Annotated in this window: 41 protein-coding genes, 1 tRNA gene and 3 pseudogenes (1 of these 45 running past the window's edge); 17 read left to right on the top strand and 28 right to left on the bottom strand. The window is 67.3% G+C overall.

What is annotated here, in order from left to right; translation table 11 throughout:
- Positions 1-639 precede the first annotated feature (639 nt).
- A pseudogene (locus tag IU448_RS29175) lies at positions 640-1539 on the top strand (recombinase family protein); the annotation flags it as partial.
- Positions 1540-1866: 327 nt separating this feature from the next.
- On the opposite strand, the gene IU448_RS29180 reads toward IU448_RS29175, so the two are convergent.
- Positions 1867-2223 (bottom strand): hypothetical protein, encoded by a 357-nt coding sequence (locus IU448_RS29180; protein WP_228814178.1) that lies wholly within the window; start codon positions 2221-2223, stop codon positions 1867-1869.
- A 58-nt stretch (positions 2224-2281) separates the two neighbouring features.
- Positions 2282-2366: transfer RNA gene (locus IU448_RS24015), tRNA-Leu, on the bottom strand.
- Positions 2367-2625: 259 nt separating this feature from the next.
- Between IU448_RS24015 and IU448_RS24020 the strand changes: the two genes are divergently transcribed.
- A complete protein-coding gene (locus IU448_RS24020; RefSeq protein WP_195057977.1) occupies positions 2626-3651 on the top strand; it encodes an LLM class flavin-dependent oxidoreductase in 1026 nt (341 codons plus the stop codon).
- Between the two features lie 249 nt (positions 3652-3900).
- On the opposite strand, the gene IU448_RS24025 is transcribed toward IU448_RS24020, so the two are convergent.
- A complete protein-coding gene (locus tag IU448_RS24025) occupies positions 3901-5334 on the bottom strand; it encodes an MFS transporter (protein ID WP_195057978.1) in 1434 nt (477 codons plus the stop codon).
- 83 nt (positions 5335-5417) lie between these two features.
- Between IU448_RS24025 and IU448_RS24030 the strand changes: the two genes are divergently transcribed.
- Positions 5418-6029: a TetR/AcrR family transcriptional regulator gene (locus tag IU448_RS24030; protein WP_195057979.1), complete on the top strand. Its 612-nt coding sequence runs from the start codon at positions 5418-5420 to the stop codon at positions 6027-6029.
- Positions 6030-6106: 77 nt separating this feature from the next.
- On the opposite strand, the pseudogene IU448_RS29810 reads toward IU448_RS24030, so the two are convergent.
- The 4 genes and pseudogenes from IU448_RS29810 to IU448_RS24045 all read right to left on the bottom strand — a co-directional run.
- Positions 6107-6343, bottom strand: a pseudogene (locus IU448_RS29810) (hypothetical protein); the annotation flags it as partial.
- Positions 6344-6345: 2 nt separating this feature from the next.
- Positions 6346-6813 (bottom strand): NUDIX domain-containing protein, encoded by a 468-nt coding sequence (locus IU448_RS24035; protein WP_195057980.1) that lies wholly within the window; start codon positions 6811-6813, stop codon positions 6346-6348.
- 33 nt (positions 6814-6846) lie between these two features.
- The gene (locus tag IU448_RS24040) at positions 6847-7173 is read right to left on the bottom strand and encodes a hypothetical protein (protein WP_195057981.1); all 327 of its coding nucleotides are present in this window, start codon (positions 7171-7173) and stop codon (positions 6847-6849) included.
- On the bottom strand, positions 7170-7760 hold the full coding sequence (locus tag IU448_RS24045; protein WP_195057982.1) for a DUF3558 domain-containing protein: 591 nt from the start codon (positions 7758-7760) through the stop codon (positions 7170-7172). The genes IU448_RS24040 and IU448_RS24045 overlap by 4 nt, the downstream gene beginning before the upstream one ends.
- Positions 7761-7940: 180 nt before the next feature.
- Between IU448_RS24045 and IU448_RS24050 the strand changes: the two genes are divergently transcribed.
- Entirely contained in the window at positions 7941-8810 is an 870-nt protein-coding gene (locus IU448_RS24050) for a class I SAM-dependent methyltransferase (RefSeq protein ID WP_195057983.1), read from the top strand.
- Positions 8811-8848: 38 nt separating this feature from the next.
- On the opposite strand, the gene IU448_RS24055 is transcribed toward IU448_RS24050, so the two are convergent.
- The 5 genes from IU448_RS24055 to IU448_RS24075 all read right to left on the bottom strand — a co-directional run bounded on the left by IU448_RS24055 (position 8849) and on the right by IU448_RS24075 (position 15585).
- Positions 8849-10063, bottom strand: coding sequence for an aminotransferase class V-fold PLP-dependent enzyme (locus tag IU448_RS24055; RefSeq protein WP_195057984.1), 1215 nt, complete (start codon positions 10061-10063; stop codon positions 8849-8851).
- 4 nt (positions 10064-10067) lie between these two features.
- Positions 10068-11387, bottom strand: a complete 1320-nt coding sequence (locus IU448_RS24060; RefSeq protein ID WP_195057985.1) for a pyridoxal-phosphate dependent enzyme — start codon at positions 11385-11387, stop codon at positions 10068-10070.
- Positions 11384-12829, bottom strand: a complete 1446-nt coding sequence (locus tag IU448_RS24065) for an alanine racemase (protein ID WP_195057986.1) — start codon at positions 12827-12829, stop codon at positions 11384-11386. The genes IU448_RS24060 and IU448_RS24065 overlap by 4 nt, the downstream gene beginning before the upstream one ends.
- Before the next feature lie 224 nt (positions 12830-13053).
- Positions 13054-14088 carry an acyl-CoA dehydrogenase family protein gene (locus tag IU448_RS24070; RefSeq protein ID WP_195057987.1) on the bottom strand — a complete coding sequence of 345 codons (1035 nt, stop codon included), beginning with the start codon at positions 14086-14088 and terminating at the stop codon, positions 13054-13056.
- 225 nt (positions 14089-14313) lie between these two features.
- Entirely contained in the window at positions 14314-15585 is a 1272-nt protein-coding gene (locus IU448_RS24075) for a cation:proton antiporter (protein ID WP_195057988.1), read from the bottom strand.
- Positions 15586-16040: 455 nt separating this feature from the next.
- Between IU448_RS24075 and IU448_RS29190 the strand changes: the two genes are divergently transcribed.
- Positions 16041-16715, top strand: coding sequence for a Fur family transcriptional regulator (locus IU448_RS29190; RefSeq protein ID WP_228814180.1), 675 nt, complete (start codon positions 16041-16043; stop codon positions 16713-16715).
- 96 nt (positions 16716-16811) lie between these two features.
- Here IU448_RS29190 and hsaB read toward each other — a convergent pair.
- Positions 16812-17355 (bottom strand): annotated as a pseudogene (hsaB, locus tag IU448_RS24090) (3-hydroxy-9,10-secoandrosta-1,3,5(10)-triene-9,17-dione monooxygenase reductase subunit).
- Positions 17356-17619: 264 nt separating this feature from the next.
- Here hsaB and IU448_RS24095 point away from each other — a divergent pair.
- Positions 17620-18333 carry a class I SAM-dependent methyltransferase gene (locus tag IU448_RS24095; protein WP_195057989.1) on the top strand — a complete coding sequence of 238 codons (714 nt, stop codon included), beginning with the start codon at positions 17620-17622 and terminating at the stop codon, positions 18331-18333.
- 48 nt (positions 18334-18381) lie between these two features.
- Here IU448_RS24095 and IU448_RS24100 read toward each other — a convergent pair whose 3' ends face one another.
- Genes IU448_RS24100 through IU448_RS24120 form a run of 5 tightly spaced genes read right to left on the bottom strand, consistent with a single transcriptional unit; the run spans position 18382 to position 37802 of the window.
- Positions 18382-19674 carry a cytochrome P450 gene (locus IU448_RS24100; RefSeq protein WP_195057990.1) on the bottom strand — a complete coding sequence of 431 codons (1293 nt, stop codon included), beginning with the start codon at positions 19672-19674 and terminating at the stop codon, positions 18382-18384.
- Positions 19671-20867 carry a Gfo/Idh/MocA family oxidoreductase gene (locus tag IU448_RS24105; protein ID WP_324188700.1) on the bottom strand — a complete coding sequence of 399 codons (1197 nt, stop codon included), beginning with the start codon at positions 20865-20867 and terminating at the stop codon, positions 19671-19673. Before IU448_RS24105 ends, IU448_RS24100 begins: the two co-directional genes overlap by 4 nt.
- A complete protein-coding gene (locus tag IU448_RS24110) occupies positions 20864-22042 on the bottom strand; it encodes a saccharopine dehydrogenase NADP-binding domain-containing protein (RefSeq protein ID WP_228814182.1) in 1179 nt (392 codons plus the stop codon). The genes IU448_RS24105 and IU448_RS24110 overlap by 4 nt, the downstream gene beginning before the upstream one ends.
- 35 nt (positions 22043-22077) lie before the next feature.
- Positions 22078-27567 carry a non-ribosomal peptide synthetase gene (locus tag IU448_RS24115; RefSeq protein WP_324188701.1) on the bottom strand — a complete coding sequence of 1830 codons (5490 nt, stop codon included), beginning with the start codon at positions 27565-27567 and terminating at the stop codon, positions 22078-22080.
- Complete coding sequence (locus IU448_RS24120; RefSeq protein WP_195057992.1) at positions 27564-37802, bottom strand: non-ribosomal peptide synthetase; 10239 nt, start codon at positions 37800-37802, stop codon at positions 27564-27566. The genes IU448_RS24115 and IU448_RS24120 overlap by 4 nt, the downstream gene beginning before the upstream one ends.
- 163 nt (positions 37803-37965) lie before the next feature.
- On the opposite strand from IU448_RS24120, the gene IU448_RS24125 reads away from it, so the two are divergent.
- The 4 genes from IU448_RS24125 to IU448_RS24140 all read left to right on the top strand — a co-directional run bounded on the left by IU448_RS24125 (position 37966) and on the right by IU448_RS24140 (position 43317).
- Positions 37966-38979 carry a methyltransferase gene (locus IU448_RS24125; RefSeq protein ID WP_195057993.1) on the top strand — a complete coding sequence of 338 codons (1014 nt, stop codon included), beginning with the start codon at positions 37966-37968 and terminating at the stop codon, positions 38977-38979.
- 13 nt (positions 38980-38992) lie between these two features.
- Positions 38993-40225, top strand: a complete 1233-nt coding sequence (locus IU448_RS24130; protein ID WP_195057994.1) for a cytochrome P450 family protein — start codon at positions 38993-38995, stop codon at positions 40223-40225.
- A 73-nt stretch (positions 40226-40298) separates the two neighbouring features.
- On the top strand, positions 40299-41888 hold the full coding sequence (locus IU448_RS24135) for an NAD(P)/FAD-dependent oxidoreductase (RefSeq protein ID WP_195057995.1): 1590 nt from the start codon (positions 40299-40301) through the stop codon (positions 41886-41888).
- A gap of 97 nt (positions 41889-41985) precedes the next feature.
- Entirely contained in the window at positions 41986-43317 is a 1332-nt protein-coding gene (locus tag IU448_RS24140; RefSeq protein WP_195057996.1) for a salicylate synthase, read from the top strand.
- A 159-nt stretch (positions 43318-43476) separates the two neighbouring features.
- Here the strand turns inward: IU448_RS24140 and IU448_RS24145 are convergent, their stop codons facing one another.
- Both IU448_RS24145 and IU448_RS24150 read right to left on the bottom strand, forming a co-directional pair.
- On the bottom strand, positions 43477-45222 hold the full coding sequence (locus IU448_RS24145; protein WP_195057997.1) for an ABC transporter ATP-binding protein: 1746 nt from the start codon (positions 45220-45222) through the stop codon (positions 43477-43479).
- Positions 45219-47150: an ABC transporter ATP-binding protein gene (locus IU448_RS24150; protein ID WP_228814184.1), complete on the bottom strand. Its 1932-nt coding sequence runs from the start codon at positions 47148-47150 to the stop codon at positions 45219-45221. Before IU448_RS24150 ends, IU448_RS24145 begins: the two co-directional genes overlap by 4 nt.
- Before the next feature lie 369 nt (positions 47151-47519).
- On the opposite strand from IU448_RS24150, the gene IU448_RS24155 reads away from it, so the two are divergent.
- A complete protein-coding gene (locus IU448_RS24155) occupies positions 47520-48353 on the top strand; it encodes a class I SAM-dependent methyltransferase (RefSeq protein WP_195057998.1) in 834 nt (277 codons plus the stop codon).
- A gap of 378 nt (positions 48354-48731) precedes the next feature.
- Here IU448_RS24155 and IU448_RS24160 read toward each other — a convergent pair whose 3' ends face one another.
- The 3 genes from IU448_RS24160 to IU448_RS24170 form a co-directional block, all read right to left on the bottom strand.
- Positions 48732-49565, bottom strand: coding sequence for a class I SAM-dependent methyltransferase (locus IU448_RS24160; protein WP_195057999.1), 834 nt, complete (start codon positions 49563-49565; stop codon positions 48732-48734).
- 39 nt (positions 49566-49604) lie between these two features.
- Entirely contained in the window at positions 49605-49727 is a 123-nt protein-coding gene (ykgO, locus tag IU448_RS24165) for a type B 50S ribosomal protein L36 (RefSeq protein WP_033242076.1), read from the bottom strand.
- Between the two features lie 103 nt (positions 49728-49830).
- Entirely contained in the window at positions 49831-51819 is a 1989-nt protein-coding gene (locus IU448_RS24170; RefSeq protein ID WP_324188702.1) for a heavy metal translocating P-type ATPase, read from the bottom strand.
- A 99-nt stretch (positions 51820-51918) separates the two neighbouring features.
- Here IU448_RS24170 and IU448_RS24175 point away from each other — a divergent pair, with 99 nt between their 5' ends.
- From IU448_RS24175 to IU448_RS24195, 5 genes are all read left to right on the top strand, one after another.
- Positions 51919-52296: an ArsR/SmtB family transcription factor gene (locus tag IU448_RS24175; RefSeq protein ID WP_195058001.1), complete on the top strand. Its 378-nt coding sequence runs from the start codon at positions 51919-51921 to the stop codon at positions 52294-52296.
- Positions 52297-52394: 98 nt separating this feature from the next.
- A complete protein-coding gene (locus tag IU448_RS24180) occupies positions 52395-52688 on the top strand; it encodes a DUF427 domain-containing protein (RefSeq protein WP_195058002.1) in 294 nt (97 codons plus the stop codon).
- Positions 52689-52902: 214 nt separating this feature from the next.
- Positions 52903-53412 carry a hypothetical protein gene (locus IU448_RS24185; protein WP_195058003.1) on the top strand — a complete coding sequence of 170 codons (510 nt, stop codon included), beginning with the start codon at positions 52903-52905 and terminating at the stop codon, positions 53410-53412.
- Entirely contained in the window at positions 53412-54581 is a 1170-nt protein-coding gene (locus IU448_RS24190) for a zinc-dependent alcohol dehydrogenase (protein ID WP_195058306.1), read from the top strand. Before IU448_RS24185 ends, IU448_RS24190 begins: the two co-directional genes overlap by 1 nt.
- Positions 54578-55066 carry a DUF1360 domain-containing protein gene (locus IU448_RS24195; RefSeq protein ID WP_324188703.1) on the top strand — a complete coding sequence of 163 codons (489 nt, stop codon included), beginning with the start codon at positions 54578-54580 and terminating at the stop codon, positions 55064-55066. The genes IU448_RS24190 and IU448_RS24195 overlap by 4 nt, the downstream gene beginning before the upstream one ends.
- A gap of 41 nt (positions 55067-55107) precedes the next feature.
- Here IU448_RS24195 and IU448_RS24200 read toward each other — a convergent pair whose 3' ends face one another.
- The 3 genes from IU448_RS24200 to IU448_RS29200 all read right to left on the bottom strand — a co-directional run bounded on the left by IU448_RS24200 (position 55108) and on the right by IU448_RS29200 (position 55938).
- Complete coding sequence (locus IU448_RS24200; RefSeq protein ID WP_195058005.1) at positions 55108-55434, bottom strand: histone-like nucleoid-structuring protein Lsr2; 327 nt, start codon at positions 55432-55434, stop codon at positions 55108-55110.
- Positions 55435-55495: 61 nt separating this feature from the next.
- Positions 55496-55780: a hypothetical protein gene (locus IU448_RS29195; protein ID WP_228814186.1), complete on the bottom strand. Its 285-nt coding sequence runs from the start codon at positions 55778-55780 to the stop codon at positions 55496-55498.
- Positions 55777-55938 carry a hypothetical protein gene (locus IU448_RS29200; RefSeq protein WP_228814187.1) on the bottom strand — a complete coding sequence of 54 codons (162 nt, stop codon included), beginning with the start codon at positions 55936-55938 and terminating at the stop codon, positions 55777-55779. Before IU448_RS29200 ends, IU448_RS29195 begins: the two co-directional genes overlap by 4 nt.
- A gap of 136 nt (positions 55939-56074) precedes the next feature.
- Between IU448_RS29200 and IU448_RS24210 the strand changes: the two genes are divergently transcribed.
- The gene (locus tag IU448_RS24210) at positions 56075-56602 is read left to right on the top strand and encodes a MarR family winged helix-turn-helix transcriptional regulator (RefSeq protein ID WP_195058006.1); all 528 of its coding nucleotides are present in this window, start codon (positions 56075-56077) and stop codon (positions 56600-56602) included.
- A 137-nt stretch (positions 56603-56739) separates the two neighbouring features.
- Here the strand turns inward: IU448_RS24210 and IU448_RS29205 are convergent, their stop codons facing one another.
- Positions 56740-57126, bottom strand: a complete 387-nt coding sequence (locus tag IU448_RS29205) for a hypothetical protein (RefSeq protein WP_228814189.1) — start codon at positions 57124-57126, stop codon at positions 56740-56742.
- A gap of 72 nt (positions 57127-57198) precedes the next feature.
- On the bottom strand, positions 57199-57671 hold the 3' portion of the coding sequence (locus IU448_RS29210) for a hypothetical protein (RefSeq protein WP_228814191.1). The gene runs 37 nt beyond the window's last position; only the last 473 of its 510 coding nucleotides appear in the window; its start codon lies off the right edge, out of view — the gene reads right to left on this strand; it ends in the stop codon at positions 57199-57201.

Raw genomic sequence — 57671 nt, forward strand, 5'->3', positions numbered from 1 at the left:
TCCAAATACAGCCGGACCGCTCGGGCCTTCAACTCGTCCGGGTATTTCTTCGGTGCTGCCACGTGGGGCTCCTTCCCGGTCCTATCGGACCATGCTCAGAGCCCTCCAAGGAAGCGGGGGAACCTCACAGTGAGGTGGGGAATCCTCGGCAGGCTGGTGGAGAGAGCCATGCCGACATCACGTATCTCACCGAGTCCCGACCACAGAGCACAACCCATTCAGGCCGGGCTCGGGACATCGACCATCGCGTCATTCGACGCCACCGCACTGCTGAACCTTGACCACAACTGCGGCCCTTCTGTTCCGGTTGACCGGTACCACCGCTGTACCGGTCTCCTCCGCGATTTCGGGTTCGAGGGGTATCGCGGTGTACTCTGAGTCCCGCGATTCCGCTGGTAGATCCGATGAGCCGGCGCCGGACCACATAGAGGTCGTGGTACCCGACGCCCCGCCCGAGCTGAACCCACCCGCAGCCGAGGCGCTCCTCCGGCTGATTCTGGCGCACGCCCGCCGACACGAGAACGAGTCCGCCGAAGCTCAGAAATCCGACCCCTCCCCCGATCCATCCAGCACACGCACACCCCACAGCGGTCCAGCGCCCGGCCGCGATATCGATCACGACCAGGAGGACCCACCGCGATGATCAGATTCGCCTTCGCAGGCAGAGTTTCCACCGAGGACCAGCAAGATCCCGAAGCCTCCCGGAACTGGCAGCGGGGCCGCGCCGAAGCCTTGATCGCGCAGCAGGGCCAGATCGTCGCCGAGTTCTTCGATGTCGGCCAATCACGATCCATCCCCTGGAAACGTCGGCCCGCAGCCGCACAACTGCTCGAACTACTCAAACAGCCCGATCGTGGGTTCGACGCCGTCGTCATCGGTGAACCCCAACGCGCGTTCTACGGCAACCAGTTCGGGCTGACGTTCCCCGTGTTCGTCCACTACGGCGTCGAGTTGTGGGTCCCCGAGGTCGGCGGCCCGGTCGACCCCGAATCCGAAGCCCACGACCTGATCATGTCCGTCTTCGGCGGCATGTCCAAAGGCGAACGCAACCGCATCAAGATCCGCGTCCGAGCCGCCATGGCCGCCCAAGCCAAAGTCGAAGGCCGCTACCTCGGCGGACGCCCACCCTATGGCTACCGCCTCACCGACGTCGGCCCACACCCCAACCCCAGCAAAGCAGCCGACGGCAAACGACTCCACCAACTCGAACCCCACCCCGACACCGCACCAGTAGTGCAACGCATCTACCGCGAATACCTCTCCGGCATCGGGATCTTCGCCATCGCCCAACGCCTCACCGCCGAAGGCATCCCCTGCCCATCAGCCCACGACCGCCGCCGCAACCCACACCGCTCCGGTATCGCCTGGTCCAAAGGCGCGGTCCGAACCATCCTCACCAACCCTCGCTACACCGGCTACGCGGTCTGGAACAAGCAACACAAACACGAATCCCTCATCGACGTCGACGACGTCGCCCTCGGCCACCAGACCCGTCCGACCTGGAACCAGAAGGACGAGTGGGTCTACTCCGACCACCCCGTCCACCCCGCACTGGTCAGCAAGATCGATCTCGACAACGTGCGACTACGTCTGGCCTCCCGGGGACCGAAATCCGGCGGCCGGGTCGTTACCCGCACCAAACACACCTATTGCTACACCGGGCTGCTGTTCCACCACGCATGCGGGCGACGGATGCAAGGAACCTGGAACCATGACCGCGCCCACTACCGCTGCCGCTACCCCTCCGAATACGCCCTCGCCAACGACCTCGACCATCCCCCATCGGTCTACCTGCGAGAAGACCACCTCACCGGCCCCCTCGACACCTGGCTCGCCGAGGTCTTCCACCCCGACCACATCGAGCACTCACTCGCCATGCTCGAACAAGTCCAACCCGACACCACACCCGCCCTGGTCACCGCACGCAACTCCCTCGGCGAACTCGATCAGAAGCTGAGCAAGTACCGCGCCGCGCTGGAAGCCGGAACCGACCCGGCCGTAGTCGCGACCTGGATCAAAGAGGTACAAAATCAGCGAGAAATCGTCACCGCACAGGTAGCGGCACTCGAAGCGACACGAGGCACTCAGCGACAGTTGAGCAAGAAGGAGATCAAACAACTTGTCGAGGCCTACGGCGGCCTCACTCCGGCACTTCGCACAGCAGAACCAGGCGAAAAGCAGGAGGTATACCGGCGCCTCGGCGTGAAACTGACCTTCGACCACACCACACGAACAGTGGCAGCCGAAGCTCTCCCTCAGCCGCCCGTGGGCGTAGTGGTTGTGTCCGGAGGGGGACTTGAACCCCCACGCCCTATAACGGGCACTAGCACCTCAAGCTAGCGCGTCTGCCATTCCGCCACCCGGACCGGTGTGCCCAGCAAGAGTATCCGATCGGGAGAACAAGGCAAAATCGTGGGTTCTACCTGCGGAAATGCCAGCCTGAAATCGACGGCCTGTTCCGTGCTGCGGCCGGGGACGGATGCGGTCGGAATCCCGGCGAGACCCGGACGGATGGCGTCCGACCCGATGTCCACGGCCGGCCCCTGGCCGTAATAGGAATAGACCCGAGGCTCTGATGGTTGACATGGCAACATCAATCGTCGTCAACGTGAGGAACCTGCGACATTGTCCGTGCCACTGAGCATTCTCGATCTGGTCTCCATCCCCGAAGGCTCAACGGCCCGCGATGGTATCGCCGCCTCTATGGATGCCGCCAGGACGGCAGACCGGCTCGGCTACCGGCGGCTCTGGTTCGCCGAGCATCACAACACTGCCAACCTTGCCGCCAGCGCCACAGCGCTGCTGATCGCTCAGGCCGCTTCGGTAACCGAGCGTATTCGCGTGGGATCCGGCGGTGTGATGCTCCCGAACCATGCGCCGCTGATGGTTGCCGAGCAGTACGGGACGCTCGCCAGTATGTACGGCGACCGGATCGATCTGGGCCTGGGCCGGGCTCCGGGCACGGATATGATGACCGCCCGTGCGCTGAACCGGTCATCCAGCGAACCGCAGGCATTTGCGGAGCACATCTTCGATCTGCAGGGCTGGTTCGGCACCGACGGAACGGCCCGGAGCGCGCCGATCGTCTCGGCTGTCTCCGCGGGCACCGAGGTCCCGATCTGGGTGCTGGGTTCGACAGTAAACGGGGCCGCCATCGCCGGACAGCTCGGCTTGCCTTTCGCCCTCGCCTCGCATTTTGCGCCCGATCAGCTGGACGAGGCCGTCAAGGTTTACCGGGACACCTTTTCCGGTTCCGCACCCACCGCGCAGATCACCGAGCCCTATCTGATGGCGGGCATCAATGTCATGGTGGCGCCGACGGACGAGGAAGCCGAGCGAGAGTTCACCACGCTCGAACAGATGTTCCTCGATATCCGTAGCGGCCGACGCCGCAAGCTCCAACCACCCCTCGATCCCGAAGAGCTTGCCGCCCAAGGCGGTCGTGATCACGCGATGCTGCGCATCAAGGCAGTCGGCGCGCCGCGGACGGTCGCGCGGGAACTGCAGGAATTCGTCGAGCGCACCGGCGCCGACGAGCTCATCACCGTCACCTACGCATACGATCCCGCAGTGCGGCAGCGCTCTCTGGAGCTTCTTGCCGGCGAATGGTTCGAACCGCCGACGGGTGCGCCCGGAGGCCGTGTTCCATAAGCCCGTCAGGTGGGGGTCGGAGCCTGGTGTCCGGGTGAGGAAGTCGGTGATATGGCGAGGTCTTCGGTAACTGGTTGATCGACCGAGATCCAACTGAACACCGGAGACCTCGTGAACAGCGTAACGGCGTCTTGCCGTGCGGACTTGACCGATGCCCAGTGGGCAATACCGAAACCACTACAGCGGCTCACCACCGAATCCTCGGAGGCACCAAGGGCTGACTGACAGCGAGGAACAGTAGATAGTGCGTCATCGGCCGATGTGCACATTGTCCTTGCGACTCGGAAGCAACAGAGCGATTGCGGCGACTGCGACCATAACCCCGGCGATCGCAAGGAACGCGCGGTCGTACCCCGCGAGCAGTCCATCAGGTGAATTCGCGTCCTCGGTGGCGGGCATGCCCAGGACGATCAGGACGGCGAGGCCGAGTGCGGCGCCGACCTGTTTCGTAGTGTTCATCAGCCCGGACGCAGCTCCCGCATCGCCGGAATCGACTCCGGCGGTCACGGCGGCGGTTATCGGAGTGTTGAGCAGGCCGCCACCGATACTGAACAGCACTGCCGGGCCCAAGATCCCGGAGAGATAGTCACTGTCGGTGCTCAGCTGGCCTTGCCAGGCGAACCCGGCCGCGGCCAGGATCGCGCCGCCGGAGATCAGTGCCCGCCAGTCCACATACCGCATCAACCGTGGGGTCAGCCACACTCCGATCACGAGGGTGACGAGGGTGTGCGGGAGGAACGCGATACCGGTCTGCAGCGGGCTGTAACCCAGGCCGTTCTGCATGGACAGGGTCAGGAAGAACCACATCGGATTCAGGCACGCACCCGCCAGCAGCAACGCCGCATTCCCGGCCACCACCGAACGGATCCGCCACAACCGCAAGGGAAGCAGCGGCGCCGACGCCCACCGCACCTCGAAAATCACGAACGCGGCAAGCAGCACAGCCCCCGCCGCGAGCACGGGCACCGCCGACGACCATCCGGCGCTCCCGGCTTGCCCTGCCCCGTAGGCCACCGCAGCAAGCCCTGCGGTGGCCAGCACCGCGCCGGGAACATCCAACCGAGGCCGCTCCCGGCCCGGACCGTCCCGGTCGATCAGACGCCACGCGGCCGCGGCAACAACAATCCCGACCGGCACATTGATCAACAGAATCGCCCGCCACGACCATATTTCAACGAGCAGGCCACTGATCAGATTGCCCGCCGTGCCGCCGGCCATTCCGACCGCCGCCCACAGTGCCAGCGCGCGAGTCCTGGCCGGGCCCTCGGAGAAGGTCGTCGTCAGGATCGTCAGCGTCACCGGCGCCAGCAGCGCCGCCCCCAGCCCCTGCCCAGCCCGCGCCGCGATCAGCCAGCCCGCCGACGCGGCCAGCCCACCGGCCAGGCTCGCGGCGGTGAACAACCCGAGCCCGGCCAAGAACATCCGCTTACGGCCATAGAGGTCGGCCAGCCTGCCACCCAGCAGCAGCAACCCGGCGAACACCAGCGCATACGCGTTGACCACCCAACCCAGGGCCACCTCGCTCACCCCGAACGCCGAACGAATCGCGGGCAGCGCCACGTTCACGACCGAGATATCGAGCACCACCATGAACTGCGCACCACACACCAGCACCAGCACCGCGGTGACGCGCAGTCGGTTGCCCTGCTTCGCGACAGCCCCCGAGTCGACGCCTACATGCATACCCACACCTCCACTGGTGATACAGACGTATCATATACATTCGTATCATCGAGTTTCCGAACCCGTTCAGACGAGGAGGACCAGTGCCCAGGACGGCCGACCACACGATCCGGCGCGAGCAGATCGCCGACGCGGCGGTCCGCGTCGCAGGCCGCGCAGGACTACAGGCGGTCACCATGCGAGCCGTCGCAGCAGAAGCGGACGTATCTCTGCGGCTGGTGCAGTACTACTTCCACTCCAAAGCTGGGCTGCTCGCCGGCACCCTGACACACCTCACCGAACTCAGCAACCAGCGATGGACACAGCGACTCGCCGTACTATCCGACCCGCCACCACCACGGGCGGTACTCGAGGCGTTCTTCGCCGAGGCACTACCCACCGACGAACCGAGCCGAGCGTTCCACCTGGTCGGCACCTCATACGCAGTGCTGGCCCTCACCGATCCCGAAGTCGCGCAACACCCTTTCATCACGGGAATCGACCGCCTCGAAGCCGTTCTCGCCGAAGCGCTCTCACGCGCCCGGGCAGCAGGCGAATTGAGCATCGATATCGATATCCCCACCGAAGCGACTCATCTGGTCATGCTCAGCCACGGTCTCGGTACCAGCGTCCTCATCGGTCAACACACGGTTGACACCGCCCGATCGGTTTTCCGGCGCTACCTCGACCGCCTCTTCTTGCCCTGCGGCGAATAACCCCACTGCGGCATGGCCGGAATGGCCTCGACGCGGTCGACGTTTTCCGGTGTGGCGAGCGGTAGCGTCGCGAAGTATCACCGGAAAACGAAGGAGAGGCACGCGGCCGCATTCCCGGCTGCGCCCGCGTAAACCGGCCCCCAACGGACAAGCCGATACCATCGCGGTGCAGCACGGTCTCGCGGGTGTTGTGTCCGTTCGCCGTGTCGGCTCAACTTGTGCACCGTGGGTTGATCGAGGCGAACCAAGTAGTTGAACGGCCAGATCTGCCCACCGTGAGTATGGCCGGCGATCTGGAGGTCGACACCGGCGGATGTCAGCGAAGTCGCTCGGCAAGCCGGGACAGCAATGGCCGCTGGCCGGCGGCCAGCTTGTCGTGCGCGGTGGTCGGATCGAACCATTCGACCCGATCGACCTCGGGGAAAGCGCGGCACTCGCCCGACCGGGGCGGCCATTCCATCTCGAATACCCCCGGCACGACCCGAGCCGGATCGAGCTCGCCCTCGACCGCCCACACCGTGACCTGCTTCTTACTCCGCCCGCTGCCGTACCGCACTTCCCCCAACGCGATCCACTCCCCTTCGGGCACCGGCGTCCCCAGCTCTTCCTCGAATTCTCGGGCCGCAGCGGCGCGAGCCTCCTCGGCCGCCGGCTCGTACTCACCTTTGGGGATCGACCACGCCCCCGAATCCTTACGCGCCCACAGCGGCCCGCCCATATGTCCCAGCAGCACTTGAACCTCCGGCTCACGACGAAACAGCAGTACTCCCGCGCTGTACTTCATAGCGTGCAGTGTGCCCGAATGCGCCGGTCGGGCCTACGCCGTGACGAAGGCGATCCACGCCGACGCGGTGATCAGGAGCAGAACCGGTGTCATGACCTGTACGACCCGCGCCCGGTGATGCGCGGGAAACGCGAAAGGAACGGCCACCGCGGTGATCAGCGCGGCAGGCACCGACAATATCGTTCCGCCGATCAGCGCGTAACCGCTCGGATCGAACAGGGGGTCACTCGCGAACCGAGACACGAATACCAGATACAGGCAGCGTAACCAGAGCAATCCGGCGGCAGCGCCCACCCCGGCGGCCGCCGGTCGGTGGGTCCACCGGAAAACGGCCGGTCGCGGGGGAGGACGGGTGGTCATCGGATTCGCTCCGCGATCACCGTGGTGATCTCGATCGCCGGATCGCACACATCGTCACCAGGAGCGGTCGGCCGGGGGACATACTCGGTCTGGAACAGCCCACCGGAAGCTGCCTGCACCCAGATCATGCAGTTCCGATGACCGGTGGCGTGGCGGTCGTCGATCAGGAACGTGGGTCGTCCCGCGATGTCCAAGGTCCTGAAGCCCTCTTCGTCACGCTTGACCTCCTCGAGATACGAGAAGCGGTCGAAAATGTTCGCAGCGAAGTACATTCTGAGCCCATCGACGGCCGTGTGCGGTGGGCCCCACCTGCAATAGCTGGGCCCGAAGTCCAGATTCGGCCCACCGGGTCCGGTAATTCCGAAGCGAGTGAGGTCCTCGGGCCCGAGCACCGTACAAGGATGGTTGTAGAGCTCGGACAAACTCCACGGAGGTGTAGCGGACGGCGGTGTATCCGGATCGAGCACGGGCGGTGATGGCGCAGTCGTCGCGGTGCCCGGCACCTGGCAACCGGCGGCGGCGACGAGCGCCGACCCCATGAGCACAGCACCAATCCGGCGGACCCTGCTACCGGCTTTCTTCTGCATGATTCCCCTTCCTGTGGCAATCACAGCACAGCCCCCTGGGTCGTGCAGCAGTGTCACGCCGAAGAGTTGTCCATCAACCGTTGCGTTCTCCGACGCCTACGGCGGCGAAAACCACTGCACCCAGCGGCCACCCGCGCGCCGATTACTCATTGAAAATGATGTTCAGTACTATCGCTTGCCGTGAAGATCAGCCAGCACCCTCGGACGAGCGCACCGGGGACCGGGACATCCACCGACGACCCGGCCGCGGCCGAAGCCGTTTTCCTCGATGCCACGTTGCGCCTGCTCGAACCACTGTGTGTGCTACCGGGCGAGACCGTCGTCGATGTAGGGCCTGGAGCCGGTTCGGCCACGGTGGCTCTGGCCCATGCCGTGGGTGAACCGGGCTGTGTCTACGTGGTGGACGTGGACGCCGCGATGCTGGACGTCACCATGGAAACCGCCCGCGCGGCGGGTGTGGCCCACCGCATCCGTACCGTGCTGCACGATATCGAGGACGGTATGCCGCCGCTGCCCGCGCGGGCCGACGCGGTCTGGTCGTCGTGGTGTGTGCACCACGCTCGTGACTGGGACGCCGCGGCGCGTGCTCTCCTCGGCATGCTGCGGCCGGGTGGCCGGATATGCCTGGCCGAGGGTGGCCTGCCTGCCCGGTGCCTGCCCTGGGATACCGGTATCGGCCGGCCCGGACTGGAGATACGGCTGGACGAGGCACACGATCGGCATTTCACCCAGTGGTTCTTCGGGCGCCCGGGCGCCGCTCGGCCCGGCCGGGGCTGGGACACGATCCTGCGCGATGCCGGGCTCACCGATATCACCGCTTTCAGCGCGCTGGTCGATATTCCGGCGCCGCTGTCCGGGCCGGTTCGCGGGGTGGTGCTCGCCGAACTGGCGGCCCGGGTCCGGCGTGCCCAGCCGTTTCTGGCCGAGGACGATACGGCGGCCTGGGCGAGCCTGCTCGATCCCGGGAACGCGGCCTGGCTCGGGCACCGCGGCGATCTGGCACTGCTCACCGCCCGGACCGGATTCAGCGGGCGCAAACCCGAGGCGTAGCCGCACAGCGGCGCGGGACGCGACTGCCCCACGGTCGTTCAGCTCGGCATCCCTTCGCACCGCCGTACCACCTCGAGCACCCTGTCGATTTCCTCGGGAGTGTTGTAGACATAGGCGCTCACCCGTACGGCGCGGTCGCGGGAGTCGCGCCCGGCCTGGCAATGACTGTCCGCCCGCACCATGATCCCCTCGTCGGCGAGAACGAAACCGAGGTCGTCGGCGCGCACCCGGTCGTGCCGGAAGGTCACGATGCCCTCCCGGCGTTGGACCACCGAATCGGCGGTGAGGCTGTCCTGGCAGCCGAGTACCCGCACGCCTTCCAGTCCGGCGAGACCTTCGGTGAGCCGGGCACTCAATGCCGTGGTCCAGGCGAGGATCTCGGCCGGCCCGGCGGCGTCGAGCCAGTCGAATGCCGCCACCAGTCCGACGATTCCCGCGGTATTCGGCGTGCCTGCCCATCCGCGCAGGGAAAAGCGTGGGCCGCGCCGGTTACCCGCCCACACCGCGCCGATTCCGGGCAGGGCCAGCATCTTGTGCCCGGAGAACACCAGGAAATCGACATCGAGTTCGGCGACCGATATCGGGCGGTGCCCGACACTCTGGGCGGCGTCCAGGCAGATGGGCACGTCCGGTCCCACTGCCGCACGCACGCGATGCACATTCATATCCGCACCGAACACATGATGCACATGGGTGACCGCGACGAACCGGGTCCGCTCGGTGACCAGCGCCGGGAGCGCCCGGTGATCGTAATCGCCGGAGGCGGGATCCACCGGCACGGGCACCACCCTCACCCGGGTACCGCTGCGGGCGAGGGTGTCTCGTAGATCCAGCCAGGGCCGCAGGTTGGCTTCGTGATCGCCGAACGGGACGATGATCTCGTCACCGTCGGTCAGCACGTCCGCCAGCCAGGCGGCGACGGCCCGCAGGCCGGCGCTGGCGCCCTCGACGAATTCGACTGCCGAATCGTCGCCGTGATCGCCGAGGGCCGTGCGTACGCGCTGCCGGGCTGCCTCGATACGGGCGGTGGTCGCGGTGGCCCACGGATAGGACCCGCGCGCGGCGTTGGCGTTCTCCGTCGTGAGGTATTCGGTGGCCGCGTCCAGCACCGCCTGCGGCTTCTGTGTGGTCGCCGCGTTGTCCAGATACGCCAGATCCGGGTTGTTCGCGATGATCGGGAACTGCGCGCGCAGTGATCGCTGCCAGCCGGCGAGGCGGCCGAATACCTCTGCCGGGTTCGTCACGGTGGTCATCGCCTCAGTCCCGGACCAGGGGCGCGCCGGAATCGCGCCAGGCCACCACACCGCCGCGCAGGCTGCGCGCGTCCCGGTGCCCCATCTTCGTCAGCAGCGCGGCGTAGCGCGCGGATTTCTCACCGACCGGGCAGACCAGCAGCACCGGCCGATTCGACCCGAACGGAAGACCCCCGCGGACCAGTTCGTCGAACAGGTCGTCGACGATGTTCACCGAATTCTCGATATGCAGGGCCGTGAAGGCGAACGATCCACGCAGGTCCACGATCAGCGGTTGGCACTGCGCGATCCATTCACGCGCTGGCGCAACGTCCAACTGCGACGCGGCGGCGATCTCGGTATCGGTCAGGGTCTCGAGCGAATTCGGACGGGACGGCTGGTTGAACAGATCCGGGCGGCGTTTCCGGATATAGCTCATATAGCTTTCGACCCGATCGCACACGATGAATACCGCGGTGCGGCGTTCGGTGAGCCGGTCGTCGAGCGCCGAGAGGTGACGCAGCGCGCCGAAATACGCCGCGCCGGCGGTGGGACCGCCGAGGATGCCGCATCGGCGGTTGAGCGTGAGCATGCCCTCGATGGCCTCGTCCGCCGTCACCGTATCGATGGTGTCGTAGTTGCCGGGATCGAACAGCCCGACTTCGTTCACCTCGTCGATATTGCGGATTCCGGGGATGAAATCGCTTTTGGACGCCACTAAGCCGATCACCTCGACCTCGGGGTTGTGTTCGCGTAGCACGGCCGCCACCCCGGCCGACGATCCGGCGGTGCCGACACAGGCGATGAACACGTCCGGGCCCTGCCCGTCGAGGTCTTTGACGATCTCCGGCGCGGTGCCGGCGAGGTGCGCCTCGAGATTGCGGGGATTGAAGTACTGGTCGGTGTGCAGGTAGCCGTCGCCGTCGCCGATGAGCGTGCGATACATCCGGGTGAGCGGATCTTCGGTGTCGGTGGGATCGAGGCATTCGGTCCGGCCCGGCAGTTCCTCGATCTGCGCGCCGAGCAGCAGCAGCAACTCCTTGATCTCGGGCACCCGCATACGGTTGGTGACACTCTTGAACGGCAAACCGTGCATTGCCGCGATCACCGCGAGCGCCTTGGCGGTGTTGCCGCTGGACAGTTCGACGATGGCGTCGCCGCGTGCCACCGCGCCGGGCAACCGGTCGCGCACCATGTTCCAGGCGGGCCGGTCCTTCACCGAACCGAACGGGTTGAGCATCTCCAGTTTCGCGTAGAGGTCGATATTGCGCAGCCCGTGCACATCCGGGGCGATACGCACCAGCGGCGTATCCCCGACCACCTCGAGAATGCTCTCGTACCTCATGAGCTGCTCCCTTTCCCTGGCCAATACTGTTCATCCAGGCACCACGACCATCCACCGGCGTCGCGATACACCGCCACGGTGCGGGCGATCGGCTGCATCAGCGCGTGGTCCGCCGCGAAATCCATGAAGTAGCCCGCTGTGTTCACGAAGGCCAGCAGATCACCGGGCACCGGGGGGCGCGGCAGTGTCACCTGTCGTCGCGTGAGGAAATCGTCCTCCAGGCAGAGGTTTCCGGTGAGATACACGCTCGCCGGAGCCCCAGGGCGCTCGGGCAACAGGACAGGGTCCATCAGCACCGCGTGGTCCTCGGCGCTGATATCGCGGGAGTTGGCGGCGACCCGGACCAGCGTGTCACCCGTGTGGGTGGTGCGGACCTCGACCACCCGGGCCAGCGTGGCACCGCACTGATCGGTCAGCCCACGGCCGGGTTCGATGTAGAGCTCGTACATGTTCTCCAGGAGCAGTACGGCCAGCGACCGGCCCAGCGAGGGAGATTCCCACGAGAGCAGCTCGTCGAGGTAACGCGGCCCCGCGACCTCCCGATACGCGGGGTAGACACCCAGCGTGCCGCGCAGGGTCCCGGCTTCGGAGCGCAGGCCGTAACCGTGATTCTGCCACGTCATCGGCGGACGCCTGCCGAGCACCGCGGTACCCAGTTCGGTGGTATATCGCTCCCACTGGTCGCGATCGGCCAAGTAGTTCACACCGAAGCCGCCCCCGATATCGATCGCGGTCGGCGCGAAACCGCGCTCCAGCGCCCGGTGCATTGCCAGCAGGCAGCCTTCGAGCGCCAGCGCCTTCTCTTCCACACCGGTGGTGTCGAGGTGGTAGGAGACACCCCGCAGCCGCAGGCGATCCCGGTGCCGGTCGAGCAGATCCAGCGCCACGTCCAGTTCCCGGGCGTGTACGCCGAACCGGCTGGGCCGGCTCAGAATCGGCACACCGGCAGAGTCGAACCCCGATATCCGGATCATCACCGGCACCGGCGGCATCTCGAATCGCGCCACGATATCGGCCAGTTCCGCCAGCTCCGCAGGAGAGTCGGCGTTCACCACCGCACCGACGCGTGCCGCCAGCCACAGGAACTCGGCGTCCTTGGGGCCGGTCGCCATGAGGCGGTCACCGGTGAAACCCGCCGCGAGGACGTGTCGCAATTCCCCCAGGGAGGCCACATCGACGCCGCACTGCCCGGCCACCACACCGCGGACGAGCGCGCTGGACCGGTTGGCCTTGTGCGCGAAATAAGTTCGTCCCGACAACCGGTTCCGGCGGAATACGTCGCGATAGGTTTCCGCGTTCGCGGCCATCCGCTCCGGAACCACCAGATTCAGCGGTGAACCCAGCGCTTCGACCATTACGGACAACCGCTCGGGATCGGCGAGAACATCGCTGAGCAGCCCGTCCACCAGCGGTTCCAGCATCAGTTCCGGATCCACCCTCATCTCCCGTCCGATCTGGGGTCACCACACCGCCGTTGCCGGTTCCCGAGGCGCCCGTTGGAAGCGTTCGGTCCCTTACCGCCACCCAGCCGCTCGGGTTCCGGACGCGACAGGTGTGCCGCGACAGAGTGTCCGGAGGGTCTGCACGGCAACGATTTCCGTTTCCAGAGTAGCGACCCGGCCGGATGATCGGCCGTTGTCCGGCACCAGCCGCAGCCGGACAGGCGTCACCGGGCCGTCAGTGTGTCCAGCAGCAGGTCGCGCGTGTCGGGCCGGCTCCCCGCAACCGTAGTGAATATTGCGTCGCGCAGTGAACACTCTGCGTGGCTGTCCGCGAGCAGGGCTCGGGCCCCGCTGCCCGCGACCAGAGCTCCGGCTGCGCGTAGCGCGAGATCGGCGGCGTCGGCGCGAGCCGCAGGCAGCCGGGTGGTGTCCGCCAGCCCCGCGTCCAAGGCCGTCCGCGTGCGCGCCAGTTGCTCCGCCAAGGCCGTGGCCGCCTCGATTCGGCCTGCTTCGCGGAGCAACCGGATGGCGCGCCCGGCGACACCGCAGGCGGCGCACCCGTTGAGCCGGGAGCCGAGGCTCTGCAGACCGATGAAATCGGCATAGGGGCTCGTCCCGGTCGTTCGGTCCGCGGGTAACAGGAAATCGGCGAATCGCAGGCGCACGGTATTCGTGGCCCGGCCGATGGCGAGATCGATGGGCTCGACGGTCAATCCGGCACCGGCTGTGACATCGGCCAGGCCCGAGACCACCGTTGCACCGGACGGATCCGGCAGCAGAGCCGATACCTGCACCACGTCCACCACGCCCCAGCCGCTGACGAAAGGGGCCTCGCCGTTGAGCAGATGGCCGTCGGCCACGGCCTGCGCGTGTAGCTTCGCCGGTTTCGCCAGCACTCCGGCGAAGGCCGCACCGGCCCGCACCCGTCCGCGTATCAGATCGTCGAGGTACCGGTCGCGAAGAGCCGTGTTCGCGCTGCCCGCCAGACTCCGCACCGCACCGTTGTGCTGCATCCACACGAAAGTGGTGGCCAGGCAACCTCCGGCCAGGATCTCGAGCACCTCGACGATCTCCGCGAATTCCAGCTGCGCCGGCCCCGGTGCGGCCAGGCCGTAGAACCCCGCCCGCGCCAGCACATCCCAGTGTTCCGCCGGCACCGTGCCTGTGCGGTCCACCCGGAGCGCCGCGGGAAACAGCACCTCGTCCGCGATCCGGTGGGCGCGCTGTATGACAGAGTGTGAATCGGCTACGTCGACCATGAAGCCTTCCTGCCTCGCGACCGTGCGGACCTGCCGGAACTCTCGGGCTCGTCACCGCGCCCAGAGCACGCACCACCCACTGCGGCCAAAATAACAAACGCGTATTTTTAACAGCGTAACCGTATGCGGCCGGTCGTGCGCCCTCTTCCCGGAACACCGGCCTCTGCACCCAACGGGACGGCCGCAGCCGAATACCGGCACAAGCCCCGCCCCTCAGCAGGTGCATCAACGCCCGGGTCGCACCTCGGGAGGAAGTACCGGGTGTTGCACTGCGGCCCGCAGGTACGAACGCGAATGCACCAACGGCATCAACACCCCGGTCATCATCGTTGTCACCAGCGCCATGACCACCATCAGTGAGTACAGCGGCGTATCGAGAAGACCCAACTGCAGTCCGACGGTCAGCGCGATCAATTCGGTGAGCCCCCGGGTGTTGAGCAGAGTCGCGAGAGTAACCGACGGACGCACCTCGATCCCGCTCATTCGGGCGCCGGCATAGGTGCCGAGCCCCTTGCCGCCGATCGCGATCAACAGTACGAGGACCAGTTCCCCCAGTCGGAAACCGCCGATTTCGGACAGGTCCACCGCCAGCCCCGCGACAGCGAAGAACACCGGCAACAGCAGCGAAGAAACCCGCCGGACCCACGGTAACGCCCATTCGTACGTGCTGTCCCAGTTCCGGCGTGGCATGGCCACGCCGAAGAGAAAGGCCCCGAAGATCAGGTGCAGGCCCATCCATTGGGTGGCGCCGGCCGACAAGGCCGATCCGGCCGCGACCACAACGAGCACACCTGCGCTTCCTCTCCACGTGACCGTGGAGCGGCGCCGATTCCGGCGATCCCCCAGTCGAGTCAGCGCAGGCCGCACCACGAACACCAGCAGCGCCGCCAACGGCACGACGAACAGAACACGCCACAGCGCACCCGGCCCACCGGCGAGCGCGACGACGACGGCGAGCAGGGTCCACGCCAGAACGTCACCCACTGCCGCACACGCCAGCGCCAGCGCACCGGTCCGCGTTTCCATCAGCCCACGGTCGGCCAGAATGCGGGCCAGCACAGGAAAAGCAGTGACCGACATCGCGGTTCCCAGGAACAGTGCGAATGCCAGGCGATCCGCGCCGGAGTGTTTGTCGACCAGGTACAGCGCCAGCGCGGCCCCCAGCGCGAAGGGCACTGCCATGGATCCCACCGCTACGCGGGCCACCACCCTGCCCTGCCCGCGCAACAGTTTCTCGTTCAACTCCGAGCCGACCAGGAACATGAAGATCACGACACCCGCGTCCGCGAGGATACGCAGCGAAGGGCGCACCTCGGCCGGGAACAGCAGCCGGGTCAGTTCGCCACCGAACAGGGTCGGGCCGAGCAGAATACCCGCACAGATCTCGCCCACCACAGCCGGCTGACCGACCCGCTCGGCGAGCCACCCGGCCAGTCGCGCCACCACGGTGATGACCATCAGCGCCACCAGCAGACGCAGGAGGGTATCCGAAGTCACTGGACCGCTCCGTTTTCCGGCCGAACTGTTGCCTCCACGCCGTTTCGTTGTCCGTTTGCTCCACCACCGTCTCGACACCGCCGGCGACGACTCGCGGAAACATGCCCCCAACCGGACGCACCGGAGCGGTCGGCCACACGCGGGAACAGGGGATCTTCCGAATATGCGGCCGCTGACGCGCGCCGAAGCGCGCCCTCCATCACCATATTGCAAATGATAACGCTTTCCAATAAGCGCCTTCGGATGGTTGCGCATACGCGACGACAACCCGCCGCAGCGGTCGCCGACATTCCGCATCCGGCCCGCATCGCCGGTGGCGCAACGTTCGCCACGGGCACGAACAAGGCGGGCGCACAACCGGACACAGCCGCATCCACCGTTCGAGTGGGTGACGCACCTTCAGGTGGTGGCGACTCACTATTGAAAATCATTTTCAGCCATGCTCAACTAGGACGATGGTCAGGGAGTATGCGGCACCCCCTGCGGGACTCCGCTGGTCGCGGCAACGCGAGTTGATCGTCGCCACGCTCGATACACCAGGGAATTTCGCTACTGCACAGGAGTTACACGCTCGGCTGTGCCGCGATGGACACCACATCGGGATTTCCACCGTGTACCGGACACTGGCAGAACTGGAAAGCGCTCAACGCCTGAACATCACCCGCCAGGAAACCGGCGAGCGAGGGTACCGACTTCGCCCGTCACCGGACGGTGTGTTCGGCGAACAGGAGACGCCCACCGGGATGATCCGCTGGACGCGACAACGCGAGTTGATCGTGTCCGCGCTCGAAGCGGATACGGGGTTCACCTCGGTGCAGGAATTGCACGCCCGACTGCGGCGAGAGGGGCACCGAATCGGGATGTCCACCGTGTACCGGACGCTGGCCGAACTGGAACGGGGCCAGTGGCTCGACACCGTCCGCCAGGAAACCGGCGAGCGGCGCTATCAGCTTCGCAACTCACGCCGGCACCGTCATCATCTGATCTGCCGGCAGTGCGGAGACAGCACCGCCCTGGACGCTGATGTCGTCGAGGAATGGATCGACGAACTCCCCCGAACCACCGGATTCATCGATATCAGGCATGCTCGAACTCGATGGCGTATGCACTCGATGTATCGCATCGCATAACAATAGGTCGCCCGAGAAGCGAGCATCGTGCACCGACCCGGAGTCCACGGCTTAGCCGGCCACCGTGACCGCCCGCAATCCACTTCGTGGATCGGCTCACCATGAATCGGATGTCGCGGTCAGGAAATATTCCAGGTCGGCGCGCCATGCCGAATCCCACGGATCACCTGCCGCCATGGCGGCGTACCGGCCTCGGTAGAACAACAGCGGCCGGCGGGAGTCGGCGGGCTCCGACAGCGCCAGCACCCGGCCGAGGACGATGAAGTGATCGCCGCCGTCTACGACGTCCGCCACCGAACATTGAATGACCGCGAGCGCGTCGCCAAGCACGGGTAGCCCAAGGTCCGAGGTGTACCACTCCGTCCCGGCGAACCTTTCGCGCACGCGGGACCGAGCGGGCACAGACCTGCTGCTGTTTGTCTGCCAGCACGTTCACACAGAACGTTCCCGCCCGTTCGATATCTGCCCACGTTCTCGAACTCTTGTCTGGGCAGAACAGCACCAGGGGCGGGTCCAGGGACAGTGCGGCAAAAGATTGGCAGGCGAAACCCACCGGCGCACCGGCTCGCCCGACGGCGGTGATCACGGTGACACCGGTGCAGAATCGTCCCAAGACCTGACGGAAAGCACGCTGGTCGATCTCGGGAAGGCACGCCGGCGCGGTTCCCGCGGCTACGCGCGGCACAGCCGCAATCCCCTGCCGCCGGAAGTCGCGGCGACCGCCGGACGCCGCAACACCACCCCCACCGGTCGGCGACCGATCAGCACCGTCGGCACGAGACTCCTGAGCACTCCGGAACGACGGCATCGCAGACCCTTTCGAAGTATCGAACCACACCAACATAATGATAATCTTTTTCATTAAGCAGTGCGCTGGTGTATCCACGAAGCAGGAGAGATGTGCATGGACGACTTCTACTCGCCGGTCGCCGAGTTCTACGACCTTGTCCCCCGCGCCCACGCCGAAGGTGAAGCGGCCCTGCGGGAAATACTGGCCGAGGTCGACCCGAACGCGGGACCGGTGGTCGATATCGGAGCGGGTACGGGACGCACCTGCCGAATCGTCGCCGAGGTACTGCCGTCGGCGAAAATCCTGGCCTGCGAGCCCGCGCCGGCGATGCGGGCGGTCCTGACTCACGATGTGGTCGCCGACGAAGATCTCCGGCGCCGGGTCACCATCGTGGCCGAACCCGCGGAAACGGTCGTACTGCCCGATTCGATCTCCGCGTTGATCGTTTTCGGAGTGCTCGGTCATATCGGATCGGATGCGCGCCGCTCCCTCTGGGAACGGGTGCTGCCCCGGCTGGCGCCCGGCGCACCGGTGCTGGTCGAGCTGCTACCGGTCACCCGGCCTGCGACTCTGCCGAAGATGGAATTGGCACGGGAGCAGATCGGCGAACTCCGCTACGAAGGATGGCTCGAAGCCGAACCGGCCGGCGGCGATCTGATCAGGATGACCTCCACCTGGCAGATCAGTGGCGATGCGGCACCAACCAGGGTGGTCCACAACGTCAGCGAATGGCATACGTTCGGCATCGAGGATCTGGCCGAGGAAACCGGCCTGGCAGGCGTTCAACTCACCGCACAGACCGGCGTATTGCGCGCGCCACGCCACTGAGCCGGACGCAGGTACCCGCCGTGCACGCCGCGGGTACCTCCCGCCGTGTCAGTGTTTTTCGCCGATACGGACCACGATTCCAGCACGCGGGTGCATACCGATCAGCCCATGGGGCCGCGCGTGCGTGGTCACCAATTCACCCTCGATTCCGCGCGCGATCGCGACGAAAGCGGCTTTGATCGCCATAGTGGCGAAGTTGGCGCCGATACAGCGGTGCGGACCGACTCCGAACGGCAGGAATTCATACGGTGCGGGACGCCGATACCGCTCGGAGCCCGGGTCCCAGCGGCTGGGGTCGAACCGTTCCGGATCCGGCCACACCGAATCCAGCCGGTGGGTGTGGAAAGGGCTGAAGATCAACAGATCGCCCGGCACGAACTTCTGTCCCGCCAAGACGAATTCGACTGCGACCTTACGGGAGATGATGGCGGTGGCCGGGTAGAGCCGCATGGTTTCGGATACCAGATGGTCGAGCAGCGGAAGATCGGGCAGTTTCTCGCCATGATCGGCGACCGCGGTGGTGATCTCGGTCCAGCGGGCCCGGTCGCGCAGTGTGCAGTACAGCAGCCAGGACAGCTGCGCCGCTGTGGTTTCGGCACCGGCCTCGAGCAGGCTGACCAGCTGATCGGTGATCTCGTCGTCGGTGAGCCGGGTGCCGTCCACGCCGCGTAGCAGCACACCGAGCACATCGTCACCCGGCTCGATCTGCGCTCCGCGTTTTTCGATCTCGGCGACCACCCAGCGGTGCACCGAGGAGCGGGCCAGCAGGGCCCGCCGCCAGACCGGCGACCCCGAACCGCGTTCGATACTGCCGCCGACCACATCGGTATCGATGGCGCGGTGGATATCGTGCAGCCAGTCGTCCAGGCCCTCGGAACGTTCCATGGCCGCCGCGCCGAACAGGCTTTCCGAGGTGGCCAGCCGCATCGCCCGGCGAAGTCGAGGGTAGATGTCGACGGTCTCCCCCGGCGCCCAGCCCGCGAGGGCGGCCTCGATATGCCGGGTGACGGTGCCGAGGTGATCGGCGACCCGGCGGGCGGTGAATGCCGGGGCGACCAGCCGGCGCAGGCGGCGGTGCCGGTCACCGTCGTTGACCAGCAGGGCCGAGCGCCCGGTCAGCGGCACCAACGCGGTGAACGCCGCCTCCCAGCTGAACAGATCGCTGTTCGCGAGAACGAATTCCGATGCCTCCGTGCCGAGGGCCAACCGGAAACGCATCGCACCGGCGCCCAGCGCGGAGATTGCACCGTTTTGCCGGTACAGGCGTTGCATCGTCGTGTACGGGTCCGCCGAGAAAGCCCGCAGGTCCGCGAGTTCGCGCGGTTCGTCGATCGTGGTCATCGGGCAGCATCCCCGCGTGTCCGCCGGGCGGCGAGCAGTTCCGGAAGTGCTATCGGTGCGGGTGTATCCGGTCGGATCAGCTCGGGTTGCCCGAGTACGGTCGTGAGCCGTTGCCAGAGCGTGGTGACGGTCATCGCCCACTGGCCCGCGCCGATCGACCGGCGCGGATCGGCGATATCGGCCCGCAGCTCGCCCAGCGCCGATGTGATGCTGCCGGGCCAGAGTTCATCGAATACTGTCCGGAAGGTGGGAACCACAGCCGGTTCCAGAGTTTCGGTGCTCGGCACATTCAGCCGTTCGGTGCCGGGCCCGGCCATGACGAGGCGCCCGGTCGGGTCGCGATCGGTGTGCAGGCGTGGACTCCACAGCACCGGGCCGTGGGTGTCGGCCAGTGACAGCACACCGCCTTCGAAAGCGATGGCGATCCGGTGCAGCAGCAGCGCGTGGTTGTCCGGATCGGCGGGGTGGATCTGGTTCTGTACCCGCAACGACACCGGAACACCCCCGATCACCGCGGCAAGGTGTGTGTAGGGCATCGGTGAATCGGCCAGTGCGTCGAGCTCCGGCGGGAGCGGTGCGGGTTCGCCGAACGCCCACGGCCGGAGCCGGCCGACCGCACGGCCGACGATATCGAGCAGTGGATAGACCACTTGGCCACCGGCCACGGCATCCACGTGGAGCGGCCGCTGCCGCTCGCGCAGGGTCTCGGCCGCCTCCAGGAACAGCGCGATCGGCGGCAGGTGCGGATAGAACGCGTTGAGCCGATAGCAGACACCATGTTCACGGGCGGTCCGCAAACAGTCGGTGAGCTCGTCGGGATGCAGCAGATGTTCCTGCAGCACATGGATTCCGCGGCTCAGCAGCTGCTGCGACAGCTTCGCGCCGTCACCACCGGCGGCGCCGGCGCGCACCGCGACGCAGGCGATATCGATATCGCCGGGTAGCTGCTCGACGTCGCTGTAGTGCGGTACCCCATACGATTCCGCATACGCCCGTGAGGTGGCGCTGCCGCGCGAGACGATACCGGCGAGCTCGACCTGCGGGTCCTCGTGCACCGCGTGCAGGTACACCCGGCCGAACGATGTCCCGCACACGACGACCTTCGGTGTGCCCGCCCGCGACCGGGAACGGACCCCTCCCTGTTCCGGCATCGGTGCCGGCCGGCGGACGCGCGTGGGTGGTGATTCGTTCACAGGCTGCCTGCCTCCATCGGTTCGTCATGGGCGTGTCGATGGGTCTGGAAAACCGGTAACGCGCCGAATCCGGTTACCGCATCGAGAAGCCTGTGGGGATCGAGGACCTCGTCGGCGTAGTGCAGACCCGGACCGACCGCCCCGGACAGGACCGACTCGACCGTATGCGCGGCGGTCGCGGCGGTGAGTGCGAAACTGCTCGGGGTGCGCAGCACCGCCGTCGCGGTACCGGCCGGCCGGTGCAGCGTGAACGCCATCAGGTAGAAGGGGTCCAGCCCGGTGAGGTCGAGTTCGGCCGCCGCGCCGATCTCGCCGGCGATCCCGGCCAGGGCGGCGGGGTCGCTGCGGACCCGGCCGCGCAGCCGGGTGAGTGTGAGCCGCAGCGCGGTGCCGACGAATACGTTGTACCAGTGCAGTTCCGCAAGGCCGGTCGAGCGGGCCAGCCGTTCGGCGTCGGCGGTGAGAAACGGCATGGTGGTGACCCGGCCCGGGAACCCGGCGACCTCGACGTCCTCGCGCACCGGCAGGGCGTTGCGCCGACGACGGCCACCCGACCAGGCGGCCAGGGTTTCGCCGTACCAGTGCCCGTCGGTGGCCGCGCCGTCGGAACTGTCGAGTGAGAGGGCGAGGTCCCCGGCCGAGGCCGGCGCGAACGGCTCGATACCGCCCGCGTAGACGACCAGCCGGGCGCCGGTCAGGTCGTCGGCAAGCACCCGGGGCACGATATTGGCCAGGCCGGGCAGCATACCGGCCGACAACACCGCGGTCCGCTCACCGTCCAGCAGCGGGGACCCGTCGAGCAGCCGGTAGGCGGGTCCGTCCCCGGAGACATCGACGTAGTCGGCACCGGCCGCGAGGGCGGCCCGCGCGACCCGGTCCATCAGTAAGTAGGAGGGGCCCGCGCAGTTGAGCACAAGTCTGGTGCCCGCGCAGAAACGCGCCAGCGAATCCGGGTCGGTGGCATCCACCCGGCACGGTTCGGCGCCGGGCACCGGTATCGCCGGGTCCACCCGGCCCACGTCGCGCGCACCGAGCCGCAGTTCGCCGATACCGCACCGGGTGAGCATGCGCACGGCTGCCTGCCCGACCGCCCCGGTGGCGCCGAGCACCCCCACCGGGGCGGTCGCAGCGGTCACGGCTGCCGCTCGCCGTTTCTGCGCTGGGTCACGATCCATCGGTCCTCTCCGCTGCGGCCGGTCCTGGTCGCGGCTCACCGCCGGTCCCGGGAGAGAGGGGCGATCAGCCGAGCCGCGAGCTCGGCAGCATGTGTGGCGGACATACTGGTGAGGTGGTCCCCGGGGATTTCCTCGATGACCAGGTCACCGAGTGCGATCCGCGGCCAGAAGCTCTCCACGTCCGTCCGCGTGCCCATCAGCGTCGCGGTCCCGCTGTTGCTCAGCACCCGCACCGAACCGAAATAGGGTTCGGCACGGTGGGCACCCATGGCCCGCAGATGGTGCGCGAAAATCTCGAACTGCCTGCGGAATTCCGCAGGCGCCAGCTCTGTCGACCGGTACGGACCGGTTCCGGAGGTGGCCGCGGCGCGCAGGGCGGCGAGCCGATCGGAATGGGGTACGGAGGCCAGCTCCCGGAACTCGGCCGCCAACGGCGCCGACTCGCCGTTCAGTGCGGTGATCGCTCCGGCGGGCACCCGGTCGGGGGTGCGGTCCAGGATCGTGCGCAGTGCGGTGTCGATCGCCGCGGTGTCGGCCGGGAAGCCGATCGTGGCCGGGTCGACGCCGATGGATTGGGCGAACACGTATTCGGTCAGCAACTCGTCGTACACCGCGGGCGGTTGATACGAGCCGATCACGGTGAGCTCGTCCACCGTTGCTCCCGACTCGGTCAGCGTGTGCGCTATCTCAGCGGCCAGCAGACCGCCGACCGAGTATCCGATGATGCGGAACCTGTTGTCGTGTTCGAGCAGTTCCGTCGCGTAATCGGCGGCTTGCCGGGCGATCACGCTGTCGGCCGGGAGGTTCAGGTACTTCGCCGGATCGGTGACCTCGAGCCCGAGCAGGGCGCCGGGATGCGCTTCCCGTAGGTGGGGAAGCAGCGCGTCGTACGGCGACAGTGTGCCGGTGCCACCGTGTACGAGTACCCAGGTACCGGCCTCGTGGCCGGGCCGGCCGCCCAGCGGCCGCACCGCGGTCTGCGCGGGCGCCGTCTCGGCAGGCGCCGGCGCAGTGTGGCGGCGGGCGGCGAGGGCGGCGACGGTGGGATTGCGCAGCACATCGCGCAGCAGTTCCTGCCATTCGATATCGGCGACCTCGGGAACCCGGTCCCGCAATTTCCCGACCATTTGTGACAGCAACAGCGAATCGCCGCCGAGGGTGTAGAAATTCTGGTCGCGACCGACCTTCGGAACGCCGAGCATCTCCTGCCACAGTTGCGCGATCCGCTCCTCGATCTCGTCGGCAGGCGCGACGAAATCGCCGTCGGCGCCGGCGACCGCAGTCGTGGCGGCACGTTCGGCCAGTGCCGCCCGGTCCAATTTGCCGTTGGCCGAACGCGGCAGCGCATCCAGCAGGTCCAGTTCGTCCGGCACCATATGGCCGGGCAGCAGCGCCGCGACATGCTCGGTGAGCTGCCGTTCGGTCACGGTGCGGCGCTCACCCTTGAACCGGGCGACGAAAACCCCCTGCCCGGACGCCGCCAGCGGCGCGTCCTCGGCGGGCAGCACCCGGATGTGGTCGGCGCCGGCGGTATCGAGCTGGCGCAGCCATTGATCGCGGGTGAAGAACGCCTGGCCGGTGCCCGCGCGGACATCGGTGAAAGCGGTGAGTTCGCTGAAGAATTCGAACTCCATCGACACCAGCAACGCGTAGTTGTGCTGCCGGGTGGGTTCGAGGAATATCAGCCAGCCGCCCGGCGCGAGCACATCGCGCAGTCGCGCCAGCACTTCGTCCGCGTTCACCGAATTGTGCAGCACGTTCGCGCACAGGATGACATCGGCCGAGTTGGGCCGTAAGCCCTGGTCCTGCGCGTCGGCGTTGATGTCGAAGCGGCCGTAACGCACCCATGGATAGTCCGCGAACTTCGTGCGGGCCTCGCCGAGGAAGTACTCCGAGATATCGGTGAACAGGTAGTCCGGCTCGAACTCGGCCAGCGCGGGGATCAGATCGGTGCTGGTACCGGCGATACCCGCGCCGACCTCCAGCATCCGCAGCGTATGCGGCGACTGCCGGGCGATCTCGCGCACCGTATCGATCACGATGCGATGGGAACTGCGCGCCACCAGGTTCGTGCGGTACACGGCGTGCGCCGCGCCGGGCTTCCCCGCGGGAAACAGTAATTCGCGCACATCGAGTGTGCCGCGCAACAGCTCGTCCAACCGGCTGCTACAAGCCCGGATGTAGGCCAGGGTCTCGCTGCCGTAACCGACGATCTCTTCCAGCTCGTCGATACGCTTCCACGCCGCCTCGACCGCGCCCAGGCCGGCGGCGATCAGGTCGCGGTAGCGGCCGGTGTCCGCGTCGTGCATCACTGCTCCACCGTCCGTGAGGGCGGACAGCCAGCGTTTCAGCAGTCCGTGCTGCCGTTCGGATACACCGGTGGCCACGGCGATCTCGGTGAGGTCGTGCGAACGCTCACGATCATCGAAGAGGCCGGATCCGCGCAGCTGCGCCGCAATGGACAACATGGCCATCTCGTCGACGGCCTGCATCAGCGCAACGAACGAATCTCCGTCGACCTCCTGCTGCGCCGCCGCGGCGGCGTTTTCGGCGGTGGCCAGCACATCGTCGGCGGGCGCACCGGGCGCCTGTTCGCCGGATGCGCCGGTCGCGATCTCGGCGTAGCCGAGCAGCCGCGTGCCCGGCCCCCGGCCGTCGAGCAATACCGCGGCATCCGCCACGGCAGGATGACTCCGCAGCGCGGATTCGACCTCGCCCAGTTCGACGCGATGGCCGCGGATCTTGACCTGGGTGTCTTCCCGGCCGAGGAATTCGAGCCGGCCGTCCGGGTGAAAGCGGCCGAGGTCGCCGGTGCGGTAGAGGCGGGCGCCGGTGCGCGGATGCCGGATGAACCGCCGCGCGGTCAGTTCGGCGTCACCCAGATATCCTTCGGCCAATCCGGCACCGCCGAGATAGATCTCACCGGTGACGAGATCGGGGCATTCCTGCAGTGCGCTGTCGAGCACCTGCACGGTCTGATTGCGCAACGGGATGCCGTAGGGGATGCTGCGCCACTGCGGGTCGATATCGCCCACCGGGTGGTGGATGGACCAGATGGCGGCCTCGGTCGCGCCCCCCAACCCGACCACGCTGAGGTCAGGGTGGTTCGCGCGTATCCGGCCGGGCAGGTCCAGGGGGATCCAGTCACCGGACAGCAGGACCAGCCGCAACGATTCGGCGCGGGCCCGGGGGGTGGATTCCAGGACGTCCAGCAGCATCTGGAGTTGCCCCGGCACGCTGTTCCAGAGTGTGACCGAATGCTGTTGTACCAGTTCCAGCCAGTGCGATGGGTCGGTGGCACGGTTTTGTTCGGGCAGTACCACGGCGCCGCCGGCCGCGAGCACACCGAAGATATCCCACACCGACAGGTCGAACGCCAGGCTCGCAACGCCGAGTACCCGATCGCCGGAGGTCAGTGCGAATCGTTCGTTGATGTCGTCGATCGTGTTGGCCGCCGCCCGATGGGTGACGACCACGCCCTTCGGTTCGCCGGTGGAGCCGGACGTGTAGATGACGTACGCCGGAGTATCCGGATCGCCGCCGGCCTCCGGTACCGTGTCGGCACCCGGTAACAGATCCACGGCTATCGGCCGTGCGGTTGCCGGCATTTCACCGGCGTCACGCAGCCAGGACTGGGTGAGCACCAGTTCGGCCCCGGCGCGGTCGATGATCCGTTCCCGGCGTGCCATCGGCTGAGTGATCGCGATCGGCACGTAGGCGGCGCCGGTGACGGAAGTGGCGAGCACGGCCACCACCTGCTCCGGGCCTTTCTCCATAAGGACGGCCACCCGGTCACCGGGTTGCACACCGGCTTCGCGTAGCGCAGCAGCCGTCGCGGCGACACGGCGGCGCAACTCGGCGAACCTGACAACGGTGCCGCGGTGGATCACCGCGGGGGCTTCCGGATCTGTCTCGGCCACCTCGAGAATCCGCTCGTGCAGCAGCCGCGGTGCAACATCGACGGCGGTGTCGTTGTAGCTGTCGCGGCCATCGCGTTGCGCGGAGGGCAGGTCGACCGGATATTGCTCGGTCCAAACCTCGGGTGCCTCGGCCAGCCGGGTGACGAGATCCACGAACGCTGCGAATGCCTCGGCGGCGGTGTCGCCGGCCAGTACATCGCGGCGCACGTCCCAGGCGATCATCAGGCCGTCGTCGTACGGGGTCACCTGACAGTCCAGCCACACCTGCGGGGTGCGCGTGAGCCCGCGCAGGATCCGGCCGCTGCCCTTCCCGGCACCGGATTCGACGCCACCGAGGGTGCTGGTGAACACCACCGGCATGAGCACCGGGCTGCCCGCGCGCCGGGTCAGCTCGCTGAGCACCTCCACACCGTCGAACAACCGATGATCGAGATCGGTGAACAGCTGGGCGCCGGTACCGCGGGCACGGTCGGCGAAAGTGTCGTGCGCGTCGAGGTCGACGCCGAGTAGTTCGACGGAGGTGAAATCGCCGAGCACCGCACCGATATCGGCGTGCACCGGGAGCCGGCTGAACACCGGCAGGTTCAGGGTGAACTGCCGCTTGCGGCTCCAGCGTCCGATGACTTCGGCGTAAGCGGCGAGTACCGCGCCGGAGGGGGTGAGATCGTGCGGGGTCGCGTTTCGGGTCAACCCGGAAAGCACGGAACCGGGCAGCCAGTGGTGCAACCGGTCGAAGCCGGGAGCGGCGAACTCGGCGGTGCCGTCGGACGCTCCGGTGGGCAGCTCCGGTGCGGCGGGCAGGGTCTCGATCCGTTCCTGCCAGTACTGGCGATCCCGCTGGTAGCCCGATCCGTTGCGCAGCTGCTGTACCCCCAGGATGTAGTCGCGGAAACCGATCGCCGGCGCGGTCGGCAGCGCCGCGTCGTCACCTGCCGCGTGGACGAGCTCGGCGAGTTCGGCGAGGAGCAGTTGCAGACTCGCGGCGTCGACCACCAGCAATTCCACCAGCAGATGCAGAATGCACGCGGTATCGGTGCGGGTGAGGCGCAGGGCGAACAACGGCCAGGTGCCGGTGGCGCCGGCCGGGCCCAGCAGGTCGTCTCGTTGCCGGTCGAGCACGGCATCGATCGCGGCGCAGTCTTCACCCCGGAGGTCGGTCACCGGGATCTCGTAGTGCGGTACGGTCGCCGCGACCCGCTGATATCCGTCGCTGTGCACGGTGGCGCGCAGCATATCGTGCCGGCGCACGAGCGCGTTCCACGCCTTTTCGGCAGTGTCGGCTTCGGCCCCGTCATAGGAGATTTCGAAGTAGCCGGCGCAGGCCACACCGCCGTACGGATAGGTGGAGTCGCGACCGATCAGATATGCCTGCTGTACCGGGGTGAGCGGGAACGGCTCGTGCGCGGCGGCGGAATCCGCGGACACGCTGATCATCGCCTGATCCCGGGCGAGGTATTCCAGGACGGCGGGCTTGTTCGCCACCAGCTGTTCCCGGTGTTCGGCGGTCAGTACCCCCTGTGGGGCGCGGAACCGCAACTGTTCACCGTCGGCCCACAGGTGAACTCCTCGCTGCTGTAGATCGGTTACCAGTTCGGGGATGTTCACAGAGCACCTTCTTCGAGGTCGATACCGTTTGGCGGTTGGTTGCGGACGAGTCCGGCGATGGTCGGGGTGGTGAAGAATTCGCGCAGCGTCACGGTGATGCCGAGTTCCCGGCCGAGCCGGCTCACCAGACGCGTTGCCGACAGCGAATCGCCGCCCACGCCGAAGAAACTTGTGTGCCGGTCAGGCGGCGCGGCACCGAGCGTTTCCGCCCAGACCCGCGCTATCCGGGTCTCCAGACCGGGATGGATCGGTTCACCGGCTTCGGAAACAGGTGTGCGGATCGCTGTTTCGGCTCGCCGCGCCAGGGTGGCGTGATCCACTTTTCCGTTGGCGGTGAGCGGTGGGTCGATCAGTGGAACGAGTTCGGGTATCCAGGCGGGAGGAATCCGGTCGGCGAGGAAGTCCGGGAGATTGCCGGGGAGCCGCGTCGGGCCGGTGCGATCCGCTGCCGCGGGAGGTGCCTCCGGTTCGACGAAGGCGACCAGCCGCGCCTGCGCCCGTTCGCCGACCGCGAGCGCGAACGCCCGCCGCACTTCGGGATGAGCGGTGATGGCCTGTTCGATTTCACCGAGTTCCACCCGGTGCCCACGAATCTTCACCTGACGATCGGCACGACCGAGGAATTCCAGGACTCCATCCGGCCGATAGCGGCCCAGGTCCCCGGTTCGGTACCAGCGAATCCCGTCTTCTTCGAAAAACGAGGCGGCAGTCAGATCGGGCCGCCCCCGATAACCCCGCGCGACCCCGGCACCACCGATCAACAATTCCCCAGGCACCCGATCCGGACGATCCCGGCCGTACTCATCGACAACCCGGAACTGCTGATTACGCAATGGACGACCGTAGGGAATCGAAGTCCACTCCGGGTCCACATTGCCGACCTCGAAGAAGTTCGACCAGATCGCCGCTTCGGTGGCACCTCCCAGGGCGATGAATCGGCAATCCTCGGACAGGGCCGCGAGACGGCCGGGTAGATCCAGGCCCACCCAGTCCCCAGAACTCAGGGCCAGCCGTAGCGACGGGAGCGGGACGGCTCGGGAGTCGGCCACCGTGAGCAGCATGTCCAGCATGGCCGGAACCGTATTCCACACGGTCACACTGTGTTCGCGTATCAGCGCGAGCCACCGGCCCGGGTCACGCCTGTCCTCGTCCGGAACGAGCACCGCGCTGCCACCGGCACCCAGTACACCGAACAGATCGAACACCGACAGATCGAAATCGACGGCCGCGAGCGCCAGCACGCGGTCCCGGGCGCCGAGATCGTATCGGTCCCGGAGGTCTTCGAGAGTGTTCACGGCGCTGCCGTGCTCGATCTCTACTCCCTTCGGAACTCCCGTGGAGCCCGAGGTGAAGATGACATACGCGAGGTCGGTACGGCTTCCCCGGTACACGGGCGCCGGTTCGTGATACCGCGCGTCCGCGAGCGCCACCACCGGCGCCCGCTCGGCGACAGGTGCGCAAGCTCGAGCGACATCATCACCGGTGACACCACTCTGATCGGGCTGATCGGCAAGGGCACCGCTCGGGGAACCACACCCCGCGCCACCACCGGAACCGGCCACCTGCACAGCACCACCCCGGTCCACCGCACCGGCGCCGTCGACTACCCCACCGGCAGCCATGAACTCGGCGGCTCCATCGGGGCCGATGCCACCGGGGCCGCCCGGACGGCGACGCACAGCAACGCCGGCAGCTCCGCGGAGGTCGCCGCCACCCGCAGCCGCAGCGAACCGGCCGATGTCATCGGTGAGTACCGCCACAACACCCGCCTGCTCCAAAATCGCCGCCCGACGCTGCACCGGCTGATCGACAGCAACCGGCACATACGCCGCCCCCACCGCCAGCACCCCATACAACGCCGCCACCTGCCCCACACCCCGCACCGCGCACACCGCCACCACATCACCCGGCCGAACACCACGCGCGGCCAGCAACGCCGCGACCCGGCGACTACCCTCGGCCAACTCACCGAACGACACCGGCACACCCCCGTCGACAAGCGCCGTACGACCGGGATCGACAGCCGCGATATCGAACATTCCCGTATGCAACAGGCTGCCCGGCTCAGGCGCGTTGCCGCTCGAGGTGGGGTGTTCGGAATCGGTCTCGTGCCCCGGACGCGGCCAGGCGGTGTCGTTGACGGAGTCGCGGGTTGCGCGTTGCCGAGGTGGAAGCGCGGGCAGTGCCATGTCGAGGGGTTGTTCCCAGTCCAGCTCCCCCAGCCCGGCCAGCAGCCGGTGATAGGCCGTCAGCATCTCCTCGACCAGGCCGTCGGGGAACAACTCGTCCACCGAATCCCAGCTCAGCAGCAAACCCTCCGGCAGTTCGATGACCTGATGGTCGAGCCACACCTGCGGCGTCTGCGTCCGCGTGTAATCCGGCCAACGCACCGAGCCGGCCAGCTCGTCGTCGACACCGAGCATGGAGGTGAACACGACGGGGACCGGTTCGGCGGGCACCGCACTCTCGCGGGCGAGCTCCCGCAGTACGCGCACCGCGGACACCTGCTGGTGGTCCAGGTCGCTCCACAACTGTTCTTGCAACCGCCGCACCCGAGCGAGCCAGGTCTCCTTCTCGACGGGATGATCCGCGACCAGCAGCAGCGAACTGAAATCGCCGACCACCCGCATGATGTCGGGGTGCACATCCCGGCGATCGAACCGAGTCAGTGTCACCGTCAATTCACGCTGAGCACTCCAGTTCCCCAGAATCCAGGTGTAGCAAGCCAACAGCACCACACTCGGCGTAACACCGAACCCCCGGGCGCGCGAGACGATCCCGTGCCAGACCGCGGGATCGAGGCGGCGTTCCCGGCGGACGAACCGGGGCCGCTGCACCGTCGCAGGCAACACCCGCAACGGCAACTGCGGACCCGGCGGCAACTCCGGCAACCGCGACCGCCAATACGACAACGCCGCCCGCACCTCGGCCTCCGACGGCGCACAGTTCGTCACGTAGTCGCGGAATTCGATGGTCAGAGGCGCCAACTCGAGCCCCGGGTCGCGATACCACCGGGTCCATTCGGAGATGAGCACCAGAGCGCTGAGCCCGTCGACGACCAAGCTGTCGAAGACCACGCAGACTCGGGCCTTCGCACCAGCGTGCAGAACCCGGATATCGAACAGTGGCCAGGTGCCGGCATCCAGGGCCCCACCCGCCATCACTTCCCGTAACGCGGCGGCCGCGCCCGGGAAATCCCCATCGGCCTCGACCACTGCGATCCGGTACTCCGGTATTTCGGGCAGCACGCGCTGCCTACCGTCTGCGCCGATCACCGCACGCAACATCGGATGCCGCTCGATCACCCGGTTCCAGGAACGCGCCAGCCGTCCGACATCGAGACCGGGCAGGTCGTATTCGAAATACAGCTGCGCCCCGATACCGCCGAGATCGAAATCGTCCGAGCGGCCCAGCCAGTAGGCCGCCTGGATATCGGTCGTGCCGAATGGATCCAGCCGGTGCGCGCTATCGGATGTCAGGACCGGAGCCACCGATACGGTGCGTAGTTGCTCTCCCGGCACGGCGGCGTCGGCCTCGGTATGGAGGTGACCGAGTCCGGCGATTGTCGGATCGGTGAAGAACTCGCGCAGCCTCACCGTGATGCCGAGATTCTGGGAAAGCCGGCTCACCAACCGCGTCGCCGACAGCGAATCACCGCCCGCGGCGAAGAAATTTGTGTTCCGGCCGGGGAGTTCGCCACCGAGCACTTCCTGCCAGATCCGGCCGATCCGGGTTTCCGGCCCCGGATGGAGCGGCTCCGCCCGCTCGGCTCCGGCCGTACCGGCGGTGGCTGCTTCGGCACGCCGGACCAGGGCTGCGTGGTCGATTTTCCCGTTGCCGGTCAGCGGCGGGTTCGGTAGCGCGATCAGCTCGGGAGCCCACCCGGCGGGAACCCGGTCGGCCAGGAAGGTCGTCAGATCGCCGGGCAGCCCGGGTTCGACGAAGGCGACCAGCCGCGCCTGCGCCCGTTCGCCGACCGCGAGCGCGAACGCCCGCCGCACTTCGGGATGAGCGGTGATGGCCTGTTCGATCTCACCGAGTTCCACCCGATACCCACGAATCTTCACCTGACGATCGGCACGACCCAGGAACTCCAGGACCCCATCCGGCCGATAGCGGCCCAAGTCCCCGGTCCGGTACCAGCGAATCCCGTCTTCTTCGAAAAACGAGGCAGCAGTCAGATCCGGACGGCCCCGATAACCCCGCGCGACCCCGGCACCACCGATCAACAACTCGCCAGGCACCCGATCCGGACGATCCCGGCCGTACTCATCGACAACCCGGAACCGCTGATTACGCAACGGACGACCGTAAGGAATCGAAGACCACTTCGGGTCCACATTGCCGACCTCGAAGAAATTCGACCAGATCGCCGCTTCCGTGGCACCACCCAGCGCAACCAGACGGCACGGCTCGGCCAGGGCCGCGAGACGGCCGGGTAGATCCAGCCCCACCCAGTCCCCGGACACCAGCGCCAGCCGCAGCGTCGACGACAGCCCCGGCCCGGACTCGGCCACCGTGAGCAGCATGTCCAGCATGGCCGGAACCGTGTTCCACACGGTCACACCGTGTTCGCACACCAGCGCCAGCCACCGGCCCGGGTCACGCCGATCCGCATCGGCAACGAGAACAGCGCTGCCACCGGCACCCAGTACACCGAAAAGATCGAACACCGACAGATCGAAATCGACGGCCGCCACCGCAAGTACCCGGTCCTGGGCACCGAGCCGGTAGCGTTCCTGCAAGTCGGCGAGGGTGTTCACGGCTTGCCCGTGCTCGATCTCGACTCCCTTCGGAACACCGGTCGAACCCGAGGTGAAGATCACGTACGCGAGGTCGGTACCGCTTCCCCGGTATACCGGCGCAGGCTCGTGATACCGCGCGTCCGCGAGCGCCACCACCGGCGCCCGCTCGGCGACAGGTGCGCAATATCGAACGACACCATTACCGGTGACACCACTCTGATCGGGCTGATCGGCAAGGGCACCGGCATCCGTGAACTCGGCGTCACCATCGAGGCCGATGGAGTCGGTGCCATCGGAGCCGTCCGGGCGGCGACGCACAGCAACGCCGGCAGCTCCGCGGAGGTCGCCGCCACCCGCAGCCGCAGCGAACCGGCCGATGTCATCGGTGAGTACCGCCACAACACCCGCCTGCTCCAAAATCGCCGCCCGACGCTGCACCGGCTGATCGACAGCAACCGGCACATACGCCGCCCCCACCGCCAGCACCCCATACAACGCCGCCACCTGCCCCACACCCCGCACCGCGCACACCGCCACCACATCACCCGGCCGAACACCACGCGCGGCCAGCAACGCCGCGACCCGGCGACTACCCTCGGCCAACTCACCGAACGACACCGGCACACCCCCGTCGACAAGCGCCGTACGACCGGGGTCTTCCGCGGCCACATCGAACATCGCCGTATGCAACAGCCGGTTGTTCGCAGGATCGAGAGCATCGAACGGGCCCGGCCAGGTTGTGCTGTTCACCAGGTCGCGGACCACCTGCTGATGCGGCGGTAGCGTCGGCGATGCGGTACCGAGAGGCTGCTCCCAGTCCATTTCCGCGAGCCCGGCCAGTAGCCGGTGATAGGCCGTCAGCATCTCGTCCACGAGCCCGTCGGGGAACAACTCGTCCACCGAATCCCAGCTCAGCAGCAAACCTTCCGGCAGTTCGATGACCTGATGGTCGAGCCACACCTGCGGCGTCTGGGTCCGCGTGTAGTCCGGCCACCGCACCGACCGCGCCAGCTCGTCGTCGACACCCAGCATCGAGGTGAACACCACCGGTACCGGTTCCGTGGGCGCTTCGCTGTTCCGAGCCAGTTCTCGCAGCACCCGGACCGCGGACACCTGCTGATGGTCCAGGTCGCTCCACAACTGCTCCTGCAACCGCCGCATCCGGCCCAGCCAGCTCTCCCGCTCGACCGGACGATCCGCCACCAGCAGCAGCGAACTGAAATCGCCGACCACCCGCATGATGTCGGGGTGCACATCCCGGCGATCGAACCGAGTCAGTGTCACCGTCAGATCGCGCTGAGCACTCCAGTTCCCCAGAATCCAGGTGTAGCAAGCCAACAGCACCACACTCGGCGTAACACCGAACCCCCGGGCACGCACGGCGATCCGGCTCCAGACGTCCGCGTCCAAGCAGACCTCCCGGCGGACGAACCGGGGCCGCTGCACCGTCGCAGGCGACACCCGCAACGGCAACTGCGGACCCGGCGGCAACTCCGGCAACCGCGACCGCCAATACGACAACGCCGCCCGCACCTCGGCCTCCGAGGGCGCACAGCTGCGCACGTAGTCGCGGAAGTCCAGACCGAGTTCGGGCAAGACGGCATCCGGCTCCGCGTACAGCCGCGTCCACTCGGAAAGCAGCACCATCACGCTCAGGCCGTCAGCGATCAAGGTGTCGAAAGCGGCGCAGACCCGGGTGTCCGCGCCATCGCGCACAACCCGGATATCGAACAACGGCCAGCGGCCGGCGTCGGCGAGGCTGTCCGCCATTTCGTCACGAACGGCTGCCACAGCTGCCTCGACCACCGGTATCCGATAGGTGGATACTTCGTCGAGAACCCGCTGAGCGCCGTCCGCGGTGATCACAGCACGCAGCATGGAATGCCGGTCGATCACCCGATTCCAAGCCGATTCCAGCCGGGCCGCATCGATACCGGGCCAATCGTATTCGATGTACAACTGCGCGCCGATCCCGCCGAGGTCGAAATCGTCCGACCGGCCCAGCCAGTACGCGACCTGGATATCGGTCAGCGGGAACGGCTCGTTGCGATGTGCGGGTTCGGGAACGATCTCGGGGCTCGCGGTGGCGGTGCCGGTGGTCAGGGTCGCGGCGAATGCCGCAAGGGTGCGCGTGGTGAACAGATGCGCCAGATCGGCGCCCGCCACCCCCTCGGCGAGCAGTCGCCGGATCAGGCGGGTGGCCAGCAGGCTGTCACCGCCGAGCGCGAAGAAATCGTCGTCGCGGCGGATCTCGCCGATGTCGAGAACCGCGGCCCAGGCATCGGCCACGATTCGTTCCAGACGGCCGCGGGGCGCGGCGGATTCGGTCCCGCGGTGGCTCGCGACCGCGGCGAGGGTGGTGTGCACGGCGGCACGGTCGATCTTGCCGTTGCGCGTGATGGGGAGTTCCGCGCTCCGGACGAACACACGGGGCACCATGTATCCGGGGAGCCGCTTGCCCAGCCACAACCGCAGCGCCTCGTCGGTGAGATCGGCAGAGCCACTGCCAGTGGCGGCGATGACGGCACCGAGCGATCTGGTCGGCTTTTCCAGCACGGCGGCGGCCGCGGCGGTGATCCCGGGATGTTCGGCCAGTACGGCCTCGATCTCGCCCAGTTCGATCCGATGGCCGCGGATCTTCACTTGATGGTCGGTACGGCCGAGGAATTCCAGTGTTCCGTCGGACCGGTAGCGCACCAGGTCGCCGGTCCGATACCACCGGATTCCGTCGTGCTCGACGAACCTTTCGGCGGTGCGCTCGGGGTCGCCCCGATAGCCGTGCGCCAACCCCAGCCCGGTAACCCACAACTCCCCGGCCGCCCAGTCCGGGCAGTCCCGGCCGTGCCGGTCTACCACACGGCACCCGGCGTGCGGGAGCGGTACCCCGTACGGCACGCTCGACCAGCCGGGATCGACGGTATCGACCTCGCAGACGGTGGCATGAACGGCGGCCTCTGTCATACCACCGAGTCCGGCGAACCGGCAGCCGGGAACCACGCGGCGCAACCGGCCCGGCAGGTCCACGGTGACCCGGTCGCCACCGAGCATCACCAGCCGCAGTGCACTACCCAGTCCCGAATCGGACGCGGCGGTCAACAGCATGTCCAGCAGCGCCGGTACTGCACTGACGACCGTCACGTCCCATCGACGGATCAGGTCGGCCCAGGCGGCGGCATCACGGCGCTGGGCTTCCTCGATCACGACCACCGAACCGCCGAATGCCAGGAATGCGAACAGGTCGTATGCGGAGAGGTCGAAGTCCAACGCGGACAGGGCAATGGTGCGATCGTCCGCGCCGATGCCGAACCGGCCGTTGACCGCGTCGACGGTGGCGGCGACGGCCCGGTGCGGAATCTCGACACCTTTGGGTGTGCCGGTGGAGCCGGAGGTGAAGATGACGTACATGACATCCTCGGGGTCGACCTCGACGATCCGCGGCAGCGGGTCGGCGGCACCGGCCTGCTCCGGATGGACCGGTTCGATATCGGCGGGCCACGAGCCGGCGGTCACGGTGTCGCGGTCGGTGATGACCAGCCGTGCGCCCGCCCTGCGGTAGACCTGCGTGCGCCGCGCCGGCGGCAGATCGATGCCCGAGGGCACGTAGGTCGCCCCGGCGGCGAGCACACCCAGCGCCGCCACGATCTGATCGACCCCCTTGGGCAAGGTGATGGCCACACTGTCACCACGACCGATCCCTTTGTCCCGCAACAGTCGCGCCATGCGCCGTGCCCGTGTGGAGAGTTCGCCGTACGCGATCGTGGTGCCGCCGGCGATCAGGGCCGTGCGGTCCGGTTCGGTGGCCGCCCGGTCGAAGAAACGCCGGTGCAGCGGTAGGGCCGGCGCGAGGGCGATCTCGCTGTGGCGGTGGGCGGTGACCGGCCACGGTGACGGGCGGTCCCATGCCCCGGGGTCGTCCAGTAAGAGCTCGACGAACCGCACATAGGCGTCGAACATGGTGTCCAGCAGCCCGGCCGGGAACAGCGATACGCGGGCATCCCAGTTGAGCAGGATGCCGCCGTCGAATTCGGTCACCTGGGCGTCCAGCCAGACCTGCGGCCCTTGGGAGATCGTCCACACCGGGTCGCCCAGGCATTTCCGGACCTCGGGTGCGTACAACTCCCCCAGGCTCAGTGCGCTGGTGTACACCACGGGCGCGAGGACTCTTTCCCCATCACCGGCTCTGCTCAGATCACGCAGCACCTCGACCCCGGAATACGCCGCGTAACCCAAGACTTCTCGCAGCCGGTCGGCGACGGCCCGTCCCCGGTCGGTCACCGACATCGGTGTGGCGAGGTCCACGTCGAGCAGGACCGAACTGGAGAAGTCCCCGACGAGACGGTCCACCTCGTCGTGCAGGGGCTCCCGGTCGAAGGCGGGCAGGTTGAGCAGGAAACGGTCGGTGCTGCTCCACGCCCCGATCGTTTCCGCGAATACCGTCGCGAGCACCCCGGCGGTGGTCAACCCGGCACGCTGTGCCCGCGCTCGCAATCGTGCCGCACGCTCCGGGGACAGCCAGTGGCTGCGCCGGTCGATCCGCGCGCCGCCACCCGGCGCGTCGGCGGTCAGCAGCGGAAGTTCGGGCGCTGCGGGCAGTTCCGCCAGCTGCGTTCGCCACCACTGCCGGGCATGTTCCCGAGCGGTGGCACGCACCCGGCCACGGTCGGCGAGGTACTGGCCGTAGTGGTACTCCAGCGCAGGCAGTGCCCCGGAGCCGTGCTCGTAGAACATGGTCAGGTCGGCGAGGAGATTACGCAGGCTCAGCGCGTCGCCGGCGATCATGTCCAGGTCCAGGTGCACGCGGGTCCGGCCACCGGGCAGTAACGAGAGCTGGAGGTCGATGACCTCGCCCGCCCCGACATCCATGCGCCGGTGCGAGCAGGTGTCGCGGGTCGATGCCAGGCGCCGAAGCCGCTCCGGTTCGGGAAGTTCCCGCAGGTCGTGCACGACGAGTCCGGGCCAAGAGCCGAGCTCGGTCACCCACTGCATACCGGTGCCGTCGATCGTCACCCGCAGCATGGGGTGCCGCGCGATCAGGTCCCGCATGGCGCGCTCGAGCCGGTCCGGTTCGACGCCTTCGTGATCGAATTCGCTGTAGAAGTGCGCGGCGACATCGCCCAGGTCTTGTGTCCGGGTGCGTCCGATCCAGAAGGCATGTTGCATCAACGCCAGCGGAAAGGGCTGCGAACAGTCGACGGCCACCGGCCGCTCGGTGCAGTCGGGTGGTTCGGCAACGCCGGTTTCGCTGTCGCCCAGGAGTTTCTGCCAGGCGTCGAGCGTCGGGGTCCGCACGAGATCCCGGAATTCCACCCGTCTACCCGCTTTTCGCATGAGCCCGGAGATCCGCATAACGGTCACCGAATCGAGGCCCAGTGCCAGGAGATCGGCGTCGTCGGTCAGATCATCCACCGGTACACCGGTCAGGATGCTGACTTCCTGCCGTAGTCGGGCTACGCCCCAGGCCACCTCTTTCGTCGTTCCTACGAGTGGCAAACGGAGCTTTCCCTGCATCACAGTCCCAACTAGCAAACGATAACCATTTTCATTAGTGCTATAATTTACGACGTGCCGACGGCTTCGGTCAAGCGACCTCTTCCGTTCGGCGATACGAAACACAGTGGCGCCGAACCTCTTCGGCAGAACACAGGAAGTAGGCATGGCAGCTCACCAGCGACTCATGAACATGATGTTCGGAACGATCTGCTCCCAAGTCGTCGGCACCGCCGCCCGCCTCGGGCTCGCCGATCACCTCGGCGACAACGAACTCGACCACCGCGAACTGGCCGAGCTCACCGACACCCACCCCGGCGCACTCGCGCGGCTCCTGCGCGCACTGGCCGCGTTGGAGATCGTCATCGAAACCCACCCCGGCACATTTCGATTGGGTGCGGCGGGTCTGCCGCTGCGCACCGACCGCCCGGACTCCCAGGCGGCGGCCGTACTGCTGTTCACCGACCCGGCCCTGCTGGATTCCTGGAAACTCACCGAGGAGGCGGTACGCACCGGACAGCCGACCTTCGCCGGGCTCTACGGCACCGACTTCTTCAGCTTCCTCGCCACCAAACCGGAATTGTCCGAACGGTTCAACGCGACGATGCGGCAGGTCAGCCTGCCCATCGCACAGCTGATCCCGGTGAGCTACGACTTCACCCGGTACCACACCGTGATCGATATCGGCGGCGGCGACGGCACTCTGCTCGCGCAGATCCTGCACGGTGCCCGCGCATCACACGGCGTGGTCTTCGATTCGCCCACCGGTGTCGCCGAGGCCAGCGCGACCCTCACCGCGGCGGGGGTCGCCGATCGCTGCCGCATCACAGCCGGCGACTTCTTCTCCGCGGTACCCCAGGGCGGAGACCTGTACGTACTCAAGAACATCCTGCACGACTGGGACGACGAGCGCTGCGTCACCATTCTCGAGCAGTGTCATAAGGCGATGCCCGCCGGCGGGCGCCTGCTGATCGTGGAATCCGTACTTCCCGATGCGGTCGATACCGCGAATCCTGCCCCCTACCTCACCGATATCAGCATGCTCGTCAATATGGGCGGCCAGGAACGGACCCGCAACGAGTACGAAACACTGTGCCGCCGTGCGGGTTTCGAAGTCACCGCGGTGCACCCGACTGTTCTGCCCACGTCGTACTCGCTGATCGAGGCAACACCGGTCTGAACGGATATACCTCATGCTCGACAAGTCCCGGCCGATCGTGGTCGACCTGCTGTCCGAAGACTTCCACGAACGGGCCCACACCGTCTACGACGAGCTGCGCGCCCTGGCACCGGTCGTCTTCGCCGAACTTCCGCAACAACCGGGCCGGGGATTCTGGATGATCACCGGATATGCGGCCGCCGAAACCGCACTGCGCGATCACCGGCTGGCGAACAACCCCCGCGCACTCCTGTCTCCCGAACAACTCGCCGCCAGAGCACGCGCCCGGATCCCGGAGCCACCGCACACCATGCTGCTGTCCGACCCGCCGGAACACACCCGGCTACGGCGGGCCGCGCAGCAGGCGTTCACGTCCCGCTCGGTCACCGCGTTGCGCCCCGCAGTGGTCCGCCATGCCGGACGGCTCCTGGACGAGGCGGAAAAGGCGGCCCGAGCCGGCGACGGCACTGTCGACCTGCTGCACACCTATGCCTATCCCCTGTCGCTGACCGTACTCGGGGAGATCCTCGGCTTTCCCGAAGCGTGGCACCCCGGCCTGCACGACCTCGCTGTTCGAGCGGCCACCGCGTCCACCCCGCTGTCCGGCCCCGACCCCGCCCTGCGCGACCAGCTCGAGAGCTACACCGGCGATCTGGTCCTCCGCAAACGTGACAACCCCGGAGACGACCTGGTCAGCCGGCTCGTCTACCCGAAGTCCGGTAAGGACGCACTGTCCGACGGCGAACTGAGGGCCATGATCGGCCTGCTCGTCGCCGCGGGTTTCGAGACATCGGCCAGTCTCATCGCCAGCGCCACTCTGGCCCTACTCGGCGACCCCGACCAATGGGCGGCCCTACGCGACGAGCCGGTTCTCGCCGCCCCCACCGTGGAAGAGACCATGCGCTACTGGGGCCCCGTCGAATCGGCGACGATGCGCCTCGCGCTCGAACCGCTGGAACTCGGCGGCCGGCGCATCGAACGCGGCGATCGAGTCCTGGTGTTCACCGCCGCCGCCAACCGCGACCCCGCCCACGTCACCGATCCACACCGCTTCGACATCCACCGCACGCCCCGGCCTCACCTCGGGTTCAGCGGCGGCATCCACAACTGCATGGGCGCCGCGCTGGCCCGCACCGAAGTCGCCATCGCCCTCACCACCCTCACCACCCGCTGGCCCCGGCTGCGCCTTGCGGCGCCGGCGGCCGAGTCGCGCTGGCGTCCCGGTATGGGACTGCGCGGCCTGCGTCGCCTGCCGGTACGCCCCTGAACCCGGCCATCTCGTGAATCCGGGCACCGCTTCCGCGGCCGGGCACCAGTACAAGAGCACAAGGAGTTCGATCATGTCATCCCCGACCGACGCCCAGTACGATGTCGCCATTCTGGGCGCCGGAATCGCCGGCAGCACCCTGGCCACCATCCTGGCCCGTCACAAACTGAAGGTCCTGCTCATCGACTCGGGCCTACATCCACGCTTCGCCATCGGCGAATCCACCATTCCGCACGCGACGACCACGATGCATATCCTCGCCGAGCGTTACGACATCCCTGAATTCAAGGCGCTGGCCAACTTCGCCGACACCGCCGAGCATGTGACCAAGACCTGCGGGCAGAAACAGAACTTCGGGTTCGTCTACCACGAGCAAGGCCGGCCCGCCGATCCGGGCAAAGCAAATCAGGTCGTCCTGGCCTCCGGGTACCGCCGCGCCGAATCGCATTGGTTCCGGCAGGATATCGACTCCTACGCATTCCACCTCGCCGTTCACTACGGCGCAGAGGCCCGGCAGCACACCCGTATCGACGATATCGAGATCGACCCCGCCCGCGGCGCCCGGCTGCGCTCCACATCCGGTGCGGCGTTCGAGGCGAAGTATCTGGTGGACGCCACCGGCTTCCGCTCGGTGCTGGCCGATCGGTTCGGGCTCCGCGAACAACCCACCCGGGCGCGCACCCACTCCCGTTCCCTGTTCACCCATATGATCGGCGTGCAACCGTTCGACGATATCGCACCGGTCCACTACAACCCGCCGACCCGGTGGCACAACGGAACCCTGCACCACGTCTTCGACGGCGGCTGGCTCTGGGTGATCCCGTTCGACAACAACGACAAATCGATGAATCCGCTGTGCAGTGTCGGACTCACCCTGACCGGCAGCGCGGTTTTCGACGACCGGCCGGCGCCGGAACAGGAATTCGATGATTTCCTCGAGCGATTCCCGGCCGTGGCGAAACAATTCGAGAATGCCACGGCCGTCCGGCCCTGGGTGAGTACCGGACGTCTGCAATATTCTGCATCCGATACGGTGGGGGACCGTTTCTGCCTGACCGCACAGTCCGCCGGGGCAATCGACGCACTGTTCTCCCGCGGGCTCGCGAACTCCTTCCAAACCGTGAACGCCCTGGCCTGGCGGATCATCGAAGCCGCACGCGACGATGACTGGTCGACCGAGAAGTTCGCCGGTCTCGACGCACTCCAGCAGCGCATGTACGACGTGCACGACGATCTCGCCTACTCGTCGTATGTGGGATTTCGCCACTATGCCCTGTGGGACGCGATCTTCCGGGTGTGGCACACCTACAGCTTCTACACCGACGCTGCCTTGGAACACGCCTTGTCCAGGTATTTCACCAGTCAGGACGATCAGGTGTTCCGGGCTCTGGAACCCGGTGACTCCCCGCTGACGCAGGCGGTGCGAGGGCTACTGGCCGATGCGCGCACGACCTGCGAAGCGGTCGATCGCGGCGAGTTGACGCCCACGGACGCTGCGACGGCGATCATCGACCGGATCAACCGGGAACGGTTCTTCCCCGACTACCTGCCCCACGGGAACCCGGAACTCAAATACATCGACATCTCCCAGGACAAGGCGATGGATTTCATGCGGTGGACCCGCGCCGAGGCACCGCGGTGGATCAAAGAATCGTTTGCCTGACCCTGCGCCGAAATCCGGGAGACGACCGGTCGGCGCGGTTCCGATCGCGACTGCTCGTCTCCCGGACGGCATCTCCTCGAACCGGATTGCGAGAACGATGAACCGGCCCACCACCCTCGGCATCGACGACTGTGCGCATACCGTGCACTCGCACAACACCGACCCTTTGAACTTGGCCGCCGCCGTGGCGGCCTCCGGACGGCTCACCGACTACGTCGTCTACGAACAGCCGGGACGCTGGTACGTGGCCGGCAATCCGATCGGCGCGGTGACCGTCGGACCCGGCCGCCTGCACAGCACCCTCGGCGGCGACCACACCGAATCCTGGAGCGGTAACCCCTGGCCACGGATCCACGCCGCACTCGGCCGGGCACCGGTACCCGGGTGGCGTGCCTACGGCTGGGCCTGCTTCGAACTCTATCGCCCGGACACCGCCGCACCGGACGATATTCTCGCCCACTTCATGGTCCCCGGCGTGGAACTGGAGATCACCGAAACCGAGGTGCACATCCGTCGCTACGGCGCGCCGTTCGAATTCGAACTACCGCATACCTCCGCCCCCGCGCCGGCGCCCACACCCGTACCTGTCGACACGGTCGATACCGCCTACCTGGTGCGAGTGCAGGATGCGCTGGACCGGATCCGGCACGGCGAGTTCCACAAAGTGATCATGTCCCGCCGAGTGGACGTGCCGTTCGCGGTGGATATGCCCGCCAGCTACGCCGCGGTCCGCCGGATGAACGCCCCGGCCCGCTCGTTCCTGCTGGACCTCGGCGGCTGGCAGGCAGCCGGTGTCAGCCCGGAGACCGTTCTCGAAGCCGACGGCGCCGGGCTGGCCACCACCCAGCCGCTGGCCGGTACCCGCGCCCGAACCGGTGACGCAGAACGCGACCGGGCGCTGCGCGACGATCTGCTCTCCGACCCGAAAGAGATCTACGAGCACGCCACCTCCGTGCGGCTGGCCTACACCGAACTCGACAGTGTCGGCAGCCCCACGCGGGTCAGCGAATTCCTCACCGTGAAAGAGCGCGGCAGCGTCCAACACCTCGCGTCGCGGGTCGAAACCCTGTTACCCGCCGGCCGGACTTCCTGGGACGCCCTCGCCGCTGTGTATCCCGCCATCACGGCGTCCGGTATTCCCAAAGCACCCGCCTGCGCCGCGATCGACGACCTCGAACCCGGCACCCGCGGCCTCTACAGCGGTGCCGTCGTACGAGCCGACAGCACCGGATCTCTCGATGCCGCGCTCGTGCTGCGCGCGGTCTATCAACGCGGTGGGCGAAGCTGGCTGCGTGCCGGAGCCGGCGTGGTCACCGGCTCGACCCCCGCACGCGAACACGAGGAGACCTGCGAAAAACTGGCGTGTATCGCCCCCTACCTCGTGCCCGTGCGGTCCGGAAGCCCGGGGCCGGCCCCGGCGGGAGCATGACCGGAAAGACCTCTGGCCGCTGTCCCCGTACCTGACGCCGGGACCACCCGCGTAGGGCTCGGAACCACCGTGGCAGCGATTAGCGATCCTGCGCAGAACCGCATACCACCGCCCTCGTCTCCGATTATCCGGTGACGAGGGCGATGGGCCCTCCCAGAACTATGCCGAGGCAGTGACCCGCCAGTGCCGGGCCCGGGTCTGTGCCTCCCACATCGCGCGGTAGCGGCCCTGCTGTGCCAGCAGTTCGTCGTGGGTGCCCCGCTCGGAGACCCGGCCGTCCTCCAGGACCAGGATCTGGTCCGCCGCCACCACGGTGGAGAGCCGGTGCGCGATCACGATGACCGTCTTCTCCGCGACCAGCGCGTCGATGGCGTCCTGGACATACACTTCGCTCTCGGTGTCCAGCGCGGCGGTCGGTTCGTCCAACAGGACGATCGGCGCGTTCTTCAGAATCGCGCGGGCGATTGAAATGCGCTGGCGTTCGCCGCCGGACAATGCGCCGCCGATTTCGCCGACACGGGTGTCGTACCCGTGTGGCAGTCGTTCCACGAAGGTATGCACGTTGGCGGCCCTGGCCGCGGCTTCGATCTCTTCCTGGCTCGCGTCGGGTGCAGCCATCGCGATATTCGCGCGGATCGTATCGTCGAACAGATACACATCCTGGAACACCACCGCGATATTGCGATAGATCTCCACCGGGTCGAGTGCACCCAGGTCGAGGCCGCCGATGCGCACACTGCCGCCATCCGGGTCCGCATACCTGGTCAGCAACCTGGTCACCGTCGTTTTGCCCGATCCCGACGGGCCCACCAGCGCGGTGAGCGATCGGGCGGGAGCGGCGAAGGAGACTCCGCGCAACACCTGGGCGCCACCGGAATACCCGAAGTGCACATCGTCGAATTCGATGTCGTAGGCGCTGATTCGCGCCGCCGGGTCGCCCACGGGCAGTGCCGGGGCATCGAGCACCTCGCCGACCCGTTCCAGCGCCGAGTCGGTGATCTCGAAAATCGATGAGAGGTTGGCCATGGTCGACAACGGCTCGGCGAAACGCACCGCCGCGGCCACCATGGCGATCAGCAAGGCCGCCGACATGTCCAGATCCAGCACCAGCGCCGCCCCGGTCGCGGCCATTGCCACCAGACACAGTTGGACGACACTGGACGCCAGCAGTCCCGGCCAGGTCAGCCGCTTCTGCATGGCCGACATGGCTTCGTTCTGCTCTTGCAGAGTCTCGACCAGCCGCTGCGACGAGCTCCCGATCTGCCCGGTGGCGCGCAGCACCGGCAAACCCTGCACGTATTCGACCACCCGGCCGGCGGCCGCGGCATCGGCCGCATCGGTTCGGCGTGCCCCCGCCCCGGTGATCTGCTGGATCCGGCGGACGAACAACACCGCGAACGGCAGCGATACCGCGAGCACCAGCCCCAGCCGCCAATCGATAGCGATAATGATTACGCCGATGACCGCCGGAACCGTGACCATCTGGATGAACAGCAACGCCATCCCGGACGAACTCATCGTCGCATTGGCGACATTGCTGCCCATCACCGTGGTGAGATCCCCCGCGGCCCGGCGTTCGAGATCCGCCTGCGGCATGGTTCGCAGCTTGTCGCCCAAGCGCATCCGGGTAGCGGCGAGCACATCGGCCCACCGGCCGAACTCGAACCGCAACTGCGCGTAGTGGAATGCCGCCTGGGCCACCCAGCAGGCCACCAGTACACCGAACCAGCTCCACACGACGGTGGTGTTCACATCCGGTTGGCTCAGCTCGTACAGGATCGGGATCAGCGTGGCATACGCGGCCGCCTGCAGGACAGAACTGAGAAAGGCCCACCACAGGGTGCGGCGGAACTCGTCCCGGTAGTCTCCGGCGGCGAGCAACATCAGCCCCAGGATTCGCCTCATCGGTTCGTAGCCTCCTTGTTCTCGGCTCCGCCGAGGGCCTCCTTGTTCTCGGCTCCGCCGAGGGCCTCCTTGTTCTCGGCTCCGCCGAGGGCTTTCTCGATCTTGCCGCTGCCCAGTCCCCACCCCCGGGCGCGCTGATGATGGTCCCAGAGCCGGGCGTAGCGGCCGCCGGATGCGAGCAGTTCGGTATGTGTACCGGATTCGGACACCCGGCCGGATTCGAGCACCACGATCTGATCCGCGTCGACGATCGTCGACAGCCGATGGGCAACCACCAGCACCGTACGACCGCGGGTGAGTTCGGCGATCGCCGCCTGGATGGCGGCCTCGTTCTCCGGATCGGCGAACGAGGTCGCCTCGTCGAGAATCACGATGGGCGCGTCCGCGAGCAGTGCCCGGGCGATGGTGATGCGCTGACGCTGCCCGCCGGACAGCCGGGCACCGCGCTCACCCACCGGTGTGTCGTAGCCGTGCGGCAGTTCCGAGACGATGAAATCGTGCGCCTGCGCGGCTCGCGCGGCGGCCTCGACCTCGGCATCGGTGGCCGCGGGACGGGCAAGCCGGATATTTTCCTTCACGGTGTCGGAAAGCAGGAACGGGTCCTGGAAGACCATCGCCAACTGCCCGAGCAGATCCGCCGAGGCGATCCGGCGGACATCCACCCCACCGACGAGCACCTGCCCGCAATCCACATCCCAGAACCGCGGAATCAGCCGGGCGACTGTCGATTTACCCGATCCGGACGGCCCGACCAGCGCGCAGACGGTACCGCTCGGAACTGTCAGGTCCACCCCGTCGAGCGCGGCCCGGCCCGCACCCCCGTAACCGAAGCGAACGGACCGGAATTCGATCGACCCGTCGGCCGGGGTCTGCGGGTTCTCCGGTTCCGGCAGCGGCGCTGTGTCGAGCAGTTCGACAATACGCGCGGCACCGGCTTTGGAGTCGTTGATCAGGTTGGACAGGTTCATCAGCGGCACCACCGATTCCACCGGCAGGGTGCCGATGAGGATCGCCGCGACCAGTTGCGCCGGCGACATCGATCCGTTCGCCGTGAGCCAGCTCCCCACGGCGGTGACGATCAGGATGGTGGGCAGCGGCGCCACCGTCAGATTGGCGAAGATCATCGCGCTGCGATTGTTGTTCTGCCAGACCGTCGTTGCGACGTTGAACTGCCGGACTCGGTCGACGAAGCGCCGGAACGACACCGTACCGTCGTCGAAGGTCCGCACCACCGGCATACCCTGCACGAATTCGACCGTCGCCGCGTTGATCGCTTCGTTGGCCTCGTCGTAGCGACGCCGGGTCTCGACGTAATCCCGCAGTGTCAGTTGCATCCCGATGAAAACCACAGGCAGGAACACCGCGACGGCGAGCAGGAGCCGCCAGTCCACGAAGCCCAGCGCCACCAGCGCCGCAATGGGCTGGGCCACCGTGAATCCGGCCAGCGGTACCGCGTCGGCCACTGCCATGTGCAGACCGCGCACATCGTCTTGCACAATCTTTTTCACCGCCCCCGAGCCCAGGCGTTGTGCCTCACCCAGCGGAACCCGGCCCAGATGTGCGGCGAGATCGCTGCGCAGCCGCTGCTCGAGATCGAAGGACGCCAGGTGCGAGAGCAGGAAAGACCATGCGCGCATGGCGAATCGGACGAGGAACCCGGCCGCGGCGAGTACCAGGAAGGCCACCACCGTCGCGGTCTCGGTGTCGGCATCGAACAACTCGCCCAGCGCCAGCGCCAATCCCACGAAACCGGCCACACCGGCCGCTCCGCCGACCGCACCCACCGCCGCTGACGCACCGAGCCGGCCACGGACCGGCTCGGTCACCCGCAACAGCGCGCTGCCGGGCGTCACCTCGGCCCGCTCGGTAGTCGTTCGAGGCCCCTGCCCCACCTCTGCTACTCGGAGCGACGCCCCGGTATCACCCATTGTCACGGCTCCTGTCCGTAATGCACGAGAAACTGCCGCCCGGGCGGCGGCACAGTGCCCCCGATATCGAATCGAAGCCCTGCTTCATCGTCATCGACAGCCACGACTCCGGGAAACGATTATCATTGTCGAATAGGCGAACCCTAACACACCACCGCGCCCGGCACAGCCGACCCGAGCCGCCGTCCTTCCGCCACACACCGACGCGCGCCACCGACAGCACTGCGCCCACAATCCCGCCACCGCAGGCCGCCGGAAACCGTGGCGATCGAGTGTTCGTCCGCCACCGTTCGACCAGCTGAAACCCAATCGCCGACGCGCTTGCCCGACATCGCCCACCCGCTTCCCGCATCGGGCTATGTTGAGCACGTGGGTGAAGCGATATCGCTCGGTGAGGTCCAAGAGACTCTGCTGGTTCCCCTGTACGGCCGCGCGCAGGATGCCGAGCGACCGGACAGCATCCTCCGCGATACCAGGGCCATCGAACTGGTCTCGGCCCTCGACTACGACTTCGCGAAGTTCCGCGGCCCCGCACTCGGCGGCTCGGTGCTGCGCGCCGCCATCTTCGACGAATACCTCCGCAGCCACCTGGCCGACCATCCCGACACCACAGTGGTGGACCTCGGTTGCGGCCTGTCCACTCGCTTCGACCGCCTCGACAACGGCCGATTGCATTGGTTCGATCTCGACCTGCCCGACACGATGGCATTGCGCCGCAAGTTCTTCACCGACAGCGACCGCTACACGATGATCGAGGGCTCGATCATCGACACCGATTGGTTCGATCGGGTCCGCGAACCCGGTAACCAGGTGTTCCTGCTGAGTGAGGCAGTCCTGCTGTACTTTTCCGCCGAGACCGTGCACACCACCTTGGCACAGATAGCCGAAGGTTTCCCGGGCAGTCGACTGGTTCTCGACACCGGCGGCAGAGTCATGATGGGCAGCCAGGACCGCAATCCGGTGTTCAAACAGCTCACCGCTCGCATGAAATGGATCTGCGACGACCCGCGCACCTTGGTGAACCATGGGCTGCGACTGCTGGATTCCCGCACTTTCGCTTCTCCTCAACCGGCCGTTGCCGGGCGCTGGCCGCGACGGTACCGGGTCGGGATGAAGGTACTACGCGCGGTCTTTCCACCCGCGGTCACCACCTACAAACTGAACCTCTTCGAAACCACGGCACCCGCCTCCGGAGGCGATTGAGCAGATGACGAGGCCGACCTCGCATTCCGCCGTTCTGGCTCACGCCTGAAGACCCAAGCCCCCCAACGGTCGACATCCTCGTTACCGGCGAGACCTACGGACCGGCGGCGAAGTGGGTCCGCGACAAAACCACTGCCGCTGCAAGAACTTTCGGCGCAGCCGAGAAGCGTCCGGTGCCGACCGCAGCCGGCCTCGGCACCCGATCGGCGAACAACGCCCGCCGCGTTGCCGGTGCGAGATGCCGGATTCCACCGCAACACTCGGCTCCGCGCCGGCGGCATGCAGGACAGCGCCGAGCCGTTCGGCCGGCGCCGGCCCACATCGCCGCGGAGAGCAGGTGCAGGTACTCGGCGGCCGGCGCTTACACCGCGTAGCCGGTCACCGGGGACGCCGTCCGGTGGCCAGAATCCCCGGGTGGATCAGGTGGTAACCGGGTTCGTCCAAGACGTAGCGGTCACTACCCGGTGTCAGTGCGGCTTCGATACCGGCCAGATCCGCCGCCGTCGCGCCGACCTGCCGGCCGCATTCCCGGAGGGAGGTCAGATGTTCCGGCCACACCACCGCTTCCAGATACGCTCGCACCTCGGGGTCGTCGCCGAAACCGACTCGCGGCAGCACGGTGAGGGCGATATCGGTCAAACCGGCGGCCTGCAGCCAGCCGATATGGCGGTCGTGGTGATGCGGACCGTCCTCGGGCAGGCCCCAGCGCCGCAGCGAGGCCGCGCCGATCAGTCGCTCCCATCGCGAATGCCCGGGCAGGAAAGTGGCCCGGTAATAACCCGAGTAGAACAGGCCGAGCACACCGCCGGGTTTCAGCGATCCCGCAAGCCCGGCAGTCACCGCGGCGGGATCGTCGAAATTACCCGGCCAGATCACCTCGCCCGCCCAGACGGCATCGAATCCAGCGGCCTCGGCGGCCGGCACCTCGCGCAGGTCGGCGCGCCGCACCGAGACCCGGTCGGCCACTCCGCATTGTTCGGCGTATTCGCCCGCAAGGGCGACCACTCCCGGGTCGAGGTCGATGGCCTCTACCCGGGCGCCGGTCGCGGCCAAAGCGGGCAGCGCACCACCCGCACCGGTGCCGACGTCGAGGACCCGACTGCCGGGCACAATCGCCATACCGGCGATCGCGGCCGATACCAGCGGCTCCATGAACTTCCTGTTGGCCAGGAGATATGTGCTGAATACGGGATCGAGTGTTTCCGTGCTCATCGCGCACCCCGGTATTTCATGACAGACCCGATTCGCCGCTCAGCCCTGGCGGCCCTTGAAGCGCGGATTCTTCTTGTTGATCACGTAAAGCTTGCCCCGTCGCCGCACGACCTGCGCTCCGGGCTGGTTCTTCAGCGACCGAATCGATTTCCGGACCTTCATCGACACTCCTTATGAAAACGGTTTTCATTACAATATAGGATTCGAGCGGTCGCGTGAATACGGGAGGTCCGCCCACGGGCGGCCGATACGGTTGTCGCGATGGTCACCGCGGGCCGGCGGCGGGCGCCGACGCACTGCGCTGCGCCTTGTCCCACGCGCGGCCAGATAGCAGGCGCAGGCCGTTGAGGCCGACGATTACGGTGGAGCCTTCGTGTCCGGCGACACCGAGCGGTAGCGGGAGGTGCCCGATCAGGTCCCAGACAACGAGGACTGCGATGAAGCCGGCCGCGATCGCGAGGTTGGCGAGCACGACCCGGCGGGCGCGGCGGGCCAGCGCGATCACAGCGGGAACGGTGCTCAGATCGTCGCGCACCACCACCGCATCGGCGGTCTGCAGGGTCAAATCGGATCCGGCTGCGCCCATGGCAATTCCGGCATGGGCGGCGGCCAGGGCCGGTGCGTCGTTCACGCCGTCCCCGACGACCGTCACCCGCTCCCCCGCACCCTCGAGCTCGCGCACAGCAGCGACCTTGTCCTCGGGCATCAGGCCGGCGCGCACGTCGGTGATGGCGACCCGCTCGGCGAGCCGGGCGGCGGTGGCGGGGTTGTCACCGGTGAGCAGCGCCGGCGCGGACCCCGTCAGCTCGGTGATCGCCGCGACTGCCGCGGGTGCTTCCGGGCGCAGCCGGTCGGCGAGGCCGAGGACAGCGAGCGGGATCCGGTCGCACAGTACGACCACAGCGGTACGGCCACCCTTTTGTAGTTCGTCGGCGACGGCGGCGGCCTCGAGCACCGCGGGATCGGAGTTGCCGAGCAGCGCTGCTGCCGGAGAGCAGACACGGACGGAATACCCCTCGACGACCGCCGACACGCCCTGACCGGGCCGGGCACTGAATTCCTCGGCGACGGGCAGTGGCAGGCCGCGACGGCGGGCGGCGCGGACCACGGCCGTCGCCATGGGGTGTTCGCTGCCGTACTCGGCGGCTGCGGCCAGCCGCAGGATCTGCTCCTCGGTGAAAGAGGTTCCGGCCAACGGGCGGATTTCGGTCAGTTCGGGGGCACCACGTGTCAGCGTGCCGGTCTTGTCGAAGGCGACGCGGGTGGTGGTGCCGAGCCGCTCCAGCACCACGGCGGATTTGACCAGTACGCCGTGCCGGCCGGCGTTGGCGATGGCCGCCAGCAGCGGCGGCATGGTGGCGAGGACAACCGCGCACGGCGAGGCGACGATCATGAAGGTCATGGCGCGCAACAGTGCGGATTGCAGATCGGCGCCGAACAGCAGCGGTACGCCGAAAACAGCGAGGGTGACCGCGACCATGCCCACCGAATAACGCTGCTCGATCTTCTCGATGAACAACTGGGTTTCGGCTTTGGTCCGGCCGGCCTCTTCGACCAGTCCGGCGATCCTGGCCACGACGGAGTCCTCGGCGCGCCGGTCCACCCGTATCCGCAGTGCGCCGGTGCCGTTGAGGGTTCCGGCATACACTTCGTCGCCGGCGGATTTGTCCACCGGCATCGATTCACCGGTGACGGTGGCCTGATCTACTTCACCGGCTCCGGCGATCACTGTCCCGTCGGCGGCGATCCGGTCGCCGGGGCGGACCAGGATCACATCGCCGATCGCCAGATCCACGGCGGCGACGGTCTCCTCTTCACCTGCGTCGGTGAGCCGGGCGGCGGTATCGGGGGCCAGTTGCAGCAGCCCGCGCAGCGAATCCTCGGTCCGTGCGGTGGCCAGCGCTTCCAGGGCGCCGGAGGTTGCGAAGATGACGATCAGCAGAGCACCGTCGAGAACCTGGCCGATGGCGGCGGCGCCGACGGCTGCGACCACCATCAGCAGATCCACGTCCAGCTTCTTCTCCCGCAATGCGCGCACGCCCGCCAGCCCCGGCGCCCAGCCGCCGGTGGCGTAACAGGCCAGATACAGCGCCCACCACAGCCACGCCGGCGCCCCCAGCCATTGCGTGACCAGCCCGAGCAGGAACAGCAGCAGCGCCGCACCCGCCCAGCGCGCCTCGGGGAGCGTGAACAGCAATGGCGCCTGCGGCGCGGCGGCCGACCGGCTGGGTGCGGCTGTAGTGGTCGGAACCACGAGGGACCTCCAAGATTCGGAGCAGAGTCGAATCGAACATATCAGAACACATGAAGACGTGTTCATTTATTCAAAACGACTGCGCTAGAATCCGTGCTCATGGGACATGGGGTCGAAGGCCGCGACCGGCCGACCGCGCGATTGGACGCCGAGTCCGCCGCGCGCGTGGCGACCACGCTGCAGGCGCTCGCCACGCCCAGCCGGCTACTGATACTCAGCGAACTCCGCCAGGGCTCCCGTGCGGTCTCCGAACTCGCCGACGCGGTCGGCATGGAACAGTCGGCGGTCTCCCACCAGCTCCGGCTGCTCCGCAATCTCGGGCTGGTCACCGGCACGCGATCGGGTCGCAGTATCGTCTACGGCCTCTACGACAACCACGTCGCTCAACTACTCGACGAAGCCGTCTATCACAGCGAACACCTTCGCCTCGGCCTACCCGACCAGGACGAAGCCCCCACCACGCAAACCCCTGCCTGAGAATCGTCATTCGACGCGAGAGGGCCGACGGAAGCCGACTCGCTCGGAAACTGCCTCGATCCGGACACAGAAAGTACGGTCGACCAGGAGGCCCATCGGTGATACGCGCAGTGTGGAATGGCGTGGTGCTCGCCGAAACACCGCGCACGATACGGCTCGAAGGCAACCACTATTTCCCGCCCGAATCACTGCACCGTCAGTACTTCGGCGAAAGCCGGAAGAAATCGCTGTGCCCCTGGAAAGGACTGGCACGCTACTACACGGTGACCGTCGGCGACATGGTGAACCCCGACGCCGGTTGGTACTACCCGAATCCGACCCCGCCCGCGCGGCGGATCGAGAACCACGTTGCATTCGGCAACGGCGTCGAGGTTGTGGGCGAGCCCGAATAACCCGGCACGGACGTGATGGACGCGCGGAGGAAAGCACATATGCCGTGGCGTCCGATCCGGCCGGGAATTCGGATTGCCGCACTGGAAAGTGGGTAGCCGCGCGGGAGTCGGCGGGTCGCCGATGACCCGGTGTCAGCTGCCGGAACGCACGATGCGGTGACGACCCGCCCGTATCCGCGGTTTCCTGGTCGGCCATTCGAAAGGAACAGGCGTTGTGCATTATCTCGACAAGGCGAAACAAGAGCTGATAGCGCTCGTGGGTAGAGCTGTGGGGCCGGTGAGCGGCAGCAGCAGCCAGACCTTGACCGTGCGCTGCCCACGCGCCGTGGCCGAACGGTTCTGGCGTGACCCCGCGTGCCTGTCGCGCGTCTTCCGCGGAATGGCCGACGTTCGGTCGACCGGGCCGGACCGCTACGAGTGGGCGGTGCAGCGAACCGGCGCGGAGTCCATCACCTGGGAGAGCACCCTTGTCACGACAGGCAACGGCGTGCGATTCGTCGATGCGAACGATACCGACCTGGTACAGATCGAACTCGGGTTCGCGGATGCACCGCACGAGGCGGGCACCGAGGTCCGGATATCGGGACATGCCCCGCTGCCGGAACAGCTCACCGGCGCGGCCCTGTTCACGGTCCTCTACCGGGGGCGTGCGCTGTTGCAAACAGGCGAGGTACCGACGCTCGAGCACAACCCGAGCGCCCGCCGGCCGACCGGGGAGGCATGATGCGTGCACTGTGCTGGAACGGCGTCAACGATCTCGCGGTGGAAACCGTACCCGACCCGGTACTGGTGAACCCGCACGATGTGATCGTGCGGGTGAAACTGACGACCACCTGCGGTTCGGACCTGCATTTCATCGACGGATACCTCCCGGGGATGCGCGCGGGAGACGTATTCGGCCACGAGTTCATGGGCGAGGTCGTCGAAGCCGGCCGGGAGGTCACCGAGACACAGGTGGGGGCCCGCGTCGTCGTGCCGTCGTTCATCGGCTGCGGGTCCTGCCGCTACTGCGATCGCGACCTGTATTCGGTCTGCGACACCACCAACCCCAACGCCGCTCTGCAACAGCCCGTCTTCGGGTATCCGACCGGCGGTATCTACGGCTACACCCACCCCTTCGGGGGATATCAGGGATCGCACGCACATTACATCCGCGTGCCGTTCGGGGATACCAACTGTTTTACCGTCCCCGAGGGCGTCACCGACGAACAGGCCCTGTTCTGCTCCGATGCGGTGCCCACCGGTCTCATGGGCGCCGACTTCTGCGATATTTCGCCCGGCGATACCGTCGCGGTGTGGGGCGGCGGTGGCGTGGGGTTGATGGCCGCCCATTCCGCGCGGCTGCTGGGCGCGGACCGAGTCGTCGTCATCGACCGGTTTCCCGAGCGGCTGGCCTTGGCGCGCGAACGATTCGACGCGGTCACGATCGACTACACACAGACCGACAGCGTCCCGGAGGCACTGCGGGAGATCACCGGCGGCCGAGGCCCGGACGCATGCATCGACGCGGTCGGGATGGAGGCGCACGGCACCGGTCTGCAGCAGGCCTACGACCGTGTCAAACAACTGCTGCGCCTGGAAACCGACCGTGCCACGCCGCTGCGTGAAGCCATCCTCGCCTGCGGCAAAGGCGGTGTGGTCGCCGTGCTCGGTGTCTACGGGCTCACCGACAAATTCCCGATGGGCGTGGTGACCAACAAGAGCCTCACGATCCGCACCGCCCAGCAGCACGGGCAGCGGTACATGCCGAGGATGTTCGACTACATCGAACAAGGCGACCTCGACCCGTCCTATCTGATCACCCATGACCTACCGCTGGAGGACGCCGTGCGCGGCTACGAAATGTTCAAGACGAAAGAGCACGGATGCATCCGGGCGGTCTTCCGGCCGTGAGCGCCTCGCCGTCCCTGAGCAGCCGGGCACTGATGATCGCCGGCTACGCGATCCTGGTCGCGGCGGTGACGCTGCTGGGCGGCTGCACCGGCCGGCAACTGCCCCACGGTATGAGCGCCGGCGATCTGGTGCGCACCGCCTTCGCGGCGCACAAACTGTCCCGGCTGATCACCAAAGGTGCTGTGACCGCGCCGGTGCGGGCGCCGTTCACCAAGCCTACCGGCGACGGCGGACCGGGCGAGGTGATGGAACAGCCGAAGCCCGGAAACGGGGCGATGGCAAGCATCGGAGAGCTACTCAGCTGCCCGTTCTGCTTCGACGTCTGGCTCATCACCGCGTTGACGGTCGGACGGGTTTTCGCCCCGCGGGTCACCCGCACGGTGACCGACGCAGCCGCGGCCCTGGCCGGCGCGGACTTCCTGCATCTCGCCTACGCCGGCGCCCAGCAGATCGCCGAGGGTGAACTACCGACCCCGCACCGTTGACCTCCCGCCTCGGTCCGCCGCGATACCGCGAGCCGAGGCCGTCATATCGCAGCGCGCCGATATGCCTCCTGCACGGCCGCCGGGATCCGGCCGCGGTCGGGGACATCGTGACCGTTGTTCCGCGCCCATTCACGCACTGCCTTCGCATCTTTCGATCGTCCGGTGGCGACGCCTCTGGTGCGGCCCCGGCCTCCGGTCCGGCGGGCGAAGGGCACCCATTTCGCCATACTCGCGCGGAATTCCCGCGCGTTCGCCTCGCTCAAATCGATCTCGTACAGCACTCCGTCGATCCCGAACGACACCGTCTCCGCCGCCGCGGACCGGCCGTCCAGATCATCGACCACAGTGACAACAACCTTGCGCGCCACGCTCCATACCTCCACTCACCGACCCACTGGATTACCCAAACATCCCGCGGCACAGTAGCAGTCACCGATATCCGGCCTCATGAGCAACGCCGGGCGAACCGGCGATTCCCGAGCATTCGCGTACGGAACCCGCTCGGGTCCAGGGCTTTCCGTGCGCCGGTTCAGCGGGTGCGGCTCGCCTCGGCCAGGGACGCAGCGAGCAGGTCGTAGTCGACATCTCGCCCTCGGCGATATCGGCGGTCTTACGTTCACCGTTGCCCATCGACCTGAACACGCCCTCGACCGCCTCGATGTCCGAAGCGTCGAACACCATGAACGACACCTTGTTCTTCGCTGCGTGGATCACCGCGGCATGCTGCCCGTTCTTCGGGAAGTGCGGTTGCCGTACCGGATCCGCTCTTCGACGGCGGGGATCGCCTTGTGGATCGTTGCGCGCAACTGCCGGCACACGTCGATCTGCCAGGACGGCAGTTTGTCGATGTATCGAGTTACTTCGTCGTCCATGTGGATCCGGCTCGGAATCGGGCGGCGCCGACGGTGCCGACGGTGCGCGATAGCCGGAGCGGCGTCACAGAGTGCAAATATGAACACAGCCTGATAGTTAGCCACCTAACTATCAGGCGACGAATAGGATTGTTGTATGAGTGAGAAACCCTCCGTACCCGACTCGGTCGACTCTGTCGTCGCGGCTTGGGCGCGTGAACGCCCGGACCTCGACCTCACGGCGATCGGTATCGTCGGCCGTCTCGGCCGGGCCGCGCTGCTCCTGCGCCCGGAACAGGAACGAGTATTCACCGAATTCGGACTGCAACGCGGGGAATTCGATGTGCTGGCGACTTTGCGCCGGGCGGGCGAACCCTACATCCTGACGCCCTCACAGCTCTCGGCAACTCTGCTGCTCACACGAGCGGGCATGACCAACCGGATCGACCGGCTGGTGGCCTCCGGCCTCGTCGAACGCACACTCGACCCCAACGATCGGCGTAGTTTCCATGTCCGGCTGACCGAAAAGGGCTTCACCACGGTGGACGAGGCGATGACCGCGCATACCGCCAATGTCACGCGCCTGCTCGCCGCCCTCCCCGCAACCGGGCAGGCAGCCCTCGAAGACCTCTTACGGACTCTGCTGCACACACTGGAAGCACCGGACGGCCGGGCCGCCGGGTAGTCCCGCGCGGGTTTCGGACGTCGGGGGCCATCGCGCCGGCTCGGGACGAAAATCGAAACGGACCTCGCCGCCCGGAGCCGAGACGGTATCTCCGCCGGCCCGCGCGCCCCGGCGGGCGTGCACACGACGGTGGCGGATCAGGCGGCCATTACATCCGCCACCGCACGACGTGGGGTTTCGGCGAGCGGAGCCGCACTACCGGCGGCCCAGCCCACGCGAACCATGGCCTGCGGGTAGGCGCAGTCGTGCAGGAGACCGGTACGAATGTCCTGACGGGAGTCGAGCATGCCGAGGGGTTCGGTCTGCAAACTCGTCGCCAAGCCGAGTCCGGTCGCGGTCAGCAAGAGGGCGCTGATCGCCTCCCCGGCGCGCAACTGGGCGCGACGATCATCGTACGGGGTGCCCACGACCAGCCATTGGGCGCCGTCGGGCCGGTCGGCGGGGTCCAGGAGGGCAGGCTCGGCAAAACTGCGCACCGGAATCTCGCCGGCGTGGCGGGGTGCGGGGGCATTGCGGGAGGGCACGCCGTCGGCGCTCCGGCCGGGACCGCTCCAGCGAGCAATCTCGGCCTGGTAGGCGGGATCGGCACTGTGCAGTTAGGCAGCGTGCCGCATCGGTGCGGCCAGCCGCGGCAGCAGCGGATCCGGAACCTGCCGGACAGCGGCACCGTAGGCACTGGCCTGGCCCGCGAGGGCGCGGATATGCCCGGCGGGGATCGGACGGGGCAGGTAGCGGCGGCGGTCGGTCCGCCGCAAGAGAATAGCGGCGGCCTGTTCGATCTGCGCGTCGGAGGGGCGCTGCCGGATGGTGCGCACGGTGGCCAGGTGGCCGGGATCGGCGGGATCCGGGCAGTACTCCACGCTGGTCGACCAGTTGAGCGCGGCCAGGGCGATGCACAGATGGTGCAGCGCAGCGCCGCAGCTGATGATCAGGGCCCGCTGGAAGGGGTCGGTGGCAGTGAGCTGGCGATCGGAATCGGCGAAGAGCTGGATTCCGGTGGCAGTCGGCCGCCACCGCCACGGCTGGGTGTTGTGGACCGACGGCGCTCGGACGGCGAGACCGAGTGCGA

Origin of the sequence: Nocardia flavorosea (assembly GCF_015477805.1) — a bacterium.
In the GTDB taxonomy this organism is placed as follows: domain Bacteria; phylum Actinomycetota; class Actinomycetes; order Mycobacteriales; family Mycobacteriaceae; genus Nocardia; species Nocardia flavorosea_A.

What these genes read in the sequence shown, in the direction of transcription:
- IU448_RS24025 (WP_195057978.1), bottom strand. Translation starts at nt 5,334, where the DNA reads ATGCATGTAGGCGTCGACTCGGGGGCTGTCGCGAAGCAGGGCAACCGA.
- IU448_RS24035 (WP_195057980.1), bottom strand. Translation starts at nt 6,813, where the DNA reads ATGAAGTACAGCGCGGGAGTACTGCTGTTTCGTCGTGAGCCGGAGGTT.
- IU448_RS24040 (WP_195057981.1), bottom strand. Translation starts at nt 7,173, where the DNA reads ATGACCACCCGTCCTCCCCCGCGACCGGCCGTTTTCCGGTGGACCCAC.
- IU448_RS24045 (WP_195057982.1), bottom strand. Translation starts at nt 7,760, where the DNA reads ATGCAGAAGAAAGCCGGTAGCAGGGTCCGCCGGATTGGTGCTGTGCTC.
- IU448_RS24055 (WP_195057984.1), bottom strand. Translation starts at nt 10,063, where the DNA reads ATGACCACCGTGACGAACCCGGCAGAGGTATTCGGCCGCCTCGCCGGC.
- IU448_RS24060 (WP_195057985.1), bottom strand. Translation starts at nt 11,387, where the DNA reads ATGAGGTACGAGAGCATTCTCGAGGTGGTCGGGGATACGCCGCTGGTG.
- IU448_RS24065 (WP_195057986.1), bottom strand. Translation starts at nt 12,829, where the DNA reads ATGAGGGTGGATCCGGAACTGATGCTGGAACCGCTGGTGGACGGGCTG.
- IU448_RS24070 (WP_195057987.1), bottom strand. Translation starts at nt 14,088, where the DNA reads ATGGTCGACGTAGCCGATTCACACTCTGTCATACAGCGCGCCCACCGG.
- IU448_RS29190 (WP_228814180.1), top strand. Translation starts at nt 16,041, where the DNA reads ATGGTCAGGGAGTATGCGGCACCCCCTGCGGGACTCCGCTGGTCGCGG.
- IU448_RS24095 (WP_195057989.1), top strand. Translation starts at nt 17,620, where the DNA reads ATGGACGACTTCTACTCGCCGGTCGCCGAGTTCTACGACCTTGTCCCC.
- IU448_RS24100 (WP_195057990.1), bottom strand. Translation starts at nt 19,674, where the DNA reads ATGACCACGATCGACGAACCGCGCGAACTCGCGGACCTGCGGGCTTTC.
- IU448_RS24110 (WP_228814182.1), bottom strand. Translation starts at nt 22,042, where the DNA reads ATGGATCGTGACCCAGCGCAGAAACGGCGAGCGGCAGCCGTGACCGCT.
- IU448_RS24125 (WP_195057993.1), top strand. Translation starts at nt 37,966, where the DNA reads ATGGCAGCTCACCAGCGACTCATGAACATGATGTTCGGAACGATCTGC.
- IU448_RS24130 (WP_195057994.1), top strand. Translation starts at nt 38,993, where the DNA reads ATGCTCGACAAGTCCCGGCCGATCGTGGTCGACCTGCTGTCCGAAGAC.
- IU448_RS24135 (WP_195057995.1), top strand. Translation starts at nt 40,299, where the DNA reads ATGTCATCCCCGACCGACGCCCAGTACGATGTCGCCATTCTGGGCGCC.
- IU448_RS24140 (WP_195057996.1), top strand. Translation starts at nt 41,986, where the DNA reads ATGAACCGGCCCACCACCCTCGGCATCGACGACTGTGCGCATACCGTG.
- IU448_RS24145 (WP_195057997.1), bottom strand. Translation starts at nt 45,222, where the DNA reads ATGAGGCGAATCCTGGGGCTGATGTTGCTCGCCGCCGGAGACTACCGG.
- IU448_RS24150 (WP_228814184.1), bottom strand. Translation starts at nt 47,150, where the DNA reads ATGGGTGATACCGGGGCGTCGCTCCGAGTAGCAGAGGTGGGGCAGGGG.
- IU448_RS24160 (WP_195057999.1), bottom strand. Translation starts at nt 49,565, where the DNA reads ATGAGCACGGAAACACTCGATCCCGTATTCAGCACATATCTCCTGGCC.
- ykgO (WP_033242076.1), bottom strand. Translation starts at nt 49,727, where the DNA reads ATGAAGGTCCGGAAATCGATTCGGTCGCTGAAGAACCAGCCCGGAGCG.
- IU448_RS24175 (WP_195058001.1), top strand. Translation starts at nt 51,919, where the DNA reads ATGGGACATGGGGTCGAAGGCCGCGACCGGCCGACCGCGCGATTGGAC.
- IU448_RS24190 (WP_195058306.1), top strand. Translation starts at nt 53,412, where the DNA reads ATGCGTGCACTGTGCTGGAACGGCGTCAACGATCTCGCGGTGGAAACC.
- IU448_RS29200 (WP_228814187.1), bottom strand. Translation starts at nt 55,938, where the DNA reads ATGGACGACGAAGTAACTCGATACATCGACAAACTGCCGTCCTGGCAG.
- IU448_RS24210 (WP_195058006.1), top strand. Translation starts at nt 56,075, where the DNA reads ATGAGTGAGAAACCCTCCGTACCCGACTCGGTCGACTCTGTCGTCGCG.